This is a genomic window from Pseudorhodoferax sp. Leaf265 (assembly GCF_001422365.1).
In the GTDB taxonomy this organism is placed as follows: domain Bacteria; phylum Pseudomonadota; class Gammaproteobacteria; order Burkholderiales; family Burkholderiaceae_C; genus Pseudorhodoferax.
In genome coordinates, this window is sequence record NZ_LMMT01000007.1 from 55616 (window position 1) to 113286 (window position 57671).

At 68.3% G+C, this 57671-nt stretch carries 48 protein-coding genes (2 of these 48 running past the window's edge); 23 read left to right on the forward strand and 25 right to left on the reverse strand.

Annotated elements, in window-relative coordinates; all coding sequences use genetic code 11:
- The 4 genes in view from dapE to dapC are tightly spaced (at most 23 nt apart) and all read right to left on the reverse strand, a layout consistent with a single transcriptional unit that may run on beyond the window.
- A protein-coding gene (dapE, locus tag ASF45_RS36355) for a succinyl-diaminopimelate desuccinylase (protein ID WP_056660095.1) crosses the window boundary here: on the reverse strand, positions 1-444 show its 5' portion. Its footprint begins 714 nt before the window's first position; the window shows 444 of its 1158 coding nt (coding positions 1-444); its start codon is at positions 442-444; its stop codon lies off the left edge, out of view.
- A 4-nt stretch (positions 445-448) separates the two neighbouring features.
- The gene (locus ASF45_RS08755) at positions 449-1591 is read right to left on the reverse strand and encodes a PilT/PilU family type 4a pilus ATPase (protein ID WP_056660098.1); all 1143 of its coding nucleotides are present in this window, start codon (positions 1589-1591) and stop codon (positions 449-451) included.
- A gap of 23 nt (positions 1592-1614) precedes the next feature.
- On the reverse strand, positions 1615-2448 hold the full coding sequence (gene dapD / locus ASF45_RS08760; RefSeq protein WP_056660101.1) for a 2,3,4,5-tetrahydropyridine-2,6-dicarboxylate N-succinyltransferase: 834 nt from the start codon (positions 2446-2448) through the stop codon (positions 1615-1617).
- Entirely contained in the window at positions 2445-3671 is a 1227-nt protein-coding gene (dapC, locus tag ASF45_RS08765) for a succinyldiaminopimelate transaminase (protein ID WP_056660104.1), read from the reverse strand. Before dapC ends, dapD begins: the two co-directional genes overlap by 4 nt.
- 110 nt (positions 3672-3781) lie before the next feature.
- Between dapC and ASF45_RS08770 the strand changes: the two genes are divergently transcribed.
- Entirely contained in the window at positions 3782-4444 is a 663-nt protein-coding gene (locus ASF45_RS08770) for a response regulator transcription factor (RefSeq protein ID WP_162243976.1), read from the forward strand.
- A gap of 7 nt (positions 4445-4451) precedes the next feature.
- Positions 4452-6251 carry a hybrid sensor histidine kinase/response regulator gene (locus tag ASF45_RS08775; protein WP_056660110.1) on the forward strand — a complete coding sequence of 600 codons (1800 nt, stop codon included), beginning with the start codon at positions 4452-4454 and terminating at the stop codon, positions 6249-6251.
- Here the strand turns inward: ASF45_RS08775 and ASF45_RS08780 are convergent.
- A complete protein-coding gene (locus tag ASF45_RS08780) occupies positions 6205-7476 on the reverse strand; it encodes an MFS transporter (protein WP_162243977.1) in 1272 nt (423 codons plus the stop codon). The two genes, ASF45_RS08775 and ASF45_RS08780, sit on opposite strands and share 47 nt — an antisense overlap.
- Positions 7477-7609: 133 nt before the next feature.
- Between ASF45_RS08780 and ASF45_RS08785 the strand changes: the two genes are divergently transcribed.
- The gene (locus ASF45_RS08785; protein ID WP_056660113.1) at positions 7610-8329 is read left to right on the forward strand and encodes a helix-turn-helix transcriptional regulator; all 720 of its coding nucleotides are present in this window, start codon (positions 7610-7612) and stop codon (positions 8327-8329) included.
- A gap of 15 nt (positions 8330-8344) precedes the next feature.
- Here the strand turns inward: ASF45_RS08785 and mmsB are convergent, their stop codons facing one another.
- The 4 genes from mmsB to ASF45_RS08805 are packed head-to-tail and all read right to left on the reverse strand — an operon-like array spanning position 8345 to position 13055.
- On the reverse strand, positions 8345-9229 hold the full coding sequence (gene mmsB, locus ASF45_RS08790) for a 3-hydroxyisobutyrate dehydrogenase (protein WP_056660116.1): 885 nt from the start codon (positions 9227-9229) through the stop codon (positions 8345-8347).
- Positions 9230-9254: 25 nt separating this feature from the next.
- Complete coding sequence (locus tag ASF45_RS08795) at positions 9255-10370, reverse strand: enoyl-CoA hydratase/isomerase family protein (RefSeq protein ID WP_056660119.1); 1116 nt, start codon at positions 10368-10370, stop codon at positions 9255-9257.
- Complete coding sequence (locus ASF45_RS08800; protein ID WP_056660122.1) at positions 10367-11521, reverse strand: acyl-CoA dehydrogenase family protein; 1155 nt, start codon at positions 11519-11521, stop codon at positions 10367-10369. The genes ASF45_RS08795 and ASF45_RS08800 overlap by 4 nt, the downstream gene beginning before the upstream one ends.
- 10 nt (positions 11522-11531) lie before the next feature.
- On the reverse strand, positions 11532-13055 hold the full coding sequence (locus ASF45_RS08805) for a CoA-acylating methylmalonate-semialdehyde dehydrogenase (protein ID WP_056660126.1): 1524 nt from the start codon (positions 13053-13055) through the stop codon (positions 11532-11534).
- A 129-nt stretch (positions 13056-13184) separates the two neighbouring features.
- Between ASF45_RS08805 and ASF45_RS08810 the strand changes: the two genes are divergently transcribed.
- From ASF45_RS08810 to ASF45_RS08850, 9 genes are all read left to right on the forward strand, one after another.
- Positions 13185-14075 (forward strand): LysR family transcriptional regulator, encoded by an 891-nt coding sequence (locus ASF45_RS08810; protein ID WP_056660128.1) that lies wholly within the window; start codon positions 13185-13187, stop codon positions 14073-14075.
- A 94-nt stretch (positions 14076-14169) separates the two neighbouring features.
- Complete coding sequence (locus ASF45_RS08815; protein WP_056660131.1) at positions 14170-15762, forward strand: FAD-binding oxidoreductase; 1593 nt, start codon at positions 14170-14172, stop codon at positions 15760-15762.
- A gap of 215 nt (positions 15763-15977) precedes the next feature.
- On the forward strand, positions 15978-16700 hold the full coding sequence (locus ASF45_RS36360) for a PEP-CTERM sorting domain-containing protein (RefSeq protein WP_056660135.1): 723 nt from the start codon (positions 15978-15980) through the stop codon (positions 16698-16700).
- A gap of 199 nt (positions 16701-16899) precedes the next feature.
- Positions 16900-20424, forward strand: a complete 3525-nt coding sequence (smc, locus tag ASF45_RS08825; RefSeq protein WP_056660138.1) for a chromosome segregation protein SMC — start codon at positions 16900-16902, stop codon at positions 20422-20424.
- Positions 20425-20452: 28 nt separating this feature from the next.
- A complete protein-coding gene (locus ASF45_RS08830; RefSeq protein ID WP_056660141.1) occupies positions 20453-21490 on the forward strand; it encodes a cell division protein ZipA C-terminal FtsZ-binding domain-containing protein in 1038 nt (345 codons plus the stop codon).
- Positions 21490-23532 carry an NAD-dependent DNA ligase LigA gene (ligA, locus tag ASF45_RS08835; RefSeq protein ID WP_056660144.1) on the forward strand — a complete coding sequence of 681 codons (2043 nt, stop codon included), beginning with the start codon at positions 21490-21492 and terminating at the stop codon, positions 23530-23532. Before ASF45_RS08830 ends, ligA begins: the two co-directional genes overlap by 1 nt.
- Positions 23529-24074, forward strand: a complete 546-nt coding sequence (locus tag ASF45_RS08840) for a peptide deformylase (RefSeq protein WP_056660147.1) — start codon at positions 23529-23531, stop codon at positions 24072-24074. The genes ligA and ASF45_RS08840 overlap by 4 nt, the downstream gene beginning before the upstream one ends.
- A gap of 142 nt (positions 24075-24216) precedes the next feature.
- A complete protein-coding gene (locus ASF45_RS08845; RefSeq protein ID WP_056660150.1) occupies positions 24217-26460 on the forward strand; it encodes a phosphocholine-specific phospholipase C in 2244 nt (747 codons plus the stop codon).
- A gap of 20 nt (positions 26461-26480) precedes the next feature.
- On the forward strand, positions 26481-27056 hold the full coding sequence (locus tag ASF45_RS08850) for a PEPxxWA-CTERM sorting domain-containing protein (RefSeq protein WP_056660153.1): 576 nt from the start codon (positions 26481-26483) through the stop codon (positions 27054-27056).
- A 36-nt stretch (positions 27057-27092) separates the two neighbouring features.
- Here the strand turns inward: ASF45_RS08850 and ASF45_RS08855 are convergent, their stop codons facing one another.
- From ASF45_RS08855 to ASF45_RS08870, 4 genes are read right to left on the reverse strand one after another with little or no spacing between them, the layout of a single operon-like run.
- Positions 27093-28019, reverse strand: coding sequence for a dihydrodipicolinate synthase family protein (locus ASF45_RS08855; protein WP_056660156.1), 927 nt, complete (start codon positions 28017-28019; stop codon positions 27093-27095).
- Between the two features lie 25 nt (positions 28020-28044).
- On the reverse strand, positions 28045-29031 hold the full coding sequence (locus ASF45_RS08860; protein ID WP_056660158.1) for a TRAP transporter substrate-binding protein: 987 nt from the start codon (positions 29029-29031) through the stop codon (positions 28045-28047).
- Positions 29032-29054: 23 nt separating this feature from the next.
- Positions 29055-30320, reverse strand: a complete 1266-nt coding sequence (locus ASF45_RS08865; protein WP_056660161.1) for a TRAP transporter large permease — start codon at positions 30318-30320, stop codon at positions 29055-29057.
- A gap of 2 nt (positions 30321-30322) precedes the next feature.
- On the reverse strand, positions 30323-30943 hold the full coding sequence (locus tag ASF45_RS08870) for a TRAP transporter small permease (protein ID WP_056660164.1): 621 nt from the start codon (positions 30941-30943) through the stop codon (positions 30323-30325).
- Between the two features lie 105 nt (positions 30944-31048).
- Here ASF45_RS08870 and ASF45_RS08875 point away from each other — a divergent pair, with 105 nt between their 5' ends.
- Entirely contained in the window at positions 31049-31708 is a 660-nt protein-coding gene (locus ASF45_RS08875) for a GntR family transcriptional regulator (protein WP_056660167.1), read from the forward strand.
- Here the strand turns inward: ASF45_RS08875 and ASF45_RS08880 are convergent, their stop codons facing one another.
- The 3 genes from ASF45_RS08880 to map are packed head-to-tail and all read right to left on the reverse strand — an operon-like array spanning position 31709 to position 36197.
- A complete protein-coding gene (locus ASF45_RS08880) occupies positions 31709-32716 on the reverse strand; it encodes a formylglycine-generating enzyme family protein (protein ID WP_056660170.1) in 1008 nt (335 codons plus the stop codon). It lies immediately after the preceding gene.
- A gap of 14 nt (positions 32717-32730) precedes the next feature.
- On the reverse strand, positions 32731-35367 hold the full coding sequence (locus ASF45_RS08885; protein WP_235580861.1) for a [protein-PII] uridylyltransferase: 2637 nt from the start codon (positions 35365-35367) through the stop codon (positions 32731-32733).
- Positions 35364-36197 carry a type I methionyl aminopeptidase gene (gene map / locus ASF45_RS08890; RefSeq protein ID WP_056660173.1) on the reverse strand — a complete coding sequence of 278 codons (834 nt, stop codon included), beginning with the start codon at positions 36195-36197 and terminating at the stop codon, positions 35364-35366. The genes ASF45_RS08885 and map overlap by 4 nt, the downstream gene beginning before the upstream one ends.
- A gap of 137 nt (positions 36198-36334) precedes the next feature.
- Here map and purL point away from each other — a divergent pair, with 137 nt between their 5' ends.
- Positions 36335-40318, forward strand: coding sequence for a phosphoribosylformylglycinamidine synthase (gene purL, locus ASF45_RS08895; protein ID WP_056660175.1), 3984 nt, complete (start codon positions 36335-36337; stop codon positions 40316-40318).
- A gap of 13 nt (positions 40319-40331) precedes the next feature.
- Here the strand turns inward: purL and moaA are convergent, their stop codons facing one another.
- Entirely contained in the window at positions 40332-41435 is a 1104-nt protein-coding gene (gene moaA / locus ASF45_RS08900; protein WP_056660178.1) for a GTP 3',8-cyclase MoaA, read from the reverse strand.
- A 135-nt stretch (positions 41436-41570) separates the two neighbouring features.
- Between moaA and ASF45_RS08905 the strand changes: the two genes are divergently transcribed.
- The 3 genes from ASF45_RS08905 to ASF45_RS08915 are packed head-to-tail and all read left to right on the forward strand — an operon-like array spanning position 41571 to position 43641.
- Complete coding sequence (locus ASF45_RS08905) at positions 41571-42041, forward strand: DUF2753 family protein (protein ID WP_162243978.1); 471 nt, start codon at positions 41571-41573, stop codon at positions 42039-42041.
- Between the two features lie 48 nt (positions 42042-42089).
- The gene (locus ASF45_RS08910; RefSeq protein ID WP_056660184.1) at positions 42090-42719 is read left to right on the forward strand and encodes a superoxide dismutase; all 630 of its coding nucleotides are present in this window, start codon (positions 42090-42092) and stop codon (positions 42717-42719) included.
- Between the two features lie 19 nt (positions 42720-42738).
- On the forward strand, positions 42739-43641 hold the full coding sequence (locus ASF45_RS08915; protein ID WP_056660187.1) for a ZIP family metal transporter: 903 nt from the start codon (positions 42739-42741) through the stop codon (positions 43639-43641).
- 6 nt (positions 43642-43647) lie between these two features.
- On the opposite strand, the gene ASF45_RS08920 is transcribed toward ASF45_RS08915, so the two are convergent.
- Both ASF45_RS08920 and ASF45_RS08925 read right to left on the reverse strand, forming a co-directional pair.
- Positions 43648-45081: an aldehyde dehydrogenase family protein gene (locus ASF45_RS08920; RefSeq protein WP_056660376.1), complete on the reverse strand. Its 1434-nt coding sequence runs from the start codon at positions 45079-45081 to the stop codon at positions 43648-43650.
- A gap of 161 nt (positions 45082-45242) precedes the next feature.
- On the reverse strand, positions 45243-47678 hold the full coding sequence (locus ASF45_RS08925; RefSeq protein WP_056660190.1) for a sodium-translocating pyrophosphatase: 2436 nt from the start codon (positions 47676-47678) through the stop codon (positions 45243-45245).
- Positions 47679-47916: 238 nt separating this feature from the next.
- On the opposite strand from ASF45_RS08925, the gene ppa reads away from it, so the two are divergent.
- Together ppa and ASF45_RS08935 are read left to right on the forward strand one after the other, a co-directional pair.
- On the forward strand, positions 47917-48456 hold the full coding sequence (ppa, locus tag ASF45_RS08930) for an inorganic diphosphatase (RefSeq protein WP_056660193.1): 540 nt from the start codon (positions 47917-47919) through the stop codon (positions 48454-48456).
- A gap of 7 nt (positions 48457-48463) precedes the next feature.
- Complete coding sequence (locus ASF45_RS08935; protein ID WP_056660195.1) at positions 48464-49696, forward strand: cystathionine gamma-synthase family protein; 1233 nt, start codon at positions 48464-48466, stop codon at positions 49694-49696.
- Here ASF45_RS08935 and ASF45_RS08940 read toward each other — a convergent pair.
- Positions 49693-50868, reverse strand: a complete 1176-nt coding sequence (locus ASF45_RS08940) for a GNAT family N-acetyltransferase (protein WP_056660198.1) — start codon at positions 50866-50868, stop codon at positions 49693-49695. The two genes, ASF45_RS08935 and ASF45_RS08940, sit on opposite strands and share 4 nt — an antisense overlap.
- A 163-nt stretch (positions 50869-51031) precedes the next feature.
- Here ASF45_RS08940 and glnB point away from each other — a divergent pair, with 163 nt between their 5' ends.
- A complete protein-coding gene (gene glnB / locus ASF45_RS08945) occupies positions 51032-51370 on the forward strand; it encodes a nitrogen regulatory protein P-II (protein ID WP_056660201.1) in 339 nt (112 codons plus the stop codon).
- 9 nt (positions 51371-51379) lie between these two features.
- On the opposite strand, the gene ASF45_RS08950 is transcribed toward glnB, so the two are convergent.
- From ASF45_RS08950 to ASF45_RS08970, 5 genes are read right to left on the reverse strand one after another with little or no spacing between them, the layout of a single operon-like run.
- Complete coding sequence (locus ASF45_RS08950) at positions 51380-51964, reverse strand: TIGR00730 family Rossman fold protein (RefSeq protein ID WP_056660204.1); 585 nt, start codon at positions 51962-51964, stop codon at positions 51380-51382.
- On the reverse strand, positions 51961-52476 hold the full coding sequence (locus ASF45_RS08955; protein ID WP_063887617.1) for an RDD family protein: 516 nt from the start codon (positions 52474-52476) through the stop codon (positions 51961-51963). Before ASF45_RS08955 ends, ASF45_RS08950 begins: the two co-directional genes overlap by 4 nt.
- Positions 52473-53123, reverse strand: coding sequence for a DUF3106 domain-containing protein (locus ASF45_RS08960; protein ID WP_056660210.1), 651 nt, complete (start codon positions 53121-53123; stop codon positions 52473-52475). Before ASF45_RS08960 ends, ASF45_RS08955 begins: the two co-directional genes overlap by 4 nt.
- 16 nt (positions 53124-53139) lie before the next feature.
- Positions 53140-53586: a DUF3619 family protein gene (locus tag ASF45_RS08965; protein WP_056660213.1), complete on the reverse strand. Its 447-nt coding sequence runs from the start codon at positions 53584-53586 to the stop codon at positions 53140-53142.
- A complete protein-coding gene (locus tag ASF45_RS08970) occupies positions 53583-54149 on the reverse strand; it encodes an RNA polymerase sigma factor (protein ID WP_056660216.1) in 567 nt (188 codons plus the stop codon). The genes ASF45_RS08965 and ASF45_RS08970 overlap by 4 nt, the downstream gene beginning before the upstream one ends.
- Before the next feature lie 248 nt (positions 54150-54397).
- Between ASF45_RS08970 and ASF45_RS08975 the strand changes: the two genes are divergently transcribed.
- The 3 genes from ASF45_RS08975 to ilvC form a co-directional block, all read left to right on the forward strand.
- Positions 54398-56185: an acetolactate synthase 3 catalytic subunit gene (locus ASF45_RS08975; protein ID WP_056660379.1), complete on the forward strand. Its 1788-nt coding sequence runs from the start codon at positions 54398-54400 to the stop codon at positions 56183-56185.
- 115 nt (positions 56186-56300) lie between these two features.
- A complete protein-coding gene (ilvN, locus tag ASF45_RS08980) occupies positions 56301-56792 on the forward strand; it encodes an acetolactate synthase small subunit (RefSeq protein ID WP_056660219.1) in 492 nt (163 codons plus the stop codon).
- Between the two features lie 102 nt (positions 56793-56894).
- A protein-coding gene (gene ilvC, locus ASF45_RS08985; protein WP_056660222.1) for a ketol-acid reductoisomerase crosses the window boundary here: on the forward strand, positions 56895-57671 show its 5' portion. Its footprint extends 240 nt past the window's final position; 777 of the gene's 1017 nt are visible here — the first part of the coding sequence; it begins with the start codon at positions 56895-56897; its stop codon lies off the right edge, out of view.

The following is a 57671-nucleotide window of genomic DNA, read 5'->3' on the forward strand; positions in this document are numbered from 1 at the left end:
CGTGCCGTCGCGCGCCGGGCCTTCCTCGTCGCTGGTCAGGAGCAACGCAATCGACAGCGCGGGCGCGGGCGTGGCGGCGAGGAATTCCTCGGTGGCGACGACGAAGGCGGCCAGCGAGGTCTTCATGTCCGCGGCGCCGCGGCCATAGAGCCGGCCGTCGCGGTGCGTGGGCGTGAACGGGTCGCTGGCCCACTGCGCCAGCGGGCCGGTTGGCACCACGTCGGTGTGGCCAGCGAAGACCAGCGTGCGCGCAGCGGCAGCGCTGCCGGCGCGGCGTGCCCACAGGTTGGTCACTCGGAAATCTGCCGGGCCGCTGACGATGGACTCGCAGGCGAAGCCCAGCGGCGCCAGGCGCTCGGCGATCAGGGCCTGGCATCGGCCGTCTTCGGGGGTGATGGAAGGCTGGGCGATCAGTTGCTCGGCCAGGCGCAGGGTGGAATGCATGGGATCAGTTCTTCACGTCCAGCGTGATCTCGGTGAACGAGGGTTCGTCGTCCGGCACGGCGGGTGCGGTGGCCGCTGCGCCGCGCGTGAAGTCGTTCTGCAGCCGCCACATCAGGTTGGTGGCCGAATCGGCGTGGGACAGGCCTTCCTGGCGCTCGATCACGCCCTCGGTGATGAGCCGCGCGATGTCGGCCTCGAAGGTCTGCGAGCCTTCGGCGATGGACTTCTCCATGGCCTCCTTGACGCCGGAGAAGTCGCCGCGCTCGATCAGCTCGGACACCAGCGCGGTGTTCATGAGCACCTCCACCGCCGGCACGCGGTCGCCGCGCACGGTGCGCAGCAGCCGCTGGGAGACCACTGCCTGCAGCACGGCGCCCAGGTCGCCCAGCATGGTGGGGCGGACCTCGACCGGATAGAAGTTCAGGATGCGGTTGAGCGCCTGGTAGCTGTTGTTGGCGTGCAGCGTGGCCAGGCACAGGTGGCCGGTCTGGGCGTAGGCGATGGCCGCCGACATGGTCTCGCGGTCGCGGATCTCGCCGATCAGGATCACGTCGGGCGCCTGGCGCAGCGCGTTCTTGAGAGCGACCTGCAGCGACTGCGTGTCGGTGCCGATCTCGCGCTGGTTGACGATAGACTTCTTGTTCTTGAACAGGAACTCGATCGGCTCCTCGATGGTCAGGATGTGACCGCTCTGGCGCTCGTTGCGGTGGTCCATCATGGCCGCCAGCGTGGTCGTCTTGCCGGCGCCCGTGGCGCCGACCACGAGCAGCAGGCCGCGCCGGCGCTGCACCAAGTCGGCCAGCACGGCGGGCACCTTGAGCGACTCCAGCGTGGGGATCTCGGTGTTGATGTAGCGCACCACCACCGCGTAGCTGCCGCGCTGGCGCATGGCGCTGACGCGAAAGCGCCCGACGCCGCTCAGCGACACCGCGGCATTGAGTTCGCCGGTGCGGTCGAGCTCCTGGATCTGCTGCGCAGAGACCACCTCGGCCAGCAGCTTGACGGGCGCGTCGAACGGCAGCACCTGGCTGTTGATCGGCACGGTCAGGCCGTTGATCTTCAGCTGCGCGGGCGCGTTGGCCGACAGGAACAGGTCGGAGGCCTTCTTCTCCTGCATCAGGCGCAGGATGCGTTCCATCGTGCTCATGGTCGGGCCTCCGGGTGGCGCACTCAATCGCGCAGCAGGTCGTTCAGGCTGGTCTTGGCGCGGGTCTGCGCGTCCACGGTCTTGACGATGACGGCGGCGTAGGTCGAGTAGTCGGTACCGTTGGCGGTCTTCTTGTGCAGGGCGCCGCTGATCACCACGCTACCGGCCGGCACGCGGCCGTAGATGATCTCGCCGGTGTCGCGCTTGAAGATCGGCGTGCTCTGGCCGATGTACACGCCCATGCCCAGCACCGAGTTCTCTTCGACGATCACGCCTTCGACCACTTCGGAGCGGGCGCCGATGAAGCAGTTGTCTTCGATGATGGTCGGGTTGGCCTGCAGCGGCTCCAGCACGCCGCCCAGGCCCACGCCACCCGAGAGGTGCACGTTCTTGCCGACTTGGGCGCAGCTGCCCACGGTGGCCCAGGTGTCGACCATGCTGCCTTCGTCCACGTAGGCGCCGATGTTCACGTAGCTGGGCATCAGGATGGCGCCCTTGGCGACGAAGCTGCCGCGGCGGGCCACGGCCGGCGGCACCACGCGCACACCGGTGGCCTTCATCTCCTCGGCCGACAGGTGCGAGAACTTGGTCTGCACCTTGTCGTAGAAGCCGAGCGCGCCGGCCTGCATGACCTCGTTGTCCTTCAGGCGGAAGGACAGCAGCACGGCCTTCTTGATCCACTGGTGCACGGTCCACTGGCCCACGCCTTCGCGCGTGGCCACGCGCAGCTTGCCGTTGTTGAGCTCGGCGATCACGTGCTCGACGGCGTCCTGCACCTCCTTGGGGGCGGATTGGGGCGACAGGCTGGCCCGGTTCTCCCAGGCGTTGTCGATGGTGGTTTGAAGCTGTTGGCTCATGCTGTTTGCGGTCTCGATTGGATGAATTGAACGATGCGCTGCGCGGCTTCCACGCATTCGGCGGTCTCGGCCACCAGGGCCATGCGCACGCGTCCCTGGCCGGGGTTGAGGCCTGCGGCCTCGCGTGCGAGGTAGCTGCCGGGCAGGACCGTCACATTGTATTGAGCGAGCAACTCGCGGGCGAAGCGCGCATCGCTGCCCTCGGCCGCTTCGCCCGGGCGCAGCGGCACACCGGCCCACAGGTAGAAGCTGGCATCGGGCAGGCGCACGTCCATCACTTCGGACAGGAGCGGCGTGACGGCCGCGAACTTCTCGCGGTACAGCGCGCGGTTGGCCCGCACGTGGGCCTCGTCGTTCCAGGCCGCGATGGAGGCCGTCTGCACCACCGGGCTCATGGCGCTGCCGTGGTAGGTGCGGTACAACAGATACTGCTGGATCAGCGCGGCGTCGCCCGCGACGAAGCCCGAACGCATGCCCGGCACGTTGCTGCGCTTGGACAGGCTTGTGAATGCCACGATGTTGCGCAGGTCGCCGCGGCCCAGCTGCGCCGCGGCCTCCAGGCCGCCCAGCGGCGGAATGTCACCGAAGTAGATCTCGCTGTAGCACTCGTCCGAGGCGATCACGAAGCCGTGCCGGTCGGACAGTTCGAACAGCTTGCGCCACTCGTCCAGCGGCATCACCGCGCCCGTGGGGTTGCCGGGCGAGCAGACGTAGAGCAGCTGGGTGCGGGCCCAGACCGCCTCGGGCACGCTGTCCCAGTCGACCGCGAAGTTGCGTTGCGGGTCGCTCGGCGCGTAGTAGGGCTCGGCGCCAGCCAGCAGGGCTGCGCCCTCGTAGATCTGGTAGAACGGATTGGGGCAGACCACGGTGGCACCCGGCCGCGTCGGATCGACCACGGTCTGCGCGAATGCGAACAGGGCCTCGCGCGAGCCGTTGACGGGCAGCACCTGGGTGGCGGCGTCCAGCGCCAGGCCATAGCGGCGCTGCAGCCAGCCCGTGAAGGCGGCGCGCAGCGCAGGCGTGCCGGCCGTGGGCGGGTAGCCGGCCAGGCCCTCGCGCAGGTCACCGGCCAGCGCGGCCTGGATGAAGGGCGGGGTCGGGTGCTTGGGTTCGCCGATGCCCAGGCTGATGGGGCGCAGGCCGGGCGGTGGCGTGACGCCGGCAAACAACTGGCGCAGCCGTTCGAACGGGTAGGGCTGCAGGCGGGCGAGCAGGGGATTCATGGGGCGCGATTATCGGGGCGCGCCTGCGGGCCGGTGCGGCCATGACCCCGGTCACCGGCCCCGGCACGCGCCGCTGGTCAGCCGCAGGGCTTGTTGGTATGTTCTGCGCCATGTCTGCTCCCCTGACGGAACCCGTGCCCATGGCCGGCGTGCAGCGCCTGCTCGTGATCGACGACCACGCGCTGGTGCGCATGGGCGTGCGCACGCTGGTCATGCAGCAGTTCGCCGACAGCTATGCGGTCGAGGAAGCCGGCACGCTGGAGCAGGGCCTGGCCCGGCTCGCCCAGGCGCAGGGGCGCATTGCGCTGGTGCTGCTGGATCTGCAGCTGCCCGATGCCAAGGGCTTTGCCGGCCTGCGCATCCTGCGGCGCGACCATCCCGGCGTGCCCGTGGTGGTGCTCAGCGGCGCGCAGGACCTGCGCATCCGCGAGGAGGCGCTGCGCCTGGGCGCGCGCGCCTACATCGGCAAGTCGGCCGATGCGGGCGCGATGGACGCCTGGGTCGAGGTGCTGCGCGAGCATGCCGATGGCCCGCCGCAGCTGTCCGTCCCGAGCGCACCACCGGGCGCGGCCGCGCTGCGCACGGCCCAGGGCCTGGGGCTGAGCCCGCGCCAGGTGCAGGTCCTCGAACTGCTGCTGGCCGGCCTGGACAACCAGGCCATCGCCACGGAGACGGGGTTGACGCTGGGCACGGTCAAGAACTGCGTGTCCTCGGTCTTCCTGGGCTTCAACGTGCGTTCGCGCGCGGAGCTGCTAGGCATGTTCCCCACCTGAGCCCGACATGCCCAAGGCCGCGGCCTGGCAGCGCCTGCTGCTGCACGAGGAACTCGTCGATGCGGAGCGCGGCGCCGACACGATGCGCCCGGTACGGCGCGCCCAGCTCGAGCTGCTGCTGCAGAAATTCAGCCTGGCCGCGTCCATCGCAGCCGCGCTGTACGCGCTGGCACTGTGGGTGCTGTTCTACGTGCTGGCACCGTCGCCGCGGGTGCTGGTCTGGGCGGCGCTGGTGCACGGCGTGCAGGCGCTGCGCTACACCCACACGCGCCGGCTGCTCGCGCGCGGGCCGGTGCCCGATGCCGAACTGGGGCCGGAGCTGCACCGCCAGACCCGGCTGCTCTGGATGCTGGGCGGCGCCTGGGCCATGGCGCCCTGGTTGCTGATGCGCCACGGCGACACCGCCTCCATGGCGCTGATGGCGGTGTTCATCGTCGGCATGGTGTCCAGCGCGGCCGCGGTGCTGAGTTCGCACCGGCAGACGGTCGCTGCCTTCGTCGTGCCGGCCATGTGCGGCCTGGTGCTGGCGCTGGCCTGGTCGGGCGGGCTGATCGGCTGGATCATGGCGCTGGCGCTGGCGCAGTACAGCTCCACACTGGTCAAATGGACGGCGCAACAGGTGGACCTGCTGGTCGACTCGCTGCAGGTGCGCTTCGACCGCGAAGATCTGGCGCAGCGCCTGGCGGAGCAGGTCGAGCGCGTGGAAGCCGGCAGCCGCGAGAAGACGCGCTTCCTGGCCTCGGCCAGCCACGACCTGCGCCAGCCGCTGCACGCGGTCTCGCTGTTCACCGCAGTACTGGAGCATGGGCTGGCCCAGGGGCCGCAGCACGAGACGGTGGCGCGCCTGGCGCATTCGGTGCGCATGCTCGGCACCTCGCTGGACGGCATGCTGGACGTGTCGCGGCTGGATGCGGGCGCCGTGCAGCCGCGCATCGAGACGCTGGGCGTGCACGCGCTGTTTGTCTCGCTGCAGAACACCTATGGCGTGCGGGCACAGGAGAAGGGCCTGCGCCTGCGCATCCGCGCACCGGGCGACCTGCATGTGGCCAGCGACCGCTTGCTGCTCGAGCGCCTGCTCGGCAACCTGCTGGACAACGCGCTCAAGTACACGGAGCAGGGCGGCGTGCTGGTCGCGGCGCGGCCGGCGCACCTGCCGGACGGCGGCCAGGCCGTGCGCTTCGAGATCCTGGACACCGGGATCGGCATCGCACCGGCCCAGCAGGCCCAGGTCTTCGAGGAGTTCTACCAGGTCGGCAATCCGCAGCGCGACCGTGCCCAGGGCCTGGGGCTGGGCCTGTCCATCGTGCGGCGGCTGTCGGCACTGCTGCAGCACCCGGTGCAGCTGCGTTCGCGCCCGGGCCGGGGCACGCGCTTCGGCGTGCTGGTCAGAGCCGTGCCGCCGGTGGCATCGTCAGGCGCCGTGCTGCCGCCGCATCCGCGCCGGCCCGTGCAACTGCCTGCGCATGTGCTGGTGCTCGACGACGAGGCCGTCAGTGCCATGGCCATGGCGTCCTGGCTGTCGGCCCAGGGCTGCCGGGTGCGCTTGGCGGCCGACGTGCCGGCAGCCAGGCTGGCGCTGCGGCAGCATCCGGAGATCAGCACCGTGGTGGCCGATTTCCGCCTGCCGGGCAGCGAGAGCGGGCTGGACTTCCTGGTGGAGGTGCGTCTGAAGCTGCCCGAGATGCGCGGCCTGCTCGTGACGGGCGAAACCGCGCCCGAGCGCATCGCCGCCATCCGCGCCAGCGGGCTGCCCTGCCTGTTCAAACCGGTGCAGCCAGAGCAACTGGTCGAGGCGCTGGCGCGCTGACGACGACCACGGCGGCCGAAGCCTGCAGCACGACGATCACGAAGAAGCAGGCGCCATAACCGGTTGCCGCGGACGGCCCAGCGTGCGGCCCGGCGGCAACCAGGACGGCCAGCGCGGCGGGGGCGAACGCGTACAGCGCCTGCGACAGCGCCACGCTGCGCGCGACCACGCGTGGCACATCGGCAGGCGCGAACTCCGCCTGTGCGATCAGCGGCGGCAGCGAGGTGGCGTTGCCGATGCCGAGCCCGAACAACACGGCGCCGCAGGCCAGGAGCGCCGGGTGCTCTATGCCTGCCCACCACAACAGCAGCGTTCCGGTGGCTTGCACGGCGTAGCTGGTCGCTGCGGCGCGGCGCCGGTCGGCCCACCGCGTCAGCAGCCACGCCATGGCGAAGCGGCCGGCCATGCCGCAACCGGTGGCCAGCCCCATGGTCCAGCCCGCCTGCCGGGTGCCCAGGCCGGCTGCGAGCCATGAGAAGAGCTGGGAGATCAGCCCGATCTGCGCGAAGAGGCCCAGAGCCATGGCTGCGGCCAGTGTCACGAAGCTGCGGTCGCGCCACAGCGTGGTACGTACGGCCACGGCACCGCTGGCGCGGAGCAGCGGCGCCGGCACGGTGGCCGGAACCTGGCCCGCGGGAACGCAGGCAAGTTCCCGGCTGGCGATGGACAACACCACGCTGACCATGGCGAGACCGACCAGCGTGGCCGCCGCAGGAAAGCCAGCGCGGTCGATCAGAAGCACCCACAGCGGCGTGAAGACCATGCCGCCGACGCTGGCGCCGTTGTAGGCCTTGGCCAATGCCAGCGGCCGCGTCGCGGCGAACCAGGGCGAGACGATCGCATGGATGCCTGCGGCGCCCATCGGCACCCAGCCCGCGCCGGTGCACATGGCCGCCACGAAGAGTTGCCAGGGGGCGGCTGCTGCAGCCCAGCCGAGCACCCCTGCTGCCAGCAGCACGGCCCCAGCCACGGTCGCGGCAGGGATCCCGATGCGCCGGTGGATGGCAGGAAGGCTGGCGGCGACGCCGGCACCGAACAGGAAATGGCAAGTCAGCGCGGCACTGACCAGTGACAGCGGCCAGCCGGTGCGCTCCGGCACCGCATACAGGAAGACCGGCGGCCCGTAGAAGCCCACGCCCCAGCCGAACAGCGCCAGCACGAACGCCGCGCGCACGACGGTGCGGCCATGGCAAGGGGGCGAAAGCGGGAAGAGGGTGGGCGGCATGGTGTGGGCAGCGCGGTAGGCGGGACAGCCCGCGATGTGCTCGATGCTGCGGTACGGGCCAGCCGCGATGCTTCGCTGCGGAACGAAGTGTCCGGCTGGCGCCTTGGGATACGCTGGCAGTCGGAGCGACACCATGAACACCAACCAGATTGCCCGGATTGCCTCCCTGCTCGGCGAGCCCGCACGCGCGGCGATGCTGCTGCAGCTGATGGATGGCCGCTGGCTCACCGCGACCGAACTGGCCGGGGCCGCCAGCGTCTCGCCGCAAACCGCCAGCCGCCATCTGGCCCAGTTGGTGGCGGCAGGCCTTTTGCACATGGAACAGCGGGGCCGGCACCGCTACCACCGGCTCGCCTCGGGCGAAGTGGCCAAGGTGCTGGAGAGCCTCATGCAGATCGCGGGCGCGGTGCCGCTGCAGCGGCCCGTCGTGCCCGGCCCGCGCGAGCCGGCGATGCGCATGGCCCGCATGTGCTATGACCACATCGCCGGCCGCCTCGGGCTGGCCATTGCCGAACGGCTGCAAGCCGACCAGGCGATCGAATTCGATGGGGAGGCCGGCCTCGTCACCGAGCGGGCCGGGCCGGTGCTGGCACGCTGGGGCCTGTCGCTGGCATCCAACGAGCCGCCGACGCGGCGTGCCCGGCCGTATTGCCGTCCCTGCCTGGACTGGAGCGAACGCAAGCCCCATCTCGCCGGCCGACTCGGCGCGATGATTTGCGCGCACTGCCTGGACCAGGGGTGGCTGAGCCGCAAGGCCGGCAACCGGGCCCTGGCCATCTCGGCGCGTGGTGCAGCCAGCTTGCGCGACCTGCTAGGCCTGCAGGCCTGGCGGCAGGTGACGGATGAAGCCTGACTGGCGGCCTGAGCTTCAGCCCTTTTGCACCATCTTCAACACGCTGGAGAAGTCCAGCGCGCCATGCCCGGCAAGACTGTGTGCCGCATACAGGTTGCGCGCCAAGCCACCCAAGGGCGTAGAGGCGCGCACGGCAGCGGCGTTCTCCTGCGCCAGGCCCAGATCCTTGAGCATGAGGTCCGTGCCGAAGCCACCCGCATAGTTCTTGGAGGCGGGCGCGGTCTCCATCACGCCCGGCATGGGGTTGTACTTCTCGAGCGCCCAGTTGCCGCCCGAGCTGCGGCGCATGATCTCGGACAGCACCTTGGGGTCCAGCCCATTGGCCACGCCCAGCGCCAGCGCCTCGGAGGTGCCGATCATGAGGATGCCCAGCAGCATGTTGTTGCAGATCTTGGCAGTCTGGCCGGCACCGGCATCGCCAGCGTGGAAGATGTTGGTGCCCATCTTCTCGAGCACGGGGCGCGCGCGCTCCAGGTCTGCCGTGCTGCCGCCGACCATGAAGGTCAGCGTGCCGGCGATGGCGCCGCCGGTGCCGCCCGAGACCGGGGCATCGAGCACGGCAATGCCGCGCTTGCGGCCTTCCTCGGCCACCTTGCGCGAGCTCGCGGCCGCGATGGTGCTGCTGTCGATGACCAGCGTGCCGGGCGCGATCCTGGCGAGCAGTCCGTTGTCGCCAAGGTACAGCGCCTCCACATGCTGGCTGGCCGGCAGCATGCTGACCACGACTTCGGCGCCGTCCAGCATGGCGGCCGCCGTGGCAGCGATGGCCAGGCCGTCGGCCGCGTACTTCTTGCAAGCCGCTTCCGAAAGGTCGAAGCCGCTGACCTGGTGGCCGGCCTTGTGCAGGTTCATGGCCATGGGGCCGCCCATGTTGCCGAGGCCGATGAAGGCGATCTTCATGTGCTTGTCTCCGTAGGTTGAATGTCTAGACGAGGCCGACCAGCTCGGGCGCCATCTCGCCGCGCGGGCGCAGGTGGTCCTCGACGAAGGCCGGCGTGATCTCGGCAAGGCTGGCCGGGCTCCACTTCGGATTGCGGTCTTTGTCGACCAGCACGGCGCGGATGCCCTCGGCGAAGTCCTTGTGCGCGCAAAAGCCCAGCGAGGCCCAGTACTCCAGCCGGAACACTTCTGCCAGCGACATGCGCGGCACGCGCTGCCACAGTGCGAAGCTCAGCGCGATGGAGCTCGGCGCGCCCTTCGCGAAGGCCTTGGCCGCACCCTGCAGCCAAGCGTCCTCGCTCTGCAGAGCGTTCAGGCGTGCGGCGATGTCGAGGAGGTCGTCGCCGGCCATCAGGGCGTTGATGGTGTCGAAGTGCTCGCGCAGCTTGGAAGCCGGCGCTTGCGCACCTTCGCCCGCAGCGATGAGCAGGCGCGAGAGCAGGGCGCGGTTGGCCGCGGCATCGTTGCCCCAGTCGGCAGCGGCGATGTCGGCCAGCACGTTCGGCTTGCGCTCGTGCGGCACCAGGTGGTCGGCCTGGCCCACGAACAGCGCGTCGCTGGCGTTGAAGTTGGCGGCCGTGAGCGCCAGGAACAGGCCCGTGCGGCCCGGCATGCGGCGCAGGAACCAGCTGCCGCCCACGTCGGGGTACAGGCCGATGTGGATCTCGGGCATGGCCAGCCGGCTCTGCGGCGTGACCACGCGGTGCGAGGCGCCGGCCAAGAGGCCGATGCCGCCGCCCATCACGATGCCGTGGCCCCAGCACAGGAAGGGCTTGGGGAAAGTGTGGATCAGGTAGTCCAGCTCGTACTCTTCGCCGAAGAAGCGCTCGGCATACTCGTTGCGGGCCGGGCCGCAGTCCAGCAGCGTCTGGTACAGCTGGCGCAGGTCGCCGCCGGCACAGAACGCCTTCTCGCCGGCCGCGTCGAGCAGCACGCCGACGATGCCGTCGTCCTGGGCCCAGGCCCGCAGCTGCGGTGTGAGCAGCCGCACCATGGCCACCGAGAGCGCGTTCAGCGAGGCCGACGCGTTGAGCGTGGCCACGCCGAAGCGCTTGCCGTTCTGGGCTTGGATTTCGTTGAAGAGAACCACGGCTTCTGTCATTGGATGTCCACGTCGCTTTCGAGCAGTTTGCGCGCCACGATCAGGCGCATGATTTCGTTCGTGCCTTCGAGGATCTGGTGCACGCGCGTGTCGCGCACCAGCCGCTCCAGCGGGAATTCGCCGAGGTAGCCGTAGCCCCCGTGCAGTTGCAGCGCGTCGTTGCAGACCGCGAAGCCCGCGTCCGTCGCAAAGCGCTTGGCCATTGCGCAATAGGTGCTGGCGTCGCGGTGGCCGGCGTCAAGCTTGCTGGCGGCCAGGCGCACCATCTGGCGCGCCGCCACGAGTTCGGTCGCCATGTCGGCGAGCTTGAACTGAAGGGCCTGGAAGCTGGCCAGCGGCTTGCCGAACTGCTGGCGCTCGTGCAGGTAGCGGCGTGCCGCGTCCAGCGCGCCCTGGGCTGCGCCGACCGAGCAGGTGGCGATGTTGATGCGCCCGCCGTCCAACCCCTTCATGGCGATGCGAAAGCCTTCGCCTTCGGCCCCGAGCAGGTGGTCGGCCGGCACGCGCACGTTGTCGAAGGCGATGGTGCGCGTGGGCTGGCTGTTCCAGCCCATCTTGTGCTCCTTCTTGCCGTAGGAGACGCCGGGTGCATCGGCCGGCACCGCAAAGGCCGAGATGCCGCCCGCGCCGCCGCCGCCCGTGCGCGCCATGAGCACCAGCACGTCGGTGGCGCCAGCCCCCGAGATGAAGGCCTTGCCGCCGTTGATGACGTACTCGCTGCCTTGCAGCTCGGCGCGCGTCTTGAGGTTGCCGGCGTCCGAGCCCGCGCCGGGTTCCGTCAGGCAGTAGGAGGCGAGCTTGCGGCCGCTGGTGAGGTCCGCGCCCCAGCGCTCGCAGACGGCGCTCTGGCCCCAACTGCCCAGCATCCAGGTCGCCATGTTGTGGATGGTGATGAAGGCCGTGGTCGATGGGTCCACGGCCGCCATCTGCTCGAACACCAGCGTGGCGTCCAGCCGCGGCAGCGCGAGGCCGCCGATGCGCTCTGGCGCGTACAGGCCGCAAAAGCCCAGGTCGCCGGCCTTGCCGATGGCTTCGCGCGGGAAGGTCTGCTCGCGGTCCCACTGCGCCGCGTGCGGCGCCAGTTCGTGCGTGGCGAATTCCCGGGCCGTGTCGGCGAAGGCCTGTTGATCTTCCGAAAGCTCGAAGTCCATGGACCCGAACTTACTTCAAGCTGATCGTGGTGTTCACACCCTGCGAGACCGTGGAGTCGTCGAACCAGCGCTCGGTGATGGTCTTGGTCTGCGTGTAGAACAGGATGACCTGCTTGCCGTAGGGGCCCAGGTCGCCGAGCTTGGAGGCGCGCGAGCCCGAGAACGAAAACAGCGGCACGGGCACCGGGATCGGCACGTTGATGCCGACCTGGCCCACGTCGATGTCTTCCTGGAACCTGCGCGCCGCGGCGCCGGACTGCGTGAAGATGGCCGTGCCGTTGCCGTTGGGGTTGCTGTTGATGAGTTCGATGGCCTCGTCGATGGTCTCGGCACCGGCCAGGCACAGCACGGGGCCGAAGATCTCCTGGTCGTAGATGCTCATGCCGGGCTTCACAGCCGAGAACACCGTCGGGCCGACGAAGTTGCCCTTCTCGTAGCCGGGCACCGTGGGCTTGCGGCCGTCCAGGTCCAGCGTGGCGCCATCGGCCAGGCCGCGCTCGATCAGGCCCGTCACGCGGTCGTAGGCGGCGCAGGAGACCAGCGGGCCCACGTCCACGCCTTTCTCGGTGCCGGCACCGATCTTGAGCGTTTTGGCCTTCTCGACGATGTCGGGAATCCAGTTGCGCGCCTCGCCGACCAACACGGCCACCGAGACCGCCATGCAGCGCTGCCCCGCAGCGCCGAAGGCCGCGCCCGCCAGCGCGTTGAGCGTCTGTTCCTTGTTGGCGTCGGGCATCACGATGGCGTGGTTCTTCGCGCCCATCATGCATTGCACGCGCTTGCCGGCCAGCGTGGCGCGGTTGTAGACATGGGTGCCGACCTTGGTCGAGCCGACGAAGCTGATGGCCTTGATGTCCTTGTGGTCGCAGATCGCGTTGACGGCGACCTCGCCGCCATGCACCACGTTCAGCACGCCGGGCGGAATGCCGGCCTCCAGCGCCAGTTCACACAGGCGCATGGTGACCATGGGGTCCTGCTCGGACGGCTTGAGCACGAAGGTGTTGCCGGTGGCAATCGCCATCGGGAACATCCACAGCGGGATCATCGCCGGGAAGTTGAATGGCGTGATGCCCGCGCACACGCCCAGCGGCTGCAGCACGGTGTAGGTGTCGACGCCGCTGGCCACGTTGTTGGCCAGTTCGCCGAGCTGCAGGTTGCCGATGCTGGCGGCGTGCTCCACCACCTCCAGCCCGCGGAACACATCACCTTCGGCGTCGGGCAGGGTTTTGCCCTGTTCGGCCGTCAGGATCGCGGCCAGCTCGGCCATGTTCTCGCGGATCAGCTGCTGGTACTTGAGGAAGATGCGCGCGCGTGCGCCGATGGCGGTCTTGCGCCATGTCTTGAACGCGGTCTTGGCGGAGGCGACGGCTGCGTCGATCTCCTGCGGCGTGGCGAAGGGCACACGCGCCAGCACTTCCTGGGTGGCAGGGTTGACGATGTCGCGCCACTCGGTGCTGCGCGATTCGACGAATTTGCCGTCGATGAGCAGCTTGACGGTGGGCACGGCGGGCTCGGACTTGGGAAGGGCGGACATGGGCAGGTCTCCTGGTATCGGTTCGGGTCTCGGACTGAGAAGCGCCGCCCATGCTACCTGTGCAAATTTCCATCGGCAATAGCAAACCAGGCTGTCCGACTCTGCAAATTTGCACAATACTCGCGGGCCATGGATTGGGACCATCTGCGCTACTTCCTGGAACTGGCGCGCACGCGCAAGCTCAGTGCCGCGGCGCGGCGGCTGGACGTGCAGCACACCACGGTGTCGCGCCGCATCCGCGCGCTGGAGCAGACCGTGGGCGCGCCGCTGTTCACGCGCTCGGGCGGCGAGTACGTGGTCAGCGAGGCCGGCCGGCGCCTGCTGCCCCAGGTGGAGACCATGGAGGCCGCCAGCCTCGCGGTGCTCGGCACCGCTGCGGCGCGGGCTGGCGAACTCTCGGGCGTGGTGCGCGTGGGCGCGACAGAGGGCTTCGGCACCGTGGTGCTGGCGCCCATGCTGGCGCGCTTTGCGCAGGCCCATCCGCAGCTCGTGGTCGACCTGCTGCCGCTGCCGCGCAACGTCAATCTCTCGCAGCGCGAGGCCGACATCGTGGTCTCGCTGGAGCGGCCGGTGCGCGGCAACGCCGTCGCGGCGCGCCTGTGCGACTACGTGCTGCGGCTGTATGCCTCGCACGATTACCTGGCACGGCATCCACCTATCCGTGGCCGCGACGACCTGCCGCAGCACAGCTTCATCAGCTACATCGACGACCTCCTGTTCAGCAAGGAGCTGCGCTACCTGGCCGAGCTGTGCCGGCCACAACGCTACGCGTTGCGCAGCACCAGCGTGCTGGCCCAGCACCAGGCCGTGGCCCAGGGGGCGGGCATCGGCGTGTTGCCGGCATTCTTGGCCGACGGCGACGCGCGGCTGTGCGCTGTGCTGCCCGAAGAGGCGCAGTTCGTGCGCACCTTCTGGATTTCCATGCCCAAGGAGAACCGCTCCATCGCACGCATCCAGGCCGTCTGGAGTCTGTTGCGCTCATCTGTGCAAACGGACGAGAGACTACGACCACCGGTCTGAATTCGCGACAGTTTCGTCGTCCCGCCTTGCCAGTGATGCGGGGGAATCAATGTTATTGCGTAATATGCCCTGATTCATTTAGCAGGAGTGAGCAATGGACATCGAAGCAGCGGTCCGTGCATGGAGGCAGCTCCTCGGGGCGGAGCAGGTGCTGGATGCGCAACAGGCACAGGCCGCCTACGGCGCCGACACGGCGGCCAACGAGCGCGCGATTCCGGCAGCATTGCGCATCCTGGACAGCGCGCGCCTGCCCGATGTGATGCAGATCGCGCAGAAGAACAAGGTGCCCGTGCATCCCATCAGCACCGGCCACAACTGGGGTTACGGCACGGCGCTGCCACCGGGCGACGGCAGTGTGCTGATCGACCTGGGTGGCCTGCAGAAGATCCTGCACTTCGATGCCGAGTTCGGTGTCGTGACAGTGGAACCGGGCGTGACCCAGGGCATGCTGTCGGACTTCCTCGACGCCGGACAGCACCCCTTCCTGGTGCCGGTGACGGGTGCCGGGCCGACCTGCAGCCTGCTGTCCAATGCGCTGGAGCGCGGTTATGGCGTCACGCCGATCACCGACCACTTCGCGGCCGTGACCGATGTCGAGGTGGTGCTGGCCGATGGCTCGATCTACCGCACGGCCATGCACGAGGCCGGCGGCGAAGAGATCGCGCGGCTGTTCAAGTACGGCATCGGCCCGTACTCCGTCGGCTTGTTCACGCAGAGTGCGTTCGGCATCGTGACCAAGATGAGCATCGTGCTGGCCAGGCGCCCGGAATGCGTCAAGGTCTGCCTGTTCAGCCTCAAGGACGACAGCCTGCTGGAGGCGGCCGCGGCCGCGATTCGCAACGTGCTCTCCAAGCTGCCGGGCACGGTGGGCGCGATCAACCTCATGAACCAGCACCGCACGCTGGCCATGTCGGCGCCGTACCCTGAAGACCGGCTCGTGAACGGACTGATTCCGCCCAATGTCATCTCCGAACTCGGCAGCCAGTACCAGCTCTTTCCGTGGACCGGCTTCGGCACGCTGTACGGCACCAAGGGTGTGGTGGCCGCCGCGCAGAAGGAGATCAAGCGCGCGCTGGCCGGCATCGCCAGCCGGCTCATCTTCCTGACGCCGGCCACGGCCAAAACCCTGGCCCGGGCAGCGGCGCGGCTGCCGGGCGGGCTGGGCGAGCGCATCGGCAGCACGGCGCAGACGCTGGCGTTGTCGCTGGAACTCGTGGCCGGCCGGCCCAACGAGACGGCATTGCCGCTGGCCTACTGGCGCAATCCGAACCCACCGAAAGGCCAGTTCCGCGATCCGGCGCGCGACGGCAGCGGGCTGATCTGGTATGCGCCGCTGGTTCCGATCCGGCCGGCCACCATGCGCGCCTACGTGAAGATGGTGCACGAGGTCACGGCACGCCACGGCATCGAGCCGCTGATCACCTTCACGACGCTGAGCGACAAGCTCGTGGACAGCACCGTGCCCATCGTGTTCAAGCGCGACGATCCGAATGCCGTGGCGGCCGCCAAGGCCTGTTACGCCGAACTCGTGCAGACCGGGCGCGCGGCCGGCTATTTCCCCTACCGCGTGGGCATCGGCGGGATGCAGACCGTGGTCGGCCTGCAGAACACGGCCAAAGCCTTCCACGCGCGGCTGCACGACTGCCTGGATCCGAACGGCATCCTCTCACCGGGGCGTTATCGCTAGCGCCAGTTGCGGCCGAACGAGGGCGCGTCGTAAGCGTGAACAAATTCACACGCCGGTGTCACTGAAATTTACATGTTCTTACGCATTGCATTTGAAATGCAAATTTGTCTATATAAATCAATAGGTTAGTTTGTTTCAAATTGCTGGCACAGAATGTGCATTCTTGGTGCAGAGGAGCGGCAGACGCCGTCCTCAACAACATCCAAGGACTACATATGAACGTGCTCAAGAAGACCCTCTTCGGTGCCGCACTCGCCGCTGCTGCTGCCGTGTCGCAAGCTGCCATCGTCAACGTCGGTGGTGTCACGTGGGACACCGCCGCCGTGGACGCCAACGGCTTCTCCCTCGACTTCTCCGGCAATACCGCCTCCGTCCACCAGACGATCAACGCGCAAGGCGTGCTGAGCGGCACCGGAACGATCTCGGGCATCAACGACAACACGAGTTTTTGCACTGGCTGCACGCTGACCTTCAGCTTCGGCGGTTTCCAGCTGAGCAGCGGTAGCTTGCCGACCGGCAACGTCACGGGCACCTTCCTGCCAAGCTACTCCGGCGGCTGGGTCAACGTGACGGTGAACTATGCCAATGCGCCTTCCGTGCTGTGGCTCGGGATGGTCGGCCATGAAGTGGATGGCAGCTCGCTCGACGGCAACATCGTGACCCGCAACGGCGTCGTTCGCTCGATGTTCGGTGGCGGCCAACTCGATGTGGTGGGTGGCCTTGCCGCCAGCTACTTCGACACCAACACCATGACGGAAGGCGCGGACTTCACCTTCGGCACGGTGTTCACGACGATCGTCAGCGCCACCAACGCCTTCGGTTCTGGCACCTTCACGAGCAAGACCCGAGTGACTGAAGTGCCCGAGCCGGCCTCGGTCGCGCTGTTCGGCCTGGGCCTGGTGGGCCTGGCGGCAGGCCGCCGCAAGCTGGCGAAGTAAGCCGCATTCCACCACCACCAATGCCCGGCAGGTCCTCTTGCCGGGCATTGCCGTTTCTGCGCGGGTGCTGGCGGGCGGGGCTTGCAAGCGGCTCAGATAAAATTTTGGGCGGCTGTGCGTTGTCCTGGCAGCGCATGCAGGTCCGGCGCGTCCGGACCGAATTACCAGACACGCTGCATCTTCCCAACCAAGCTCTCCCTTGCGTCTCAACTCCATCAAGCTGGCCGGCTTCAAGTCCTTCGTCGAGCCCACGAACTTCCTGCTGCCCGGGCAGCTCGTGGGCGTGGTCGGCCCGAACGGCTGCGGCAAGTCCAACATCATGGACGCGGTGCGCTGGGTGCTGGGCGAGAGCAAGGCCAGCGAGCTGCGCGGCGAGTCCATGCAGGACGTGATCTTCAACGGCACCAACCTGCGCAAGCCGGCCAGCCGCGCCAGCGTGGAGCTGGTGTTCGACAACGCTGACCACCGCGCCGGCGGCCAGTGGTCGCAGTTCGGCGAGATCGCGGTCAAGCGCGTGCTCACGCGCGACGGCACCAGCAGCTACTACATCAACAACCAGCCCGTGCGCCGGCGCGACGTGCAGGATGTGTTCCTGGGCACGGGCCTGGGGCCGCGCGCCTACGCCATCATCGGCCAGGGCACGATCAGCCGCATCATCGAGTCCAAGCCCGAGGAGCTGCGGCTGTTCCTCGAAGAGGCGGCGGGCGTCTCCAAGTACAAGGAGCGCAGGCGCGAGACCGAGAACCGGCTGTCGGACACGCGCGAGAACCTGACCCGCGTCGAAGACATCCTGCGCGAACTCAACGCCAACCTCGAGAAGCTGGAAAAGCAGGCCGAGGTCGCGCAGCGCTACCACGCGCTGCAGGCCAGTGCCACGCTCAAGCAGCACCAGCTGTGGTTCTTGAAGCGCGCCGACAGCGAGGCCGACCAGGCCCGCATCCTGGCCGAGGTCGCGAATGCCCAGACCGCGCTGGAAGCCCGCGTGGCCGACCTGCGCCACATCGAGGCCGAACTGGAAACCGTGCGCCAAGCCCACTACGCGGCCGGCGACCTGGTCAACCAGGCCCAGGGCAAGCTCTACGAAGCCAGTGCCGAGGTCGGCAAGCTGGAAAGCGAGATCCGCTTCGTGGTCGAAGGCCGCCAGCGCGTCGAACAGCGCCTGGCCGCGCTGAAGGAGCAGATCGGCCAATGGGGGACGCGCCGCGAGGATGCCGAGGCCGAGATCGAGACGCTGTCCGGCCAGGGCGAGCAGGCCGAAGAGGCCGCCGAGCTGCTGGCCGCCCAGGTCGAGGAACAGGCCATGCGCCTGCCCGAGCTCGAGGACGCGCTGGGCCAGGCCCAGGCGCGGGCCAACGAGCAGCGTGCGAGCGTCGGCCAGGTCCAGCAGCAGATCCAGGTCTTGGCGGCCGAGCAGCGCAGCATCGAGGAGCAATCCCGCCAGCTCAACCAGCGGCGCGAGCGCCTCGTGACCGACCAGCGCGCGCTGGCCGTGCCCGACGAGGCGCGCCTGGCGCAGTTGCAGGCGCAACTCGAGCAGGCCCAGGAGGCCGCCGGCATCGCCGATGCGCGCTTGCAGGAACTGCAGGACAGCGTGCCGCAGCTGGACGAAGACCGGCGCACGCGCCAGCAGACCGTCAACACCGAGTCCGCGCGCGAGGCCGACCTGTCGGCCCGCGCCGAAGCGCTCAAGACGTTGCAGGAGAAGGTGCGCACCGACGGCAAGCTCACGCCGTGGCTGGCCCGCCACGGCCTGGATGGCCTGCAAGGCATCTGGAGTCGCATCCACATCGAGCAGGGCTGGGAGAACGCGCTGGAGGCCGCGCTGCGCGAACGCCTGGGTGCGCTGGAGATCTCGCGACTGGACAGCGTCAAGGGTTTCCTCGGCCAGCAGGGTGCCGATGGCCCGCCGGCCAAGCTGGCCTTCTACAGCCCGCCGGCCACGCCGACAGTGCCGGAGGCGGCCAAACTGCCGCGCCTGGCCGACCTGCTGCGCCTGGGCGATGCAGCCCAGCGCGCCCTGTTCGCCGAATGGCTGCACGGCTGCTACACGGCGCAAAGCTTCGAGGAAGCCCTGGCCCAGCGCAGCCAGCTACAACCCGGCGAGACCATCTACGTGCGCGCCGGCCATGCGGTCGGCGCCCACAGCGTGAGCTTCTTCGCGCAGGACTCCGAGCAGGCCGGCCTGCTGGCGCGCGCACAGGAGATCGAGAACCTGGACAAGCAGTTGCGCGCCCAGGCCTTGATCGGCGAGGAGTCGCGCAGCGCACTGGTGCGCGCCGAGGCCGCTTACGCCGACGCCGCGCAGCGCCTGGTCGGCGCGCGCCGCGAGGCCGCTGAGACCCAGAGCAGCGCGCACCAGCTGCAGGTTGAGACGCTGCGGCTGCAGCAGCTGGCCGAGCAGGCCAGGGCCCGGAACGAACAGCTGACCGGCGACCTGGCCGAGGTCGACGCCCAGCTGGAAGACCTGCAGGAGCGCCGCATCACGGCCGAGGCCCGCTTCGAGGAGCTGGACATGCAGCTGGCCGACAGCCAGGAACGCCATGCCCAGCTCGACGAACGCGTGATCGAAGCCCAGCGCCGCCTGGCCGAATCGCGCGAGCAGCAACGCAGCCTGGAGCGCCAGGCGCAGGAGGCGCAGTTCGCGCACCGCAGCCTGGGCGCACGCCGCGACGAATTGTCACGCGCCATCGCCATGGCCGAGCAGCAGGCCGGCTCGCTCGTGGGCGAGGAGGAGCGCGCACGCGAGGAGCTCTCGCGCCTGTCGGACGCCGCGGCCCAGGCGGGTCTGCAGAACGCGCTGGCGCTCAAGCTCGAACGTGAGGCCGCCCTGGGCGCGCAGCGCAGCGAGTACGACGACCTCACGCAGCGCCTGCGCGCGAGCGACGAGCGCCGGCTCAAGTTCGAGCGCGAGCTCGACCCCCTGCGCCAGCGCATCACCGAGTTCCAGCTCAAGGAGCAGGCCGCGCGCCTGGGCCTGGAGCAGTACAGCCAGCACCTGCTCGACGCGGGCGTGGACATGGCCCAACTGGCCCAGTCCATCACCGAAGGCAATGTGCGGCTGTCCGGCCTGCAGACCGAGATCGACCGGCTGCACCGCGAGATCGTCGCGCTGGGTGCCGTCAACCTCGCCGCGCTGGACGAGCTCAGCGCCGCGCGCGAACGCAAGCAGTTCCTCGATGCGCAGACGGCCGATCTCACGGAAGCCATGACCACGCTCGAGGATGCGATCCGCAAGATCGACAACGAGACGCGCGAACTGCTCTCGGGCACCTTCGACACCGTCAACGGCCACTTCGGCCGCATGTTCCCCGAGCTGTTCGGCGGCGGCAACGCGCGGCTGGTCATCACCGGCGACGAAATCTTGGATTCGGGCGTGCAGGTGATTGCCCAGCCGCCCGGCAAGAAGAACCAGACCATCCACCTGCTGTCGGGCGGCGAGAAGGCGCTGACGGCCATTGCGCTCGTGTTCGCGATCTTCCAGCTCAACCCCGCACCGTTCTGCCTGCTGGACGAGGTGGACGCGCCGCTGGACGACGCCAACACCGAGCGCTATGCCAAACTCGTGAGCGCCATGAGCCGCGAGACCCAGTTCCTGTTCATCAGCCACAACAAGATCGCCATGGAAATGGCCAAGCAGTTGATCGGCGTGACCATGCAAGAGCAGGGCGTCTCACGCATCGTGGCGGTCGACATGGAATCGGCCCTGTCCATGGCCGAGTCCTGAACATCCAACCCAGAACAAGAGGAAACCGATGAGCAGCACGCTGCAGATCGGATTGGCCGTGGCCGGCGGTGTCGTGCTGGCTGGCGTCGTGGCGCACAGCGCCTGGTCGTCGCGCCGCAATGCGCCGCGCAAACCCGACCCCATCGCCGCCGAGCCCGCCGCCAGTGAAGACGCGGCCGATGGTGAACGCCGCGAACCCGGGTTCGAGGATGCCAGCCTGCCGCTGCCGGCCGCGCCCGAGCGCCGCGCCATGCTGGATCCGCTGATCGACGTGATCGCTCCCATCGCGCTCGAGGGCCCGGTCTCCGGCGATGCCGTGCTGGCCGCGCTGCCGGCCACACGCCGTGTCGGCAGCAAGCCCTTCGCGGTGGAAGGCCGCAATGTCAACGGCGGCCAATGGGAGGCCGCGCAGGCCGGCCAGCGCTACGACGCGCTGCAGGCCGGCGTGCAGCTGGCCAACCGCACGGGCGCGCTCAACGAGATCGAGTTCTCCGAGTTCGTCATGAAGGCCCAGGCCTTCGCCGATGCCATGAATGGCGCGCCCGAGTTCCCCGAGATGCGCGAGGAGGTGGCGCGCGCGCGCGAGCTGGACCAGTTCGCCAGCAGCCACGACGCGCAACTGAGCTTCACGCTGCGCGCGCTGCACGCGGCCTGGAGCCCTGGCTACCTGCACCAGAACGCTGCGCGCCTGGGCTTCGTGGCCGGCATGATCCCGGGCCGCATGGTGCTGCCCTCGGGCACACCCGGCCTGCCGCCGCTGCTGGGCCTGAGCTTCGATTCGCAGGCCGCGCTGGCCGAAGACCCGGACCAGGCCGCCATCCGCAGCGTGACGCTGACCTTGGATGTGCCCCAGGTCGAGCGCGCCGAGCAGCCATTCGTGCGCATGCGCGAAGCCGCCACCGCGCTGGCCCAGGCCATGGACGGCGTGGTCACCGACGACGCGGCGCGCCCGCTCACGCGCGAGGCCATGGACGTGATCGGCTCCGAGCTCGAGCAGCTGTACGACACGCTGGACACGCGCGAGTTGTCGGCCGGCTCGGCGCTCGCGCGCCGCTTGTTCAGCTGATGGCGCCGCACGAGCAGACCGCACAGGCGCAGCAGCTCAAGGCGCTGCTGCGCCGCTACGCGCACCGCTACTACGTGCTCGACGACCCGGAGGTGCCGGACGCCGAGTACGACCGCATCTACCAGCAACTCGAAGCGCTGGAGACGGCCTGGCCCGAACTCGTGACGGCCGATTCGCCCACGCAGCGCGTGATCGGCGCCGTGCTGGAAGGCCTGACGCCGGTGCGCCATGCCGTGCCCATGCTGTCGATCAAGACCGAGACCGACACCACGCCCGCCGGTGCGCTCAAGTTCGACACCAGCGTGCGCAACGCGCTCAAGCTGGCCGAGGACGCGCCGGCGCTGGCCTACGCGGCCGAACTCAAGTTCGACGGCCTGGCCATCAACCTGCGCTACGAGCAGGGCGAGCTGGTGCAGGCCGCCACGCGCGGCGACGGCGAGACCGGCGAGGACGTGACGCACACCATCCGCACCATCAAGTCCATCCCCAACTACCTCAAGCACGGCAACGTGCCGGTGTTGGAGGTCCGCGGCGAGGTCTTCATGCGCCGCGACGACTTCGAGGCATTGAACGAACGCCAGCGCGAGAGCGGCGGCAAGACCTTCGTGAACCCGCGCAACGCGGCGGCCGGCGTGGTGCGTCAGCTGGACGCCGGCATCGCCCAGCAGCGGCCCCTGAGCTTCTTCGCCTACGGCCTGGGCGAGGTGCAGGGCTGGGACGCGCCGGCCACGCATTCGGCCACGCTGGATGCGCTCGCGACCATGGGCGTGCCCGTCAACAAGGACCGCCAAGTGGTGCAGGGCGCGCAAGGCCTGGCGGACTTCCATGCGCTGATCGCCGCCGCGCGCGACAGCTTGCCGTTCGACATCGACGGCGTGGTCTACAAGGTCGACGACCGCGCCTTGCAGCAGCAGCTGGGCTTCAAGTCGCGCGAGCCGCGCTGGGCCGTGGCCCACAAGTACCCGGCGCAGGAGCAGATCACACGGCTCAACGGCATCGAGATCCAGGTCGGCCGGACCGGCAAGCTCACGCCGGTGGCCAAGCTCGAACCCGTGTTCGTGGGCGGCACCACCGTCAGCAACGCCACGCTGCACAACCTGTTCGAGATCCGGCGCAAGCGCGTGCGCGTGGGCGACCGCGTGATCGTGCGCCGCGCCGGAGACGTGATCCCCGAGGTTGTGGGCGTGGTGCCGGGCCCGCGCGAGGGCTATGTACCCAATTTCCGCATGCCGCGGCAATGCCCGGTCTGCGGCAGCGCCGTGGTGCGCGAGCCCGACGGCGTGAACCACCGCTGCTCGGGCGGCCTGTTCTGCCCGGCCCAGCGCAAGCAGGCGCTGCTGCACTTCGCGGGCCGGCGCGCCATGGACATCGAGGGCCTGGGCGACAAGCTCGTGGACCAGCTCGTCGACGGTGGCCTGATCCGCACGCTGCCCGAGCTCTACAAGCTCGGCGTGGGCAAGCTCTCCATGCTTGAGCGCATGGCCGACAAGAGCGCCATGAACCTGGTGCAGGCGCTGGAAGCCAGCAAGACCACCACGCTGGGCCGTTTCCTCTATGCCCTGGGCATCCGCCACATCGGCGAGTCCACGGCCAAGGACCTGGCCAAGCACTTCGGCCGCCTCGACCCCATCATGGACGCCAGCGTCGAGCAGCTGCTGGAGGTCAACGACGTCGGCCCCATCGTGGCCCAGAGCCTGCGCACCTTCTTCGAGCAGCCGCACAACCGCGAGGTGGTGGAGCAACTGCGCGCGGCCGGTGTGCACTGGCCCGAATCCGAGGGACTGGCCGCGCAGCGCGTGCCGCTGCCGCTGGCCGGCAAGACCTTCGTGCTGACCGGCACGCTGCCCACGCTCTCGCGCGACGCGGCCAAGGAGAGGCTGGAGGCGGCCGGTGCGAAGGTGGCGGGTTCGGTGTCCAAGAAGACCGACTATGTGGTGGCCGGCGAGGAGGCTGGCAGCAAGCTGGAGAAGGCCCAGGCGCTGGGCATCGCGGTGCTGGACGAAGCGGGCATGCTGGCGCTGCTACCACAGGAGAACCCATGACCGTCCGCGACATTCTCAAGATGGGCGATGCGCGCCTGCTGCGCGTGGCCCAGCCCGTGCCTGCCGAGGCCTTCGATTCGGACGCGCTGCATCTGCTCGTGTCCGACCTGTTCGACACCATGCACGCCGTCAACGGTGCAGGTTTGGCGGCGCCGCAGATCGGGGTGGACCTGCAGCTCGTGATCTTCGGCAGCAACGAGCGCAACCCACGCTACCCGGACCGGCCGCTGGTGCCCATCACGGTGCTGTGCAACCCCGTCATCACGCCGCTGTCGGCCGATGAGGACGAGGACTGGGAAGGCTGCCTGTCCGTGCCCGGCCTGCGCGGTGTGGTGCCGCGTTGGTCGAAGATCCGCTACACGGGCTTCGACCAGTACGGCGATGCGATCGACCGCACGGTCGAGGGCTTCCACGCCCGCGTGGTGCAGCACGAGTGCGACCACCTGATCGGCAAGCTCTACCCGATGCGCGTGCGCGACTTCACGCGCTTCGGCTTCACCGACGTGCTGTTCCCTGGCATCGCCGCCAGCGAGGACGACTGAGCATCGGCTCGTCGAGGCAGGCGCCGCAGCGGCGCTTGGCTGTTCGGGGTCACGACCGCGTCACGCACGCGGCATACGCTGGCACGGTGCGTCGAAGCGGCCATGCGCCGCGCGCGCGCCGTCCACACCTCACACAACAGCCATGACCTCACGACGCAGTTTTCTGCGCGGCAGTGCCCACGCGGGCATCGCCGCCGCGACCTACGCAGCCTTTCCTCCGGCGATCCAGCGCGCGCTCGCCATCCCCGCCAACAACGCGACCGGCACCATCCGCGATGTCGAGCACGTGGTGATCCTGATGCAGGAGAACCGTGCGTTCGACCACTACTTCGGCACCTTGGCCGGTGTGCGCGGCTTCGGCGACCGCTTCACGATCCCGCTGCCCGAAGGCCGCAACGTCTGGCAGCAGCGCCTGGCCAACGGCAACGTGGTCATGCCCTTCCACCTGGACGGCAGCCGCGGCAACGCCCAGCGCGCCAACGGCACGCCGCACGATTGGAACGACAGCCAGCAGGCCTGGGACAACGGCCGCATGGACCAGTGGCCGCGCTACAAGAACACGATCTCCATGGGCTACTTCAAGGAAGCCGAGATCCCGTTCCCGTTCGCCCTGGCCAACGCCTTCACGCTGTGCGACGCCTACCACTGCGCCATGCACACGGGCACGGACGCCAACCGCGCGTTCTTCCTGACCGGCACCAACGGCGCGGTGCCCACCGGCACGGCCTTCGTCTCCAACGAATGGGACTGGCTGGACGGCCGCGCCAGCGCCGTCAACACGGGCTACACCTGGACCACCTATGCGGAGCGCCTGGAAGCGGCCGGCGTGAGCTGGATCAGTTACCAGAACATGCCCGACGAGTGGGGAGACAACATGCTGGGCGCGTTCCGCCAGTTCCGCCGCGCCAACCAGGCTTCGGGCTATCCCGTGTCCAGCGGCGGCGCACCGAACAGCGCTTACAGCAACTCTGGCCAGGCTCTCCCATACCACGCCTACGACGCGGCCACGGACAACACCAACAACCCGTTGTACAAGGGCATCGCCAACACGCTGCCCGGCACTTCGCCCGAGAACTACCTGGACGCCTTCAAGCGGGACATCCTCCAAGGCAAGCTGCCCGCCGTGTCCTGGATGAACGCGCCCTCGGCCTACTGCGAGCACCCGGGCCCGTCCAGCCCGGTGCAGGGCGCCTGGTTCCTGCAGGAGGTGCTGGACGCGCTGACGGCCAACCCCGAGGTCTGGAGCAAGACCGTGCTGATCGTCAACTTCGACGAGAACGACGGTTACTTCGACCATGTGCCTTCGCCGTCCGCACCCTCGCCGGACGGCAAGGGCGGCTATGCCGGCAAGACCACGCTGGCCCAGAGCGACCTGGGTGCCGAGTACTACACGCACGGCAGGCCGCTGGGCAGCACCAGCCAGCCAGCTGCCGATGGCCGCGTCTACGGCCCCGGCCCGCGCGTGCCCATGTACGTGATCTCGCCCTGGAGCCGCGGCGGCTGGGTCAACTCGCAAGTGTTCGACCATACCTCGGTGATCCGCTTCCTGGAGGCGCGATTCGGCGTGGCCGAGCCCAACGTCAGCCCGTTCCGCCGCGCGGTCTGCGGCGACCTGACCAGCGCCTTCAACTTCGCCACGCCCAACAGCGAAGTGCTTCCGGTGCTGCAGGGCCGCAAGAGCCGCACCGAGGCCGACGCGCTGCGCACAGCCCAGCAGCGGCTCGCGCAGATCGTGCCGCCGGCCGCCCAGCAGTTCCCGGTGCAGGCCGAAGGCACGCGCCCCTCGCGCGCGCTGCCCTATGAATTGGCGACCACCTGCACGGTGCAGCCCGGCGCCACCATGGCGGCCGTGCGCGTGGCGCTGGACTTCGCCAACACGGGCCGCCAAGCCGCCGTGTTCCATGTCTACGACCGCAAAGACCTGGCCGCCGTGCCGCGCCGCTACATGGTGGAAGCCGGCAAGACGCTGTCGGATCTCTGGACGCCGGCCGTCGGTGGCGCCTACGACCTGTGGGTGCTGGGGCCCAACGGCTACCACCGCCACTTCACGGGCAGTGCGCTGCGCGCGATCGCCGCCGGCCAGCCGCGGCCCGACGTGCAGGTGCGCTGCGACGCCGCCACGGGCGAGCTCGTGCTGCGCCTGGTCAACGCCGGCACGGCGCCGTGCACCTTCAACCTGACCGCCAACGCCTACGCCGCGCTGAGCCAGAGCCACACCCTGGCGCCGCGCGGCGAACTCGCTGTGCGCCTGCCCACGGCCGGCAACGGCTACTGGTACGACTTCAGCACCACGGTCTCGGGCCAGCCCGACTACCTGCGGCGCTTCGCCGGCCGCGTCGAGACCGGCCGCCACACCGTCAGCGACCCCGCGCTGGGCCAGCGTTGAACCCCTTCACGAGAACCGACATGCATTCCATTCTTCGCGGCGTGATCGCCGGCACGGCCCTGGCGCTGTGCACCACCTTTGCCTCGGCCGCCGTGCTGAGCTTCGACGACATCACGGGCCCCGACGGCTACGAGGCCGTGCCCGCCAGCTACGGCGGCCTGGACTGGTCGGGCAGCAGCTGGTCGGTCATGACCACGCCGGGGACGCCGTTCACGGCGCACTCGGGCGATGGCCGCATCGTCATGGGCTGGGACGGCACGGACGCCACGAGCACCATCCGCTTCCTCGCGCCGACGGTGTTCGACGGCGCCTGGTTCGCCGGCTACGGCGAGGCCAGCGTGCGCTTCGACCTGTACCTGGCCGGTGCGCTGGTCGGCAGCTCCGACACGCTGGGCCTGTCCGACACACCGGCCTTCCTGGCCAGCGGCTGGACCGGCGCCATCGACGCTGTGGTCGTGTCCAGCAACCTGCACGCGTTCTACGTGATGGACGACTTCAGCTTCCAGGACGCAAGCGAAGTGCCTGAGCCCGCCACGCTGGCCCTGGTGCTGGCCGGCCTGGGCCTGGTGGGCGCCGCATGCCGCCGCCGGGCCTGACGGCACGGCCTGGCATGGGGCGTGGACGCCTGGCGCTCAGCGCCCGGTGATCCCCACGTCCGGCAGCACCGGCCGGTTGGCCAGCGCCTTCTTCATGATGGTCTCCACGTGCAGCTTGTCGGCGGCCGGGAGTTCCAGCCGCGGCGGGCGGGTGCGGTAGGTGCCGCGGCCCAGGATGTGCTCGCACAGCTTGATGCATTGCACCAGGTCGGGCCGCGCATCCAGGTGCAGGATCGGCATCAGCCACTCGTACAGCGGCATCAGTTCGTCGAAGCGTCCGGCCTTGGCCAGGCGGAACAGGGTCTCGCCTTCCTTCGGGAAGGCGTTGGAGATGCCCGAGACCCAGCCGACGGCGCCCATGGCCACGCTCTCGACGACCACGTCGTCCAACCCCGCGAACAGCACGAAGCGGTCGCCGACCATGTTGCGCGTGTCGATGAAGCGGCGCGTGTCGCCCGAGCTGTCCTTGAAGCAGACGATGGTCTCGCAGTCCGCCAGCGTGGCCAGGATGTCCGGCGTCACGTCGTTCTTGTAGATCGGCGGGTTGTTGTAGACCATGACCGGCAGGTCGGTGGCCTTGGACACGGTACGGAAGTGCGCCGCCGTCTCGTGCGGCTTGGACGAGTAGAGCAGGGCGGGCATGACCATGATGCCGTCCACGCCGATGCGCGCGGCCTCCTTGGCCGTCTCGCAGGCGAAGGCCGTGGTGAACTCGGCGATGCCGCAGATCACCGGCACGCGGCCCTTGGCCACGGCGCGGGCGGCCTCCATGATGGCGATCTTCTCCTTGGTCGAGAGCGAGCAGTTCTCGCCGACCGTGCCGCAGACGATCAGGCCTGACACGCCGTCCTGGATCAACGCGTCCATGACCTTGGCGGTGGCGTCCACGTCGACCGACATGTCTTCGCGGAACTGGGTGGTGACGGCCGGGAACACGCCCTGCCAGCTGACTTTGGGGCTCATGGTTTGCCTCCTGTGGGTTGAAAAATCAGAGCGTGGCGCCGGTCTTGCGCAGCTCGGCGATCGCCGGTGCCTTGGGCAGCCAGATGGCGTCGAAGGCCTGGATGCTGGCCTCCACGTTGGCGGCCGGCTCGGTCTTCATGGCGATGCCGGTCTCCTTGAACTTGGCCAGCAGGCCGGGCTCGGTGCCTGCGATCTCGGCAATTTGCGCGTCCAGCGACTTGGCCACCTGCGCGCGGATAAGTTCCTTGTCCTTGTCCGGCAGCGACGCCCAGACGCGGCCGGAGACCAGCGGCGCGAACGGCATGAACAGCGCGTTCATCTGCAGGATCACCTTGGACACCTTGTCGAAGCGCGCATTCCACGAGAACTCGATGTCGGCCTCCAGCGCGTCGACCTGGCCGTTGGCCATGGCGTCGAACACCTGGGGTGTGGGGATCGGCGTGGGCGCGGCACCCATGGACTGGTAGAAGTCGCGGTAGACCGGCGTTGGGTTGATGCGCAGCTTCAGGCCCTTGAGGTCGGCCGAACTGTTCAGGTCCTTCGTGGAGAACACCGAGCGCATGCCCGTGATGCCCCAGCCCAGGCCGATGCAGCCGGTCTCGCGCGGCAGCACTTCCAGCAGCTTCATGGCGGCCGGCGTCTTGACCAGCTTGGCCACGCTGGCCGTGGAACGCACCAGGTAGGGTGCGTTGATGGCGGCGACCGTGGCCACGCGCGAGCCGAGTTCGGCGGCCTGGATCCAGCCCATGTCGAGCGCGCCGGACTGCAGCTGCTGCATCATGGCCGACTCGTTGCCGAGCTGGCCCGAGTGGAACACCGTGGCCGACAGGCGCCCGCCGGTCTCCTTCTTGAGCGTCTCGCCGAAGGCCACGGCGGCGCGGTTCCAGGAGTGGCCGGCCGGCGTGATGAGGCCGATGCGGAATTCCTTGGCTTGTGCACGCAGCACGGGGCTGAAAGCCAGCGAAGCGGCAGCGGCGCTGCCGGCGACGAACGAGCGACGGGAAACGGTCATGGCAAAGACTCCAGGTTGAAAAGCTACTTGATGAGGCCCAGCGACAGCCAGGGAAAGATCGACAACAGGACGAGCGCCACGCAGCAGATCAGGAAGAACGGCAGCGTCACGACGAACATCTTTCCGGGCTTGGCGCCCGTCACGGCCGCGGCGACGAAGAAGCTCAGCCCCACGGGCGGCGACATCAGGCCCAGCACCAGGTTCACGACCACCACCACGCCGAAGTGGCGCGGGTCGATGCCGTAGACCTCGGTGGCGATGGGCAGCAGGATGGGCACGGTCATGATCAGGCCGGGAATGCCGTCGATCACGGTGCCGATGACCAGGAGGATCACGTTGCTCAGCAGCATGAAGGTGACCGGGTCCTTGGCCACGGTCTGCACCCAGGCGGCGGTGGCCTGCGGCACCTTGCCGAAGATCAGGATCCACGAGAACACGGCCGCCGCCGCCACCAGGAACAGCACGATGGCCGAATAGATGCCCGAGCGCACCAGCATCTCGGGGATCTGGCTGAAGCGGAACTCCTTGGTGACGTAGCGGCCCACCAGCGCGGACGCCACCGCGCCCACGGCGGCCGCTTCGGTCGGATTGGCCAGGCCCGAAAGGATGGAGCCGACGATCACGATGGGAATCAGCAGCGTGGGGCTGCACACCGCCACCGATTTGGCGCGCTGGCGCAATGTGCGGCGCTCGCTGCGCGGGTACTCGTAGACCAGCCCCATGAGTGCGATCACGACGAAGAACAGCACCGTGAGCAGGATGCCGGGCAGGATGCCGGCGATCAGCATGTCGCCCACGGCCACCTGGGCCAGCACGCTGTAGACCACGAACATCACCGAGGGCGGGATGATGGGCCCCAGCATGCCGCCGTAGACCGTGAGGCCGGCGGCGAAGGTCTTGTCGTAGCCCTGCTTTTCCATCTGCGGCACCATGACCTGCGACATGATGGCCACCTGCGCCGTGGCCGAACCGATGATGGAGGAGACCAGCGCGTTGGCCAGGACGTTGACGTAGGCCAGGCCGCCCTTGACCGAACCGACGAAGGCCATCGACAGCTCGACCAACCGGCGCGTGATGCCGCCGCCGTTCATGATCTCGCCGATCAGGATGAACAGCGGGATGGCGATCAGCCCGTAGCTGTCGACCCCGCCGAACATCTGCATCGGGAAGGACTGGAACAACAGCGGGTTGCCGCTGTCCCAGATGTAGAACATGCCAGCCAGGCACAGGCAGATGCCGATGGGCACGCCGATGAACAGGATGGCCAAGAAGAAGAGGGTGGTCAGCATGCTCAGTTCACCACGGCTTCGGCATCGGACGAGGGGAAGCCGGCATGGCGGCGCTTGGGCTGCCAGCCCAGGTCTTCGACCAGGTTGGCGGCGGCGTGCAGGCTCAGCGTCAACGCGACCAGCGGCAGGATGGTCTGCAGCAGCCAGGTCGGCCAGTTCAGCGTCTGCGTGCGTTCGGTGTAGAGGAAGTTGAAGGACGTGCCAGCGAACTCCTTGGCGTCGAAGCCCGCGCGTGCGATGCCCACCGGGTCCATCCAGATCCAGCACATCACCAGCATGGCCAGGCCGAACACCAGCACGCCGGCGCCGGCCAGCAGCTTGAAGGCCTGGGCCAGGCGCGCGCCCAGCTTCTCGGTCAGCAAGGTCACGGCGAAATCCATGCGCAGGCGCGTCATCGCCGAGCCGCCGACGAAGGTGAGCCACACCACCGAATAGACCGCCGCCTCGTCGATCCAGTAGATCGGCATGCCGGTGTAGCGCGTGACCACATTGACGAGGATCAGCACCATCAACAGCGCCATGAGCCACAGGATCAGTTGGCGTTCCACGCGCAGCACGAAGCCGGATGCGTCGAGCACCAAACTGGAGAGAGGGCTGCGCCGTGGTGGGGCGGTGTGCTGCATTTTGGGTATTCCTTTGGAATATTTGAAATATATTAGACGTATGCTAGAGTCCATTGCAAGCTTGATGCCACGGTTTCTCGTCCGTGCTTACCCTGAGGATTCGCCGTGAACTTGAAGAAGGCCGCTGCGCCGAAGCGGCGTGACGCCGACCTGGCCTTCGAAGCCATCGAGGCCATGATTTCCACCATGGGCCTGCCGCCCGGCAGCCCGATCGTGGAGGCCGAGATTTCAGAGCGGGTGGGCATCGGCCGCACGCCGGTGCGCGAGGCGCTGATGCGGCTCATGTCGATCGGACTGATCGTGCAGCAGCCGCGGCGCGGGCTGCTGGTCTCGCCGATCGACCTGGCGAACCATCTGGACACGATCCTCACGCGGCGGGTGCTGGAGCGCGTCATCGCCTCGTGTTCGGCGCGCCGCGCCAACGCGGCCGAGCGCCAGCAGATCGCCGACTGCGCCCAGCGCATGGTGGCCGCTGCCGCGCGCGACGACCTCAAGGCCTACATGCGCGCTGACCATGACCTGGACGTCGCCAACCACGCGGCCAGCCGCAACGCTTCGGCCGTGACGGCCGTGGTGCCGCTGGTCACGCAGTGCCGGAGGTTCTGGTACGCCTACCAGCATGCTGGGGAGATCACCGAGGGCGCGCGCTGCCACGCCTTGCTGGCCCGCGGCATCGCCGACGGCAACGAGGCCGCGGCCGTGCAGGGCGCCGATGCGCTGATGGACTACCTGGAGGCGTTCACGCGGCGCGTGATCGACAACTGATCACGGCGCCTCGCGCACCAACCGGATGCCGACCAGCGTGTAGCGCGTCTGGGGCGTGTTCCAGTTGCGAAAGCCGCAGCGCGCATAGAGCGGCCAGGTGTGCCAGGAGCCGCCGCGGCGCACCTTGACCTCGCCCTCGGCGGGGCCCGGCGGGTCCTCGGCAGGGGAATGGGCGTAGTAGTCGTCGGCATGCCAGTCGGCGGTCCATTCCCAGACGTTGCCCAGCATGTCGTGCAGGCCGAAGGCATTGGGCGCGTGGCTGCCCACGGGCGCCGTGAACGCATGGCCGTCGTGGAACGGGAAGGCCTGGTCCGCCCACTTCGGCCAGTGCACGGCCGCCTCGCGGTCGAACACGTTGGCCTGGCCCTGCAGCGCGGCGGGCGGCGGCTCCGCCCCTTGCTGGCCGGCGCGGCAGGCATATTCCCACTCGGCTTCGGTCGGCAGCCGGTAACGGCGCCCTTCGGTGCGTGACAGCCAGCGCGCGAGCGCCTGGGCGTCGTTCCAGGTCACGTTGACGACGGGATGGTCCTCGCCCTGCGCGAAGCCCGGGTTGCGCCAGGAGTAGCGTGGATCGCGGCCCTCGAAGGCGTCGCCGCGCGCCGTGGTGGCGGGGTCGTAGGCCGGATTCCAGCCATAGCCTCCGGTGCCGTCGGCGATCGATTCCGGCACATGGCCCGAGCGTTCCAGGAAGGCCCGGAACTGGCCCACGGTGACCTCGTGCTGCCCCAGGTAGAACGGCCGCGTGATGCGCACGGCATGGGCCGGCCGCTCGTCGTCCAGCCCCTGCAGGCGACGCGGTTCGGCGCGCGGGTAGAGGGCCTGCAGTTCTTCGGCAGAGGCGGCGGTTCCCATGCGAAAGCTGCCCGCCGGGATGCGCACGAAGACCATGCCCAGCGTGTTGGTCCAGCGAGCACCGCCCCCGTCAGGCGGGGTGTTGCGGACGGCGCAGCCCGGCGCAAGCAGGGCCAGTGCGGCGATGCAGACGGTCCAGGTGGCGGCGCGCTGCATCTGGACCGTGCGCGTCAGGCGAGTGCCTCGAGCAGTTCCGTCTCCACCACGATCTGCAGCCGGTTCTGCTGCAGCGCCGGACCCTGGATCAGGAAGGTGTCTTCCACACGTTCGCCCAGCGTCGTGACCTTGGCCAGCTGCACGCTGATGTCGTTGGCCGCGAGCACGCGGGCCACGAGGTAGAGCAGGCCGGGCCGGTCGCTGGCTGAGATCGACAGCAGCCAGCGCTGGGCCTTCTCGTCGGGCTGCAGGTCCACGCGTGGCGCGATGGGGAAGCTCTTGACGCGGCGCGACACGCGGCCGCGGCCCGGGGCAGGCAGGGGGCCGCCGGTGGCCAGGGCCTGGCCAAGGTCGGCCTCCACCATGTGCATGAGCTCCTGGTAGTGCTCGGGCAGCATGGAGGTGACGACCTGGAAGGTGTCCAGCGCATAGCCGTTCTTGGCCGTGTGCACCTTGGCGTCGACGATGGAGAAGCCGGCCTGGTCGAAGTAGCCGCAGATGCGCGCGAACAGATCGGCGCGGTCGGCCGTGTAGACCATGACCTGCAGGCCTTCGCCGACCGGCGAGCGGCGTGCGCGCACCAGGGCCGGCTGGTCCGGGGACAGGCCCTCGGGGCCCAGGTGGCGCGCGATCTGGCGTGCGTGCCAGGCGATGTCGCCGGCCTCGTGGCGCATGAAGTAGCTCACGTCCAGCGTGGCCCAGAGCTGCTTGTGCGATTCGAAGGGCTCGGCATGCAGCGCCAGCTGTGTGAGCGCCTCGCGCTTGCGGGCCTCGATGTCGGCATCCGGGTCCGGCGCGCGACCGCCCAGCACGCGCAGCGTGTACCGGTACAGATCTTCCAGCAGCTTGCCTTTCCAGGCATTCCAGACCTTGGGCGAAGTGCCGCGGATGTCGGCCACGGTCAACAGGTACAGGGCCGTGAGGTAGCGCTCGTTGCCCACGCGCTTGGCGAAGCCAGCGATGACATCGGGGTCGGAGAGGTCGGCCTTCTGGGCCACGCGCGACAGCGTGAGGTGCTCTTCCACCAGGAACTCGATCAGCTTGCTGTCCTGCCGGCTGATGCCGTGTTGCAGGCAAAAGCGACGCACGTCGCGCGCGCCGAGCTCGGAGTGGTCGCCGCCACGGCCCTTGGCGATGTCGTGGAACAGCGCTGCGATGTACAGGATCCAGGGCTTGTCCCAGCCGGCGGCCAGCTGCGAGCAGAACGGGTACTCGTGCGCATGCTCGGCCATGAAGAAGCGGCGCATGTTGCGCAACACCATCAGGATGTGCTGGTCCACGGTGTAGACGTGGAACAGGTCGTGCTGCATCTGCCCGACGATCTTGCGGAACACCCACAGGTAGCGGCCCAGCACCGAGGTCTGGTTCATGAGCCGGATGGCGTGCGTGATGCCGGCCGGCTGCATCAGGATGCGGCGGAAGGTCTCGCGGTTGACCGGGTCGTTGCGGAAGCGCGCCGTCATCAGCGAACGCGCGTTGTACAGCGCGCGCAGCGTGCGTGCCGACAGGCCGCGGATGCCGACCGTGCTCTCGTAGAGCAGGAAGGTCTCAAGGATGGCGTGCGGGTGGCGGTGATAGAGATCGTCGCTGGCCACCTCGATCATGCCGGCCTTCTCGAAGAAGCGCTCGTTGATCGGCCGCAGCGCGTGCGTGGTCGGGTTCAGCCGCTCTTCGATGTTGAGCAGCAGGATCTGGTTGAGCTGCGTGACCGCCTTGGCGGCCCAGTAGTAGTGGCGCATCAACTGCTCGCTGGCGCGCACCGGCGCTTCCTGCGAGAGGTCGTTGCGGTAGCCGAAGGATTCGGCCACGGCCGTCTGCAGATCAAACACCAGGCGGTCTTCGCGCCGGCCGGCGACCAGATGCAGCCTGGCGCGGATCAGGCTCAGCAAGGCTTCGTTGCGCTTGATCTGCCGCGCCTCGTGTGGCGTGGCCAGGCCGGTGCGGACCAGCTCGTCCCAGCTGCTGCCCAGGCCGGCGGCCTTGGTGATCCACAGGATCAGTTGCAGGTCGCGCAGGCCGCCCGGCGATTCCTTGCAGTTGGGCTCCAGCGCGTAGGGCGTGTTGTCGAACTTGTTGTGGCGCTGGCGCATCTCCAGCGTCTTGGCCACGAGGAAGGCCTGCGGGTCGACGGCCTTGCGGAACTGGTTGCTGAACAGCGTGAACAGGCCGCTGTGGCCGGCGATGAGCCGCGCCTCCAGCAGCGAGGTCTGCACCGTGACATCCTTGTCGGCCTCGGCCAGGCATTCGCGGATGTTGCGCACCGACGAGCCGATCTCCAGGCCTGCGTCCCAGCAACTGCCGATGAAGCCTTCGATGCAGGCCTTCAGACCCGCATCGTGCTCCGGCGAGAGGTCTTCGGGCAGCATGAGCAGCACATCGACATCGGAATGCGGGAACAGCTCGCCCCGGCCGAAACCGCCCACGGCCAGCAGGGCGCAGGAAGTCGGCATGCCGGCGCGCTGCCAGAGCTGGCACAGCGTCTCGTCGGCCAGCCGCCCCAGCTGCTGCAGCACGCCGTGCAGGTTGCGCGTGCTGGCGCCGCAGTCGCGCAGCGTCTGCAGCAGCGCGCTCTTGCGCTGCTGGTAGTGGGCGCGCAGCGTCGGCAGATCGGCCGCCGGCGCGGCGCTGCAAGGGGCGGGCAGGCTGCTCAAGCGGCGGCGGTGCTGGGTTGGGGTTGCACGAAGGCCGGCGGCGCCAGGCTGCCGGCCGACAGGGTCAGCACCTCGTAGCCGGTTTCGGTGACCAGCACGGTGTGCTCCCACTGGGCGGACAACGAATGGTCCTTGGTCACGATGGTCCAGCCGTCCTTCTCGGGGCCGTCCTTGATCTCGCGCCGGCCGGCGTTGATCATGGGCTCGATCGTGAAGGTCATGCCGGGCTCCAGCACCTCCATGGTGCCGGGGCGGCCGTAGTGCAGCACCTGCGGCTCCTCGTGGAAGCGCTGGCCGATGCCGTGGCCGCAGAACTCGCGCACCACCGAGTAGCCCTGGCCCTCGGCGAATTTCTGGATCGCGTGACCGATGTCGCCCAGGCGGGCACCGGGCTTGACCTTGACGATGCCGTGCCACATCGCGTCGTAGGTCACCTGCACCAGGCGGCGCGCGGCGATGGAGCCTTCGCCGATGATGTACATGCGGCTGTTGTCGCCGAACCAGCCGTCCTTGGTGATCACGGTGACATCGATGTTCATGATGTCGCCCTTCTTGAGCGGCTTCTCGTTCGGGATGCCGTGGCAGACCACGTGGTTCAGCGAGGTGCACAGCGCGGCCGGATAGGGCGGGTAGCCGGGCGGCTGGTAGCCCACCGTGGCCGAGCGCGTGCCCTGCACGTTGACCATGTACTCGTGGGCGAGTCGGTCGATTTCCTTGGTCGTGACGCCGGCCGCGACATGCGGCGTCAGGTAGTCGAGGACTTCGGACGCCAGCCGGCAGGCTTCGCGCATGCCTGCGATCCCGGCGGCGTCTTTGATGGTGATGCTCATGGGGCCGAATTATCCCACTCGGGTTTTCCATTGTCCGGCGCCGCTAAAATTGCGGGCTTTCCCTGAAGCGGGGACCGCCAAGCCCAGTCAGCGCTTGCCCGGCCACCGCCCGCCCACCACCCACAGGCCGCCACAACGTGACCTCGCAACCGATCCAGCTCGAAGGCGGCAACGCCCTGAGCGACTTCCGCGTCCAGCAACTGCTCCCCCGCCTGCAGGCGGTCCACGACAAGATCACGGGCCTGGCGGCGCGCCACGTGCACCTGGTGCTGGCCGACGCGCCCCTGGAGCCGGCCGCGGCCGAGCGCCTGGCCGCGCTGCTGGACTATGGCGATCCGTACCAGGGCCCGGTCGACGGCCCGGTGCTGGTGGTCACGCCGCGCCTGGGCACGGTTTCGCCCTGGGCCTCCAAGGCCACCGACATCGCCCACAACTGCGGCCTGCCCGTGCGCCGCGTGGAGCGCATCACCGAGTACCGGCTGGTGCTCAAGAGCGGTTTGCTGGGCGGCAAGCCCCAGCTGAGCGCCGAACAGCTGCTGGCCATCGGCGACCTGCTGCACGACCGCATGACCGAGAGCCTGCTGGCCGACCGCAAGCAAGCGGAAGGCCTGTTCGCCACATTGGAAGCCGCGCCCATGGCCCGCGTCGACGTGCTGGGCGGCGGCCGCACGGCGCTGGAAACGGCCAACCGCGCGTTCGGCCTGGCCCTGGCGGTGGACGAGATCGATTACCTGCTGGACGCCTTCACCAAGCTCGGCCGCAACCCGACCGATGTCGAACTGATGATGTTCGCCCAGGCCAACAGCGAACACTGCCGCCACAAGATCTTCAACGCCAAGTTCACGGTGGATGGCCAGGACCAGGCGCTGAGCCTGTTCGGCATGATCCGCAACACGCACCAGCTGGCGCCGCAGCACACGGTGGTCGCGTACTCCGACAACGCCTCGGTCATGGAAGGCGGCACCGTGCAGCGCTTCGTGGCGGGCGAGCGCGGTGCCTACGCCGGCCAGGCGGCGCTGCACCACGTGCTCATGAAGGTGGAGACGCACAACCACCCGACGGCGATTTCGCCCTTCCCCGGCGCGTCCACCGGCGCGGGCGGCGAGATCCGCGACGAGGGCGCGACCGGCCGCGGCTCCAAGCCCAAGGCTGGCCTCACCGGCTTCACGGTCTCCAAGCTCTGGCCTGACGCCGCCGATGTGGCCTATGGCAAGCCGGCCCACATCGCGAGCGCATTGCAGATCATGACCGAGGGCCCGCTGGGTGGCGCAGCCTTCAACAACGAATTCGGCCGGCCCAACCTGCTGGGCTACTTCCGTGAGTACGAGCAGACCGCGGCATCCGATGTGGACAGCCAGCGCCGCGGCTACCACAAGCCCATCATGATCGCGGGCGGCCTCGGCACCATCGCGGCCGAGCAGACCAAGAAGATCCCGTTCCCGGCCGGCGCGCTGCTGATCCAGCTGGGCGGCCCGGGCATGCGCATCGGCATGGGTGGCAGCGCCGCCAGCTCCATGGCCACGGGCGCCAATGCGGCCGAGCTGGATTTCGACTCGGTGCAGCGCGGCAACCCCGAGATCGAGCGCCGGGCCCAGGAAGTCATCAACCGCTGCTGGCAGCAAGGCGCGGACAACCCCATCCTGGCCATCCACGACGTGGGCGCGGGCGGGCTGTCCAACGCCTTCCCGGAACTGACCAACGACGCGGGCCGCGGCGCGCGCTTCGAGCTGTCTGCCGTGCCGCTCGAAGAGTCGGGCATGGCGCCCAAGGAAATCTGGTGCAACGAAAGCCAGGAGCGCTATGTGCTGGCCATCGCACCCGAGTCGCTGGACCGCTTCGCGGCCTTCTGCGCGCGCGAGCGCTGCCCGTTCGCCGTGGTTGGCCGGGCCACGGAAGAACGCCAACTGGTGCTGGCCTCCGACGACAACCCCGTCGACATGCCCATGGAGGTGCTGCTGGGCAAGCCACCCAAGATGCACCGCGAGGTGCAGACCGTGGCGCGCCAGTTCGCACCGCTGGACCTGAACGGCGTGGATCTGCAAAAGGCCGTGATCGACGTGCTGGCCCACCCGACCGTGGCGTCCAAGCGCTTCCTGATCACCATCGGCGACCGCACCGTGGGCGGCCTGTCGCACCGCGACCAGATGGTCGGCCCCTGGCAGGTGCCGGTGGCCGATTGCGCCGTGACGCTGGCCGACTACGCCGGCTTCGCGGGCGAGGCCATGTCCATGGGCGAGCGCACACCGCTGGCCGTGATCGACGCCCCCGCGTCTGGTCGCATGGCCGTGGCAGAAGCCATCACCAACCTGCTGGCCGCCCCCATCGAGCTGCCGCGGGTGAAGCTGTCGGCCAACTGGATGGCCGCTTGCGGCCAGCCCGGCGAGGACGCCGCGCTGTATGCCACCGTCAAAGCCGTGGGCATGGAGCTGTGCCCGGCGCTGGGCATCTCGATCCCGGTCGGCAAGGATTCGCTGTCCATGCGCACGCAGTGGCAGGACGGCACCGAGAAGAAGCAGGTCAGCGCGCCCGTGAGCCTGATCGTCTCGGCCTTCGCGACGCTGGCCGACGTGCGCGGCACGCTGACGCCGCAACTCGATGCGACCGAGGCCGACAGCACGCTGGTGCTGGTGGACCTGGGCCGTGGCCAGCACCGCATGGGCGGCAGCATCCTGGCCCAGACGCTGGGGCAGGTGGGCGACGCCGCACCAGACCTGGACGTGCCGCAAGACCTCGTGAACCTGGTCAACGCCGTCAACGCACTGCGCGCCCAGGGCCGCATCCTGGCCTACCACGACCGCAGCGACGGCGGCCTGCTGGCCACGGTGTGTGAGATGGCCTTCGCCGGCCATGTGGGCGTGGCGCTCAACGTGGACCTCTTGGTCACCGAAGGCGACGGCATCAGCGACAGCCGGGCCGAGTACGGCGATGCCAAGAACTGGGCCACCCAGGTCTCGGCACGCCGCGAGGAACTCACGCTCAAGGCCTTGTTCAGCGAGGAGCTGGGCGTGGTGCTGCAGGTGCGCACGGCCGAGCGCAACGAGGTCATGCAGGTGCTGCGCGCGCACGGCCTGTCCAAGTGGAGCCACTTCATCGGCAAGACGCGCCCTGCGGGCGGTGCCATCGAAGTCGGTGTGGGCGAGGTCCAGGTCTGGCGCGACACCAAGGCGGTGTTCTCGGCCAAGCTAGCCGACCTGCACCAGGTCTGGGACAGCGTGAGCTGGAAGATCTGCCAGCAGCGCGACAACCCGGCCGGTGCCGATGCCGAGCATGCGGCCGCCGGTGCGACCGACGATCCGGGCCTGCAAGTGGCCTTGAACTTCGCGCCGACTACGGCGGTGGCGCCAGCGCTGCTGCAGCGCCGGCCCAAGGTGGCCGTGCTGCGCGAGCAGGGCGTCAACTCGCACGTCGAGATGGCTTACGCCTTCACCCAGGCCGGCTTCGAAGCCTTCGACGTGCACATGACCGACCTGCAGGCCGGCCGCTTCGACCTGGCCGATTTCCAGGGCGTCGTGGCCTGCGGGGGCTTCAGCTACGGCGACACGCTGGGCGCAGGCATCGGCTGGGCGCGCTCCATCACCTTCCACGAGCGCCTGTCGGCGCAGTTCCAGGCCTTCTTCGGCCGTGGTGACACCTTCGGCCTGGGCGTGTGCAATGGCTGCCAGATGTTCGCCGAGCTGGCCGACATCATCCCGGGCGCGCAGGACTGGCCGCGCTTCACGACCAACCGCAGCGAGCGCTTCGAGGCGCGGCTGTCGCAGGTTGAGGTGCTCGAGTCCCCGAGCCTGTTCTTCAAGGGCATGGCCGGCAGCCGGCTGCCGATCGCGGTGGCGCACGGCGAGGGCTTCGCCAACTTCGCGCGGCGCGGCAACGCGGCCAAGGCGATCGCGGCGATGCGCTTCACCGACCACCACGGCCAGCCGACCGAGGCCTACCCGTTCAACCCGAACGGCAGCCCGCAAGGCCTGACCGCCGTGACCACGGCCGACGGCCGCTTCACGGCCATGATGCCGCACCCCGAGCGCGTGTTCCGCAACATTCAGATGAGCTGGACCTCGGGCGACCAGAGCGCCACCAGCCCCTGGATGGAGCTGTGGCACAACGCGCGGCGCTGGGTGGGTTGAGCGCGGCGGCGGCTCAGCCGCCGATGTAGCTCATCTCGATGCGCTTCTCGGTCGGCGCCAGCATGCCGGCGCCGCGCAGCTGCGAGTAGCGGTCGCTGCGGTTGTGCCAGATGCCGGCGATGGCCTGCGTGATCTGCCCGTCGGACGCGCCACCGCGCAGCAGGCTGCGCAGGTCGTGGCCGCGGCTCGCGAACAGGCACAGGTAGACCTGGCCTTCGGTCGACAGCCGGGCCCGGTTGCAGTCGTGGCAGAAGGCCTGGGTCACGCTGCTGATCACGCCGACCTCGCCCGAGCCGTCGGCATAGCTCCAGCGCTCGGCCGTCTCGCCGGGCGCCGTTGGCTCGAGCGCCGCCAGCGGCAGTTCGGCCGACAGGCGTTGCACCACCTCGGCCGAAGGCATGACCTCGTGCATGCGCCAGCCGTTGGTGGCGCCCACGTCCATGTACTCGATGAAGCGCAGCACCACGCCCGTGCCGCGGAAATGCCGGGCCATGGGCACGATCTCCTGCTCGTTCGTGCCGCGCTTGACGACCATGTTGACCTTGATCGGCCCGAGCCCGGCCTGCTGGGCTGCCTCGATGCCGCGCAGCACGTCGGCGACCGGAAAGTCGACATCGTTCATGCGCCTGAAGACGGCGTCGTCCAGCCCGTCCAGGCTCACGGTCACGCGGTTCAGGCCAGCAGCCTTCAGGCTGGCGGCCTTGCGCGCGAGCAGGGAGCCATTGGTCGTGAGGGTCAGGTCGAGCGGCTCGCCATCCGGCGTGCGCAGCGCGGCCAACTGCTCGACCAGCACCTCGATGTTCTTGCGCAGCAGTGGCTCGCCACCGGTCAGCCGGATCTTGCGCACGCCCTGGGCGACGAACAGCCGCGCCAGCCGAGCGATCTCCTCGAAGCTCAGCAGCGCGCTGTGCGGCAGGTAGGGGTAGTCCTTGCCGAAGACTTTCTTGGGCATGCAGTAGCTGCAGCGGAAGTTGCAGCGGTCGGTCACGCTGATGCGCAGGTCGCGCAGCGGGCGCTGCAGCTGGTCGTACAGCGTGCCGCCATCCTCGCCCACGGCGTACAGCGGCACCGGCAGGGGTGCAGCCTGGGCAACGAGGGGAATGACGCGGTGGACCATCGCGGGATTGTGCCGCAGGGCCTGGGGAAATTCGCTGGCGTGTGGACAATGGTATTGAGAGTTATTATCATCTGACCGCCCGAATACGCACACGCAAGTCCACGCAAAGGGCGCACCCCAGATGGAGGCATGCGCGTGGATCTCGAACCCCTCACTTCCCGAACGACCGGCGGCGATCTGCTGTCGCCGTGGCAGTCCGTCATGTCGCGCGGCACCGCTGCGGCCCGGCAAGGCCATGTGCTGCTGGCGCTGGCCAACTTCCAGGAGGCCCTGGGCATTGCGCGCGCGCTGCTGGCCGTGTCGGGCCAGCGCAGCGACGACTGCGTGGCCGCGCTGGTCGTCTCGCACCACAACCTGGCCGAAGTGCAGCTTGACGCCGGCGGCGACGACCTGGCCGCCGCCCACCTGGCGCTGGCGCACGAAACCCTGATGCACCTGCTGTGCGACCCGGCCACCGACGGTGCGCTTCGGCAGGCGGCACTGCGCCACAGCCGCGAGACCCATGCGGCACTGCTGCTGTACCTCGAAGCCCATGGCCCCCATCCCGCGATCGCGCGCGCACTGCGCGCTGGCTGCCTGGGCGTGGCGCTCGGCCCCCTGCATTGAGGCAGGGACGGCCCGCCGATTTCCTTCCCAATCCACAGGACAACACCCATGCCCTACACCTTGCCGGCCCTGCCGTACGCCTACACCGCGCTCGAACCCCACATCGATGCGCAGACCATGGAAATCCACCACAGCAAGCACCACCAGACCTACATCACGAACCTGAACAACGCGGTGCAGGGTACGGAATGGGCTGATGTGCCGATCGATGCGCTGGTCGCCAATGCCGCCAAGCTGCCCGAGAACCTGCAGACCGTGGTGCGCAACAACGGCGGCGGCCATGCCAACCACAGCCTGTTCTGGACCGTGATGTCGCCCCAGGGCGGCGGCGAGCCCACGGGCGAACTGGCGCAGGCGATCCAGGCCGACCTGGGCGGCTTCGCGAACTTCAAGGACGCCTTCACGCGCGCTGCGCTGACACGCTTTGGCAGCGGTTGGGCCTGGCTCAGCGTGGCGCCGGACGGCAAGCTGGTCGTCGAAAGCAGCGCCAACCAGGACAGCCCGCTGATGGCCGGCTGGCTGTCGGGCAACACGCCGATCCTGGGGCTGGACGTCTGGGAGCATGCCTATTACCTGAAGTACCAGAACCGCCGCCCGGAGTACGTCCAGGCGTTCTTCAATGTGGTGGACTGGACCGAGGTGTCCGGCCGCTTTGCAGCCGCCCGCCGGCCGCGCTGATCCCTTGAAAAGAAAGCCGATGCACGACACGCAGTCTTCCGGTCTGATCACCTTCGGCACGCTGCGTCCGCGCAAGCTGCTAGGCTGGGCCATTCTTCTCGCAGGGCTGGCCTTGCCCTTCGTGCATCTGCTCCAGCGCATCCTGGCCGACCCGGTGCTGACCGCGGCGCTGCAGGCCGGCTCGGTGGCCGCGCTGGCCACGGCCCTGGGCACGGTGCCTGTGCTGCTGTCACAGCGCCTGTCCGACCGCGCGCAGGACACCTTGTTCGGCTTCGGTGCGGGCGTCATGCTGGCGGCCTGCGCGTTCTCTCTGATCATTCCGGGCCTGGCCGCCGCGAACGCGGGCGGTGCCGGGCCCTGGCGTTCGGGCATGACCGTGGGCGCGGCCATCCTGCTCGGCGGCATCGTGCTGCTGGCGCTGGAGCGCTGGCTGCCGCACGAACACTTCATCAAGGGCAAGGAAGGGCCCGAGGCGCGCACGCTCAAGCGCACCTGGCTGTTCGTGTTCGCGATCGCCCTGCACAACCTGCCCGAGGGGCTGGCGATCGGCGTGGGCTTTGCCGGCACCGACCCGATGCGGGCCGGCGCACTGGCCACCGGCATCGCGATCCAGGACGTGCCCGAGGGCCTGGTGGTCGCCGTGGCGCTTCTGGCGGCGGGCTACCGGCGCAGTGTCGCCGTGGGCCTGGGGATGGCGTCCGGCCTGATCGAGCCGGTGGGTGCCGTCATCGGCGCGGCCGTCATCAGCTACTCGGCAGCGCTGCTGCCCTGGGGCTTGGGTTTCGCGGCCGGCGCGATGCTGTTCGTGATCAGCCACGAGATCATTCCCGAGTCGCACCGCAAGGGCCACGAGGCCTGGGCCACGGGCGGGCTCATGCTGGGCTTCGTGCTCATGATGCTGCTCGACACCGCGCTGGGCTGAGCCGCCTCAACCGTGGCGCACGGCCACGGTCTTGAGGACCGTGAAGCCGTACAGCGCCTCGAAGCCCTTTTCGCGGCCGTGGCCTGAGCTCTTGACGCCACCGAAAGGCAGTTCCACGCCACCGCCGGCACCGTAGTTGTTGATGAACACCTGGCCGCTGCGCACGCCGCGTGCCATGCGGAACTGGCGCGCGCCGTCGCGCGTCCAGACGCCGGCCACGAGGCCGAACTGGGTGGCGTTGGCCAGTTCCAGCGCATGCTCCTCGTCGCGGAAGGCCATGGCGGCCAGCACCGGGCCGAACACCTCTTCCTGCGCCAGCCGGTGCTGCACCGGCACGTCGCGCAGCAGCGTGGGGGCCTGGTAGTAGCCGGTCTCGGGCGCTTCCTCCACCACACGGCCCTGGGCCACCACCGGGATGTCGGCCGCATGGGCGTCGGACAGGAAGTCCCAGACACGTTGCTGCTGCGTGGCGCGGATCAGCGGGCCCACGTCCAGGTCCATCGCGGCAGGTCCGACGCGCAAAGCTTCGAACGCCGGGGCGAGGCGTTCGAGCAAGGGTTCGTAGATGGACTGCTCGACCAGCAGGCGCGAACCGGCGGAGCAGGTCTGGCCCGCGTTCTGCACGATGGCGTTGACGATGGCGGGGATGGCCTGGTCCAGGTCGGCATCGGCGAACACGATCTGCGGGCTCTTGCCGCCCAGTTCCAGCGTGACCGGGCAATGCCGCTCGGCGGCGGCCTGCTGGATCAGCGTGCCGACCTTGGGGCTGCCCGTGAAGCTGATGTGGTCGATGCCGGGATGGCGCGCCAGCGCGTCGCCGACCTCGTGGCCGTAGCCCGTCACGATGTTGATCGCGCCGGCCGGAAAGCCGGCCTCGGCCGCCAGTTCGGCAACCCGCAGCAGCGACAGGCAGGCATCCTCGGAGGGCTTGACCACGCAGACGTTGCCGGCGGCGAGCGCACCGCCCACGCAGCGGCCGAAGATCTGCATGGGGTAGTTCCAGGGCACGACGTGGCCGGTCACGCCATGCGGCTCGCGCCAGGTGAAGACGCTGTAGCCGTTCTGGTAGGGAATGGTCTCGCCGTGCAGCTTGTCGCAGGCACCGGCGTAGAACTCGAAGTAGCGCACCAGCGCGATGGCGTCGGCGCGGGCCTGCTTGGTCGGCTTGCCGCAGTCGCGCTGCTCCAGCGCGGCGAGTTCCTCGCCATGCTCGGCGATCTTCTCGGCCAGGCGCATGAGCAGCCGGCTGCGCTCGGCCGCCGACAGCTTGGACCAGACGCCGTCGTAGCACTGGCGCGCAGCGCGCACGGCGGCGTCGATGTCCTGCGCGTTGCTGCGCTGGATCTCCTCGAAGGGCTGGCCGTCCGACGGGTCGATGACCGGGATGGTGCGGCCGGACGAGGAGGGGACGAAGGCGTTGGCGATGTAGTTCAGGGGCATGGCGTCGGAGGTGTGTGGCGGATGCCGCATCCCGGGAGGGGGCATCGGGGCCCGGCGGCAGCCAGGCGGCTGGGAATCTTACGGCGGACGCATGGCCCGGGCCGCGCAGGAACGAAAAAGCCCGCGCTGCAGGCGGGCTCGGAGGCAACGCGGGCCGCAGGCTATTGCACGGCGACTTCCACGCGGCGTGCCTCGGCAGGCGGACCGCCGGCCGTGGTCTGCTCCGGCTTCCTGAGCTCGACCTTGTCTTCGGGCACACCGGCGGTCTTCAGTGCGTCACGCACCGCAACGGCGCGCTGGCGGGCCAGTTCGGCGTTCTTCGCGGGATCGCCCGAGGCATCGTGGTAGCCGCTGACCACGGCGCGCTTGCCGGCGGCGACGGCCTTGGCCACCTCGGCCAGCGCGGCTTCGCTGCCGGTGGCCAGATCGGCCTTGGCGCTGGCGAAGTAGAACTTGACGACACCGTTGTCGACACGGAACGAGGCCACATCGCCGCCCGCCGCGGCCGCAGCGGCTGGCGCCGCCACCGGGACCGTGCCGCCGTGGAACTGCATCACCAGCGGCACGATCAGCAGCGCCACGATGTTGATGATCTTGATGAGCGGGTTGACCGCCGGGCCGGCCGTGTCCTTGTACGGATCGCCCACGGTGTCGCCGGTGACGGCGGCCTTGTGCGTCTCCGAGCCCTTGCCGCCGTGGTGGCCGTCCTCGATGTACTTCTTGGCGTTGTCCCAGGCACCGCCGCCCGTGCACATGGAAATCGCGACGAATAGGCCGGTGACGATGGTGCCCATCAGCAGCCCGCCCAGCGCCGCCGGGCCCAGCAGCAGGCCCACGACGATGGGCACGACGACCGGCAGCAGCGAGGGGACCATCATTTCCTTGATCGCGGCCGAGGTCAGCATGTCCACGGCACGGCCATACTCGGGCTTGGCTGTGCCTTCCATGATGCCCGGGATCTCGCGGAACTGGCGCCGCACCTCGACCACCACCGAGCCGGCCGCGCGGCCTACGGCCTCCATCGCCATGGCGCCGAACAGGTAGGGGATCAGCCCGCCGATGAACAGGCCGATGATCACCATGGGGTTGGACAGGTCGAAGGTGATGACCTTGCCGTAGGCCTCCAGCTTGTGCGTGTAGTCGGCAAACAGCACCAGCGCCGCCAACCCGGCCGAGCCGATGGCGTAGCCCTTGGTCACCGCCTTGGTGGTGTTGCCCACGGCGTCCAGCGGATCGGTCACATCGCGCACGCTGCTGGGCAACTCGGCCATCTCGGCAATGCCGCCGGCGTTGTCGGTGATGGGGCCGTAGGCGTCCAGCGCGACCACGATGCCGGCCATGCTGAGCATGGAAGTGGCGGCGATGGCGATGCCGTACAGGCCACCCAGCGCGTACGACACCCAGATCGCGATGCAGACGAAGATCACCGGCCAGGCGGTGGAGCGCATGGACACGCCCAGGCCCGCGATGATGTTGGTGCCGTGGCCGGTGGTCGATGCCTGGGCGATGTGCTTGACCGGCGCGTACTGGGTGCCGGTGTAGTACTCGGTGACCCAGACCAGCGCGGCCGTCAGCACCAGGCCCACGGTGCAGGCACCGAACAGCTTCATCTGGCTGCCCGAGGCGGCGATCGCGTTGTCGGGGATCAGCCAGGCCGTGACGAACCAGAACGCCACCAGCGACAGCACGCCGGCCACCGCCAGGCCCTTGTACAGGGCCGGCATCACGTTCTTCATGCCCGGCGAGGCCTTGACGAAGAAGCAGCCGATGATGGACGCGACGATGGACACTGCGCCCAGCGCGAGCGGATAGACCACGGTGCTGGCGCCGCCGCCGGTCACCACCAGCGCGCCCAGCACCATGGTGGCGATCAGCGTGACGGCGTAGGTCTCGAACAGGTCGGCCGCCATGCCGGCGCAGTCGCCCACGTTGTCGCCCACGTTGTCGGCGATCACGGCGGGGTTGCGCGGGTCGTCCTCGGGGATGCCGGCCTCGACCTTGCCGACCAGGTCGGCGCCCACGTCGGCGCCCTTGGTGAAGATGCCGCCGCCCAGCCGCGCGAAGATGGAGATCAGCGAGGAGCCGAAGGCGAAGCCGATCAGCGGATTGAGCAGTTCGCTCGGCTTGACGCCCGGCGCGCCGTTGGCCGCCAGGTACCAGTAAAAGCCCGTCACGCCCAGCAGGCCCAGGCCCACGACCAGCATGCCGGTGATGGCACCGCCGCGGAAGGCCACGTCCAGCGCCGGTCCGATGCCTTGGGTGGCGGCCTGCGCGGTGCGCACATTGGCCCGCACCGAGACGTTCATGCCGATGAAGCCGCAGGCGCCGGACAGCACCGCGCCGACCACGAAGCCCACGGCCGTCTTGGCATCCAGGAACAGGGCGATCAGCACCGCCAGCACCACGCCCACGACGGCGATGGTCTTGTATTGCCGTGCGAGGTAGGCCGCGGCCCCGGTCTGGATCGCCGCGGCGATCTCCTGCATGCGGGCATTGCCCGCGTCCTTGGCCAGAATCCAGCTGCGCGCCCAGAAGCCGTAGGCCACGGCAATGAAGCCACAGACAAGCGCCAATATCAGCGCCGAGTTGCCAGTCATAGAACGTCTCTCCTCACGCTTGTTCTCGTTGCTCGATAGGGCACAACGCATGCGGTGCCCCCGCTGCGTTGCTTCCTCGTCGTGCTCAGATCTCGTGCGAATGACGATTGGCCAACTGGGCCAATATATAAGCAAATCTCGCAAACACTGTTGCATCGCTGCCTCGACCGCAAGCGTGCCCCCTAAAATCCGGGTTTGTCCCAGGCGTTCCCCATTTCTTAACTGCTCCGAAAGCACCATGTCCCTCGACAAAGTCTCCCCCGGCAAGAACATCCCCGATGCGTTCAACGTGGTCATCGAGATTCCGATGAACGCCGATCCGATCAAGTACGAGGTGGACAAGGAGTCGGGCGCAATCTTCGTGGACCGCTTCATGACGACGGCCATGCACTACCCCAGCAACTACGGCTATGTACCGCAGACGCTCTCCGGCGACGGCGACCCGGTCGACGTGCTGGTCATCACGCCGTACCCGCTGTTCCCCGGCGTGGTCGTGCCCTGCCGCCCGCTGGGCATCCTGATGATGGAAGACGAAGCCGGCGTGGACGGCAAGGTGCTGGCCGTGCCGACCGACAAGGTGCTGCCGATCTACACCCACTGGAAGACGGTCCAGGATGTGAACCAGATGCGCCTGAAGGCCATCACGCACTTCTTCGAGCACTACAAGGACCTGGAAGCCGGCAAGTGGGTCAAGGTGCTGGGCTGGGAAGGCATCGACGCGGCCAAGAAGGAAGTGCTGGACGGCGTCGCCAACTACAAGACCAAGACCGGAGCCTGATCCGTCCATGGCCTCCGAAGGCATCAGCACCGGCATCGTGCATTCCGACCGCCGCTTTGGCGTCGAACACGGTGGCGTACGCAAGCCCATCCACACCTCGACGCAGTACGGCTTCGACCGTGTGGAAGACCTGATCGGCGTATTCCAGGGCACGCTCAAGGGCGCCTACAACTACGCGCGCCAGGGCACCCCAACCACGGCCGCGCTGGAATCGCAGATCACGCGGCTGGAGCAGGGTGTGGGCACCGTGTGTTTCGGCACCGGCATGGCGGCCATCAGCGCGGTGTTCCTGACATTGCTGCGTGCGGGCGACCACCTGGTGGCGAGCCGCTATGTGTTCGGCAACACCAACAGCATCTTCGGGACGCTGCGCGATCTCGGGATCGAAATCAGCACCGTGGACGCGACCGATGCGGCGGCAGTGGCTGCGGCGGTGCAGCCCAACACGCGCATGGTGTTTGTTGAGACCATCGCGAATCCCGGAACGCAGATCGCGGATATGCCCGCCATCGGCAAGTTCTGCGCGCAGCATGGTCTGCTGTTCGTCGTCGACAACACCGTCACCTCGCCGGCGCTGTTCCGGCCTAGAGACGTGGGCGCCGGCCTCGTCGTGCAGTCGTTGACCAAGACCATTGCCGGCCACGGACAGGCGCTGGGTGGCGCGGTCACCGACACGGGGCTGTACGACTGGCATGGCTATCCCAACATCTTTGCGGCCTACCGCAAGGGCGACGCGAAGCAGTGGGGCCTGGCGCAGGTGCGCAAGAAGGGCCTGCGGGACATGGGCGGAAACCTGTCGTCGGAGCACGCGCACCAGATCAGCCTGGGGGCCGAGACGCTCGCGTTGCGTGTGGCGCACACCAGCGCCACGGCGCTGGCATTGGCGCGCTACCTGCAGGCGCACTCGTCAGTGGTTGCGGTGCATTACCCGATGCTGGAGACCCATCCGCAGCACGCGCTGGCCAAGCAGTTGTTCAGTGCGGGCTCGTGGCTGCTGTCGTTCGAGTTGCGCGACACGGCGGCGTGCCTGCAGTTCATCGACCGGCTGCAACTGCCCATCAAGGCAACGGGCCTGGGCGACACCCGCACCCTGATCATCCCGGTGGCGCCTACCATCTTCTGGGAAGCAGGGGCGGAGGTGCGCGCCGCCATGGGCATTGCCGACGGCCTGATCCGACTGTCGATCGGCCTGGAAGACCCGGCCGACCTGCTGGCCGACTTCGCGCAGGCGCTGGCTTAGCCGTCGGCCTGGCGAAATGGCGTGCGTTGCGCCAGATCGCTCAGGTACGCGTCCACGCCCTGGCCTTCGCGCTCCAGGAAACGTTCCACCGCTTCCGCGAAGGCCGGGTGCGCGAGCCAGTGCGCGCTGCTGGTGCGTACCGGCATCAGCGCACGGGCCATCTTGTGCTCACCCTGGGCGCCGCCTTCGAAGCGCTGGTAGCCCTGGGCGATGCACCACTGCAAGGGCTGGTAGTAGCAGGCCTCGAAATGCAGGCAGTCCACGCGTTCCAATGCACCCCAGTAGCGGCCGTAAGCCACGCCCAGACCGGGCTCCAGCGCGACCAGGCTGCAGGCGATCGGCGCGCCGTCCCGCTCGGCGGTGAACAGCAGCCAATGCTCGGACATGTCGCGCGCCACGGACCTGAAGAAGCTGCGCGCCAGATAGGGCGCATTGCCATGCTCCAGATAGGTGCGCTCGTAGCAGCGGTAGAAGAAGTCCCAATCCACCGCGGTGATGGCCTGGCCCTGCGCCCAGCGAAACCGCACGCCGGCCTCGGCCACCTTGCGCCGCTCCTGGCGGATCTTCTTGCGCTTGTCCTGCGCGAGGCTCGCCAGAAAGGCGTCGAAATCCTCGAACGGCAGCCCGTCGGCCGCGCAGGCGTTCTGCCAGTGGAACTGGACCTGGTGCCGCAGCATGAGCCCTGCGTCGGCGCAGGCGGACATGTCGGACGCGTTGCCGAACAGCAGATGCAGTGAAGACAGTTCTTGCTCTTCGCACCACGCCACGGCTGCGCGCAGCAGCGTCGCCCTGCTGGCCGCGTCGCGCGCCAGCAGCCGTGCACCTGGCACGGGTGTGAAGGGTGGGGCGATGACGGCCTTGGGGTAGTAGGACAGGCCATGGCGCTGGTAGGCGTCGGCCCAGGCCCAGTCGAACACATACTCGCCGTACGAATGGGTTTTGAGGTACAGCGCGCAGGCGGCCTGCAGTTGGTCCTGGCGCCACAGGCTCAGGATGCGGGGTGTCCACCCAGTGTCGGTCACAGCGCTGCCGCTGAGCTGCATGGCCTGCAGGTAGGCGTGGCGCATGAACGGGCTGGGGTCCGCCTGCGCCGCCAGCAGGCCGTCCCAGGCGGCAGCGTCGATCTCGGAGATGTCCGCCACGATGCGGAGGGTGGTGTCGTCGTCTGCCATGCTGGTTGTGGGTCGAATGATGCCGGCAAGCCGCTACTTGCTGCTGCGTCCGATGCCTTGGCCCCAATGCGCCAGGCGAATTCGGGCAGCAGACTGCGGGATCGCGGGTGAATGACGCTATCCTATTGCCAGCACGTATTGGCCAGCCTCCAGAAAGACTCAAATGAAGCAGATCACCGCCATCCTCAAACCCTTCAAACTCGAAGAAGTGCGCGAAGCGCTGGCGGAGTGCGGCGTGACCGGGCTGACCGTCACCGAGGTGAAGGGCTTCGGCCGCCAGAAGGGCCATACCGAGCTCTACCGCGGCGCCGAGTACGTGGTCGATTTCCTGCCCAAGGTGAAGGTCGAGATCGTCGTCAAGGACGACGACGTCGACCGCTGCGTGGACGCCATCGTGCGCGCAGCCCGCACCGGCAAGATCGGCGACGGCAAGATCTTCGTGACCGATGTGGAGCGCGTGGTGCGCATCCGCACCGGCGAAGAGGACGAATCGGCCGTCTGAGGTCGGTTCTCAGATCTGGTCCAGCTGCGGTGCGGGCGCCAGGCCCGCATCGTTGACCAGGTTCTTGAGCAGATCCTCTGCATCGCGGCCGATGCGGATCAGGTCCATCTGCCAATCGTTGACGAAGCCTGCGCGCACCGTGGTCTTCAAGAAGCTCTCCAGCCCGTCGTACAGGCCCTCGATGTTGAGCAGGCCCACGGGCTTGTCGTGGTAGCCCAGTTGGCGCCAGGTCCAGACCTCGAAGAACTCCTCGAAGGTGCCAATCCCGCCGGGCAGGGCCACAAAGGCATCGGCATGCTCGGCCATCATGCGCTTGCGGTCGTGCATGGTGTCGACCACGTGCAACTCGGTGCAGCCGCGGTGCGCCCATTCCTTCTCGACAAGAGCCTTGGGGATCACGCCGATGACCTGCCCGCCGGCTGCCAGCGTGGCATCGGCCACCATGCCCATGAGGCCGTTGTGGCCGCCGCCGTACACGAGTTGCCCGCCGTGCTCGCCGATCCAGCGGCCGACCTGTTGCGCTGCGGCACCGTAGGCAGGATGCGCTCCAGGGCGGGAGCCGCAGTAGACACAGAGCGAGAACGCTGGCTTCATCGGGTGTGCGGAAGGGCTGTGACGAGGCGCGTGCCGGCCAGGACGTCGTGCCAGAACTGGGATTGGGGGTGGAAGCGGCTGGCGATCGCCCACACCGCAACCCAGCCCAGCAGCAGCACGAAGGATTCGCCGGCCGGCAGCTGAAAGGGCGCGATCAGGACCAGCGGCGGCAGGAACCACAGCCAGCTCAGCAGATAGCGCACGAAGGCCTTGGTCTGGCTGACGGGACGGCCTGCGCGGTCCACCACGCGGATGTGCCAGGTCTTCATCGCCAGCGTCTGCCCCTTGGACCAGAACCAGGTGAAGTAGATGCCGAACACCACGAACAGGAAGGCTTGCAGGGCAGTGCGGTTGTCCAGTGCGTTGCGGGTCTGGCTCAGCGTGCCGAACAGGTAGCCGGCGATGAAAACCAGGCCGAACATCAGCATGCCTTCGTAGAGCCAGCAGGCCATGCGGCGCCACAGGCCGGGCGCTTGCAAGGCAGGCGCCATCTTCGGTGTTTCGACCGTCATTGGTGGCCGGCCGCGTCCGGCTCGGTGGCGTGGGCGTCGACCTGGGGCAGCAAGGTCTGCGGATTGATCAGGTGGGGTGCGGTGCTGATGCGCGGCATGGTGCGTTGATTTTCGGGCGCAACCGGCATGGTGGCCAGGCGCTGGCGCGGAATCGGGCGGATCGCAGTGGCCACGCCGGGCAGGGTGCGGCGCGGCGCCTGCTCGGCAAGTTTGCGGCGCTCCTCTTCGCTGAGCGCCTGGTAGGCCTCCCATTTGGCCTGCTTGTCTTCACTGGCCAGGCGTTCGGTTTCCGCGAAGTTCAGCCGCGCGCGGCTGCGCTCCGCGGCACTGAGCTTGACCCATTCGCCCATGCGCTGGTGCAGCTTCTGCCGCTCTTCGGCCGGGAGCTTCTCAAAGTTGCGCGACAGCGCGATCCACTTGCGGCGCTGGCCTTCGCCAAGGCTGTTCCAGCTCGGTCCGAGTGGTTTGAGGGCTTGGCGCTGGGCGCTGCTCAGACCCGCCCAGCGCGGACTGGGCGCCTCGGCCTTTTCTGTGGCTGGGCTGCTTGCGGCCTTGGAGGCCGGCTGTGCACAGACCAGCACCACCGCACAGCACAGGCTGGCGCCTGCGGCGAACTGGACCCAGTGGAAGCGGCGGGGTGCGAGCAAAGCGGGGCGCCCCGTGTCAGTTCTGCGGTGCGTTGTCACCAGCCTTGAGGAACTGCAGGAAACCGGGGTCTGTGTAGGCGTCGGTCGGCAGGCTGTCGGTGAGCAATGCCGCGTCCACTTCGGCAAGCTCGCTGGCGCGGTTGTCGTTCTGCACCATGTAGATGGCCAGCAACCCGGCAACCAGTGCCAGCAGTGGCAGCATCGCGCCCAGCCGGGCCCACAGCCCGGGTTCGTCCCGTCCGCCCAACTGCAGGGTGCCAGCGCGCCCGGAGCGAACGCTGCTGACCGTGCTGACCACGGGCGCGAACTCCTCCACCTTGCGCCGGGCAACGGCCTGTTGCCGCGCGACGCGGAGCCGCTCGGCAATGTCATGGTCCAGATTGGTGCAGGACTCCGATAGGCGGCCCGCGATCACGCGGCCGAGGCGATCAGTCGACAGGGCGATAGAGAGAGCTTGCTTCATAGGTGGATTCCTTTGGCCGTCAGGGCGCGACTCAGGCTGGCGACGGCGCGCGAGCAATGGGTTTTGACGCTCCCTTCGGAGCAGCCCATGGCGGCAGCCGTCTCTGCGACGTCCATCTCCTCCCAGTAACGCAGCAAAAATGCCTCGCGTTGACGTCCCGGTAAACGTTGGATCTCGGTTTCGATCTCCCGCAGGATCTGTGCCCGCCGCGTGCTGTCTTCTGCGCTCTCGTGCCCTTCACTGCCGCTCTGCGGCGCCAGCGCCTCCAGCAGGTCGAAATCGCCATCCTCCCCGGCGGACTCGAAGTCACTGAGATTGGAGAAGAGGGCGTTGCGCGTCTTCTGCCGGCGGAACCAGTCCAGCGTGCAGTTCGACAGAATGCGCTGGAACAGCAGTGGCAGTTCGGCCGCAGGCTTGTCGCCGTAGTGTTCGGCGAGCTTCATCATGCTGTCCTGCACGATGTCCAGCGCCGCTTCCTCGTTGCGCACGTGGTACAGGCAACGCTTGAAGGCGCGTTTCTCTACACCTTTGAGGAAGTCGGACAGTTCTTTGTCGGTGGCCAAGACGGCTGTTGTGGGGTTCGCTCACTCGCGATGGGTGCCGCGAGGAAAGCCAAAGATTATGGCATCGATGCAGGAAGGCGCAAAAAATCGTTGATAATCCCGGCGCTCGTCAAAAAAGCAAACGGGCCACGATCCGGCGTTGCAAGCATCTCGCCCATGGTCCTGGCCTTAAGTTCCAACGTCTCTTCACAAGAGAGGGCGAAGGAGCACCCAAGGTATTTCGTCAGAGAAATTCGCAAAGGTTGATCATGGAAATCTCCAAAGCCGAAATCAAGTCGGCAGCTGCCGCCTCCTCCCCCCTCGCGCAATCCGGCCCCCAGGAATTGATGGGCGCCGAGATTCTCGTGAAATCCCTGCAGGCCGAGAACGTCAAGCACATCTGGGGCTACCCTGGTGGCGCGGTGCTCTACATCTACGACGCGTTCTACAAGCAGGACACGATCCAGCATGTGCTGGTGCGCCACGAGCAGGCCGCAGTGCACGCCGCCGACGGCTATGCGCGTGCCACGGGCGACGTAGGCGTGGCATTGGTGACCTCCGGTCCTGGCGTGACGAACGCCATCACCGGCATCGCCACGGCCTACATGGACAGCATCCCGATGGTGATCATCACCGGCCAGGTGCCGACGCCGGCGATCGGCCTCGATGCCTTCCAGGAATGCGACACCGTCGGCATCACGCGCCCCATCGTCAAGCACAACTTCCTGGTCAAGGACGTGCGCGACCTGGCCATGACGGTCAAGAAGGCCTTCCACATCGCGCGCACCGGCCGGCCCGGCCCCGTGGTGGTCGACATCCCCAAGGACGTCTCGTTCAAGAAGGCGTTGTACAGCGGCTACCCAGAGACCGTGGAGATGCGCTCGTACAACCCGGTGCGCAAGGGCCACGGCGGCCAGATCCGCAAGGCCCTGCAGTTGCTGCTGACGGCCAAGCGCCCCTACATCTACACCGGTGGCGGCGTGCTGCTGAGCAATGCCACCAACGAGCTGCGCACACTGGTCGACATGCTGGGCTACCCGGTCACCAACACGCTGATGGGCCTGGGTGCCTACCCGGCGTCGGACCGCAAGTTCCTGGGCATGCTGGGAATGCATGGCACGCTGGAAGCCAACAACGCGATGCAGAACTGCGACGTGCTGCTGGCCGTCGGCGCGCGCTTCGACGACCGCGTGATCGGCAATCCCAAGCACTTCGCGCAGAACGAACGCAAGATCATCCACATCGACATCGATCCGTCGAGCATCTCCAAGCGCGTGCGCGTGGACATCCCCATCGTGGGCGATGTCAAGGACGTGCTGACCGAGCTCATCGCGATGATCCGCGAGTCCGACATCAAGCCCGACAGCGGCGCCTTGGCCGGCTGGTGGGAGCAGATCGAGGTCTGGCGTAAGCGCGACTGCCTCAAGTACAGCCGTGGCGCCGGCGACGTGATCAAGCCGCAGTACGTCATCGAGACGCTGTGGAACATGACGAAGGACGTCGAAACCTACGTCACCTCCGACGTCGGCCAGCACCAGATGTGGGCCGCGCAGTACTACCGCTTCGACGAGCCGCGCCGCTGGATCAATTCCGGTGGCCTGGGCACCATGGGCGTAGGCATCCCCTACGCCATGGGCATCAAGCTCGCCAAGCCCGAGGCCGAGGTGTTCTGTGTGACGGGGGAAGGCTCGGTGCAGATGTGCATCCAGGAACTTTCGACCTGCCTGCAGTACAACACGCCGATCAAGATCCTCTCGCTCAACAACCGCTACCTGGGCATGGTGCGCCAGTGGCAGGAGATCGAGTACTCCAGCCGCTACAGCAGCAGCTACATGGACGCGCTGCCCAATTTCGTGAAGCTGGCCGAGGCCTATGGCCACGTGGGCATGCTGATCGAGCGCCCGCAGGATGTGGAGCCGGCACTGCGCGAGGCGCGCAAGCTCAAGGACCGCACGGTGTTCATGGACTTCCGGACCGACCCCACGGAGAACGTGTTTCCCATGGTCCAGGCCGGCAAGGGCATCACCGAGATGCTGCTGGGCTCCGAGGATCTGTAAAGCGCGCACCGCCTGACCCGTCTGGGCCAGGCTCCTTCAACGACGAATCTATTGCCCGCCGAGCCCGCGCATTACCGTGCGCGGGGGAGGGCGGCGAAAAGAGGAATCTGCATCCATGAAACACATCATCGCAGTGCTGCTGGAGAACGAAGCCGGCGCACTTTCCCGCGTCGTCGGCCTGTTCTCGGCCCGCGGCTACAACATCGAATCGCTGACCGTCGCGCCGACCGAGGACCCCAGCCTCTCGCGCATGACGATCCAGACCACTGGCTCGGACGACGTGATCGAGCAGATCACCAAGCATCTGAACCGGCTCATCGAAGTCGTCAAGGTGGTCGACCTGACCGAAGGCGCCTACACCGAGCGCGAGCTCATGATGGTCAAGGTGCGCGCGGTGGGCAAGGAGCGTGAGGAGATGAAGCGCATGGCCGACATCTTCCGCGGCCGCATCATCGACGTGACCGAGAAGAGCTACACCATCGAGCTCACGGGCGACCAAGGCAAGAACGACGCCTTCCTCGAAGCCATCGAGCGCAGCGCGATCCTGGAAACCGTGCGTACGGGGTCCAGCGGCATCGGTCGCGGCGAGCGCATCCTGCGCGTCTGAGTACCAAGCATCCGCGCGCGCGTGCTGGCAGGCTCGGCGCGGCGGATCGACGATTTGCGAGGCTGCCGTCGGCAATTCGCCTGAACCATTTGGAGCAAGACAATGAAGGTTTTCTACGACAAGGACTGTGACCTCTCCCTGATCAAGGGCAAGACCGTCACCATCATCGGCTACGGCAGCCAAGGCCATGCGCACGCGCAGAACCTGAACGACAGCGGCGTCAAGGTGCTGGTTGGCCTGCGCAAGGGCGGCGCTTCCTGGAGCAAGGTCGAGAAGGCCGGCCTGCAGGTCGCCGAAGTCGCCGAAGCCGTGAAGGCCGCCGACGTCGTCATGATCCTGCTGCCCGACGAGCAGATCGCCCAGGTCTACAAGAACGATGTGGCGCCCCACATCAAGCAGGGCGCGTCCCTGGTGTTCGCGCACGGTTTCAACGTGCACTACGGCTTCGTGCAGCCGCGCGCCGACCTGGACGTCTGGATGGTCGCGCCCAAGGCCCCCGGCCACACCGTGCGCGGCACCTACACCCAAGGCGGCGGCGTGCCCCACCTCGTGGCCGTGCACCAGGACAAGTCGGGCAAGGCGCGTGACTTGGCCCTGTCCTACGCCATGGCCAACGGCGGTGGCCGCGCCGGCATCATCGAGACCAACTTCCGCGAAGAAACCGAGACCGACCTGTTCGGCGAGCAAGCCGTTCTGTGCGGCGGCACCGTCGAGCTGATCAAGGCCGGCTTCGAGACGCTGGTGGAAGCCGGCTACGCGCCCGAGATGGCCTACTTCGAGTGCCTGCACGAGCTCAAGCTCATCGTGGACCTGATCTACGAAGGCGGCATCGCCAACATGAACTACTCGATCTCGAACAACGCCGAGTACGGCGAGTAC

Coding starts and splice junctions, on each gene's coding strand:
- ASF45_RS08910 (WP_056660184.1), top strand. CDS start 42,090: ATGCCCTACACCTTGCCGGCCCTGCCGTACGCCTACACCGCGCTCGAA.
- ASF45_RS08915 (WP_056660187.1), top strand. CDS start 42,739: ATGCACGACACGCAGTCTTCCGGTCTGATCACCTTCGGCACGCTGCGT.
- ASF45_RS08840 (WP_056660147.1), top strand. CDS start 23,529: ATGACCGTCCGCGACATTCTCAAGATGGGCGATGCGCGCCTGCTGCGC.
- ASF45_RS08975 (WP_056660379.1), top strand. CDS start 54,398: ATGGAAATCTCCAAAGCCGAAATCAAGTCGGCAGCTGCCGCCTCCTCC.
- ASF45_RS08795 (WP_056660119.1), bottom strand. CDS start 10,370: ATGACAGAAGCCGTGGTTCTCTTCAACGAAATCCAAGCCCAGAACGGC.
- ASF45_RS08780 (WP_162243977.1), bottom strand. CDS start 7,476: ATGCCGCCCACCCTCTTCCCGCTTTCGCCCCCTTGCCATGGCCGCACC.
- ppa (WP_056660193.1), top strand. CDS start 47,917: ATGTCCCTCGACAAAGTCTCCCCCGGCAAGAACATCCCCGATGCGTTC.
- ASF45_RS08855 (WP_056660156.1), bottom strand. CDS start 28,019: ATGAGCCCCAAAGTCAGCTGGCAGGGCGTGTTCCCGGCCGTCACCACC.
- ASF45_RS08810 (WP_056660128.1), top strand. CDS start 13,185: ATGGATTGGGACCATCTGCGCTACTTCCTGGAACTGGCGCGCACGCGC.
- ASF45_RS08755 (WP_056660098.1), bottom strand. CDS start 1,591: ATGAGCACGATGGAACGCATCCTGCGCCTGATGCAGGAGAAGAAGGCC.
- ASF45_RS08850 (WP_056660153.1), top strand. CDS start 26,481: ATGCATTCCATTCTTCGCGGCGTGATCGCCGGCACGGCCCTGGCGCTG.
- ASF45_RS08955 (WP_063887617.1), bottom strand. CDS start 52,476: ATGACGGTCGAAACACCGAAGATGGCGCCTGCCTTGCAAGCGCCCGGC.
- ASF45_RS08920 (WP_056660376.1), bottom strand. CDS start 45,081: ATGCCCCTGAACTACATCGCCAACGCCTTCGTCCCCTCCTCGTCCGGC.
- ASF45_RS08785 (WP_056660113.1), top strand. CDS start 7,610: ATGAACACCAACCAGATTGCCCGGATTGCCTCCCTGCTCGGCGAGCCC.
- dapD (WP_056660101.1), bottom strand. CDS start 2,448: ATGAGCCAACAGCTTCAAACCACCATCGACAACGCCTGGGAGAACCGG.
- ASF45_RS08805 (WP_056660126.1), bottom strand. CDS start 13,055: ATGTCCGCCCTTCCCAAGTCCGAGCCCGCCGTGCCCACCGTCAAGCTG.
- ASF45_RS08770 (WP_162243976.1), top strand. CDS start 3,782: ATGTCTGCTCCCCTGACGGAACCCGTGCCCATGGCCGGCGTGCAGCGC.
- ASF45_RS08845 (WP_056660150.1), top strand. CDS start 24,217: ATGACCTCACGACGCAGTTTTCTGCGCGGCAGTGCCCACGCGGGCATC.
- ASF45_RS08815 (WP_056660131.1), top strand. CDS start 14,170: ATGGACATCGAAGCAGCGGTCCGTGCATGGAGGCAGCTCCTCGGGGCG.
- ASF45_RS08800 (WP_056660122.1), bottom strand. CDS start 11,521: ATGGACTTCGAGCTTTCGGAAGATCAACAGGCCTTCGCCGACACGGCC.
- ASF45_RS08965 (WP_056660213.1), bottom strand. CDS start 53,586: ATGAAGCAAGCTCTCTCTATCGCCCTGTCGACTGATCGCCTCGGCCGC.
- mmsB (WP_056660116.1), bottom strand. CDS start 9,229: ATGAAGATCGCCTTCATCGGCCTCGGCAACATGGGCGGCCCCATGGCC.
- ASF45_RS08880 (WP_056660170.1), bottom strand. CDS start 32,716: ATGCAGCGCGCCGCCACCTGGACCGTCTGCATCGCCGCACTGGCCCTG.
- ASF45_RS08870 (WP_056660164.1), bottom strand. CDS start 30,943: ATGCAGCACACCGCCCCACCACGGCGCAGCCCTCTCTCCAGTTTGGTG.
- ilvN (WP_056660219.1), top strand. CDS start 56,301: ATGAAACACATCATCGCAGTGCTGCTGGAGAACGAAGCCGGCGCACTT.
- ASF45_RS08925 (WP_056660190.1), bottom strand. CDS start 47,678: ATGACTGGCAACTCGGCGCTGATATTGGCGCTTGTCTGTGGCTTCATT.
- ASF45_RS08940 (WP_056660198.1), bottom strand. CDS start 50,868: ATGGCAGACGACGACACCACCCTCCGCATCGTGGCGGACATCTCCGAG.
- ASF45_RS08860 (WP_056660158.1), bottom strand. CDS start 29,031: ATGACCGTTTCCCGTCGCTCGTTCGTCGCCGGCAGCGCCGCTGCCGCT.
- moaA (WP_056660178.1), bottom strand. CDS start 41,435: ATGGTCCACCGCGTCATTCCCCTCGTTGCCCAGGCTGCACCCCTGCCG.
- dapC (WP_056660104.1), bottom strand. CDS start 3,671: ATGAATCCCCTGCTCGCCCGCCTGCAGCCCTACCCGTTCGAACGGCTG.
- ASF45_RS08775 (WP_056660110.1), top strand. CDS start 4,452: ATGCCCAAGGCCGCGGCCTGGCAGCGCCTGCTGCTGCACGAGGAACTC.
- map (WP_056660173.1), bottom strand. CDS start 36,197: ATGAGCATCACCATCAAAGACGCCGCCGGGATCGCAGGCATGCGCGAA.
- ASF45_RS36360 (WP_056660135.1), top strand. CDS start 15,978: ATGAACGTGCTCAAGAAGACCCTCTTCGGTGCCGCACTCGCCGCTGCT.
- ligA (WP_056660144.1), top strand. CDS start 21,490: ATGGCGCCGCACGAGCAGACCGCACAGGCGCAGCAGCTCAAGGCGCTG.
- ASF45_RS08830 (WP_056660141.1), top strand. CDS start 20,453: ATGAGCAGCACGCTGCAGATCGGATTGGCCGTGGCCGGCGGTGTCGTG.
- ASF45_RS08935 (WP_056660195.1), top strand. CDS start 48,464: ATGGCCTCCGAAGGCATCAGCACCGGCATCGTGCATTCCGACCGCCGC.
- glnB (WP_056660201.1), top strand. CDS start 51,032: ATGAAGCAGATCACCGCCATCCTCAAACCCTTCAAACTCGAAGAAGTG.
- ASF45_RS08950 (WP_056660204.1), bottom strand. CDS start 51,964: ATGAAGCCAGCGTTCTCGCTCTGTGTCTACTGCGGCTCCCGCCCTGGA.
- ASF45_RS08865 (WP_056660161.1), bottom strand. CDS start 30,320: ATGCTGACCACCCTCTTCTTCTTGGCCATCCTGTTCATCGGCGTGCCC.